The organism is Streptomyces sp. NPDC005963, assembly GCF_040638655.1.
Classification (GTDB): Bacteria; Actinomycetota; Actinomycetes; order Streptomycetales; family Streptomycetaceae; genus Streptomyces.
Genome location: NZ_JBEXVD010000030.1, coordinates 1 through 57671, shown reverse-complemented (window position 1 = coordinate 57671; position 57671 = coordinate 1). Strand labels below are relative to the sequence as shown.

The following is a 57671-nucleotide window of genomic DNA, read 5'->3' as shown; positions in this document are numbered from 1 at the left end:
GCCCGAGGGGTCTCCCGCCGATGCCAACTCGGCCAGCAGGCCGGGCACCTCGGGGTACGCGTGGGCGAGCCGCCCGTCGCGGTGGAGGGCGCGCAGCCGGTCCAGGGGCCCGATCCGCTCGCCCACGGTGGTGCTCGCAACCGTGGCCATGCTCTCTCCGTTCACCGAGTTCACTTCACAGGGCATTGCGCTGGGTGTCGCCCTGTTCGGCGGTCGGTGCCAGGCCCCGGGGCGCTGCCCCGCCCCAGGGCGCACGGCGCCGCTGCGACGGGCGACGGCCTTCAGCGTCGCGGAGGTGTCTTAAGGCGGCCTTGAGTGGATCGGCGCCCCGGTGGCCGGCGATCCGATGCGACGATCAGAGAACGTCAGGGGCCGCAGACCGGAGAACGTCAGGGACCGGAGACCGCGAGAAGGTCAGGGACCAGAACGGAGGAAGCGCCGTGCGGCCCGGTGGTGCGGTCGTGCAGGGCGCGGCTCAGCAGTCCTGTGCCACCCCGTCGACGAGGGAGGACAGCAGCTCGCCGAAGGTTTCGCGCTGCTCACGGGTCAGCGGGGCGAGGATGTCCTCGGCCGCCGCCAGCCGGGCGTCACGCAGGGTCCTGAGCACACTGCGGCCGGTGTCGGTGAGCTCGATCCGGATCACCCGACGGTTGGCGGGGTCGGGCGCCCTGCGGACGCAGCCGCTCGTCTCCAGACCGTCCACCAGGCTGGTCACGGCACGGGGAACCACCTCAAGTCGGGCGGCGAGGTCCGCCATCCGGGGCGGTGCGTCGGTGAAGCACGTCAGGGTGCGCAGCAGTCGGGACTGGGCTGGAGTGATGGCGATGCCCGCCGATTCCAGCTGCCGCTTCTGGCTGCGGTGCAGGCGTCGGCTCAGCCTCAGCAACTGCTCGGCCAGGAGACCGTCGACGTCGGGGGAGCTCATACGGGAACAATATCAGGATGGTGTTCATTGTGAACTTAGGTAACAGTGAGCTAGGCTCTCAAATACTCGACGTACGGTTCGTCGTCGGGCTGACCGCCCGGACACGGACCCCTGCCGCTCGACAGGCCGACCGCCGCCGATGAGGCCGGCCGTCGCCCGCGGCCACACCGTGTGACGGCTGCGCCGCCCGCCCAGCCGCGACCCCTCCGGCCCCGAAGGAGCCCATGCACCCCCCCGAACCCCTGACCTGGACCCCGCCGGCCGATACCGGCAAGAACGAGGAACAACCGCCCGCCCAGGTGCGCCGCATCCTGCGCCTGTTCCGGCCCTACCGCGGCCGGCTGGCGATCGTCGGCCTGCTGGTGGGCGCTGCGTCCCTCGTCTCCGTCGCCTCCCCGTTCATGCTGCGGGAGATCCTCGACACCGCCATCCCCGAAGGCCGCACCGGACTGCTGTCCCTGCTGGCGCTGGGAATGATCGCCTCCGCGGTGATGACGAGCGTCTTCGGCGTGCTCCAGACGTTGATCTCCACCACCGTCGGCCAGCGCGTCATGCACGATCTGCGTACGGCCGTCTACACCCAGCTCCAGCGGATGCCGCTCGCCTTCTTCACCAGGACCCGCACCGGCGAGGTCCAGTCCCGGATCGCCAACGACATCGGCGGGATGCAGGCCACGGTGACCTCCACCGCGACCTCGCTGGTCTCCAACCTCACCGCCGTCATCGCCACCGTCATCGCCATGCTCGCCCTCGACTGGCGGCTGACGATCGTGACCCTGCTCCTGCTGCCCGTCTTCGTCGCGATCAGCCGACGCGTGGGCCGGGAGCGGAAGAAGGTCACGACCCAACGGCAGAAGCAGATGGCGGCCATGGCCGCGACCGTCACCGAATCCCTCTCGGTCAGCGGCATCCTGCTCGGGCGGACGATGGGCCGTGCCGACTCGCTCACCGACTCGTTCGCCAGTGAGTCCGAGCGGCTCGTCGATCTCGAAGTGCGCTCCAGCATGGCCGGCCGCTGGCGGCTGGCCATCATCGGCATCGTCATGGCGGCCATGCCCGCGGTCATCTACTGGACGGCGGGCATCGCCATCCAGGGCGGCGGACCCGCGATCTCCATCGGCACGCTCGTCGCCTTCGTCTCCTTGCAACAGGGGCTGTTCCGCCCCGCGGTGAGCCTGCTCTCCACGGGCGTGGACATGCAGACCTCGCTGGCGCTCTTCCAGCGCATCTTCGAGTACCTCGATCTGCCCGTCGACATCACCGAACCCGCCGAGCCGGTCCGACTCGACCCGATCCGGGGCGAGGTCCGCTTCGACGGCGTCACCTTCCGCTACGACCGCGAGCAGGCACGCCCCACCCTGGACACCCTCGACGTCACGGTTCCCGCGGGGGGCACCCTCGCCGTCGTCGGCTCCACCGGCTCGGGCAAGTCCACGCTCAGCTATCTGGTGCCCAGGCTCTACGACGTCACCGGCGGCCGGGTCACGATCGACGGCGTCGACGTGCGCGACCTCGACTTCGACACGCTCGCCCGCGCCGTGGGAGTCGTCTCCCAGGAGACGTATCTCTTCCACGCGTCCGTCGGGGACAACCTGCGCTTCGCCAAACCGGACGCCACCGATGCGGAACTGGAAGCAGCCGCACGGGCCGCGCAGATCCACGACCACATCGCCTCCCTGCCCGAGGGCTACAACACCCTGGTGGGGGAGCGCGGCTACCGGTTCTCGGGGGGTGAGAAGCAGCGCCTGGCCATCGCCCGCACGATCCTGCGCGATCCGCCGGTCCTCATCCTCGACGAGGCCACCAGCGCCCTCGACACCCGTACGGAACAGGCCGTCCAACAGGCGATCGACGCGCTCTCCCACGGACGCACGACCATCACCATCGCCCATCGACTCTCCACCGTGCGCGACGCGGACGAGATCGTCGTCCTGGAATCGGGGCGGATAGCCGAGCGCGGTACGCACGACGAGTTGCTCGCCCAGAACGGCCGGTACACCGCACTGGTCCGCAGGGACGCGGAGGCGGCGGCGCCCGTCCACGCTTCGAGCGACCGGGACCCACGGGCGACGGCATCGATTCCGCAGTGACGATCGGCATCTCCGGCACAGGCGGCACATCGGCCGGGAGGCCGGCCGGCCCCTCCTAGACGAGCGCGGGTTCCTGCGCCAACAGTCGGCGGATCTCCCGGACCGCGGCCCGCCCGGCCCGGTTGGCCCCCACCGTCGACGCGGACGGTCCGTAACCCACCAGATGGACCCGTGCGTCCCGCACAGTACGGGTCCCGGCCATCTGGATGCCGCCGCCCGTCTCCCGCAGCTTCAGCGGAGCGAGATGGTCGATGGCGGCGCGGAAGCCGGTCGCCCAGAGGATGACGTCCGCGGTGACGCTCGTTCCGTCGTCCCACTCGGCCCCGGTCGGGGTGATCCGGTCGAACATCGGCAGCCGATCGAGCACCCCCTGCTCCCGCGCCCGCCGCACCGCCTCGGTCACCGGAAGTCCGGTCACGGACACCACGCTCTGCGGCGGCAGCCCCCGGCGCACCCGCTCCTCGACCAGGGACACCACGGCCCGACCGCGATCCTCGTCGAACGGCGCGTCGACGAAGACCGGTGGCCGCCGGGTCACCCAGGTCGTCTCCGCGGCGAACGGGGCGATCTCCATCAGGTGCTGGGTCCCCGAAGCGCCGCCGCCGACCACGATGACCCGCCGCCCGGCGAACTCCTGCGGCCCCCGGTACTGCGCGGTGTGGAGCTGGCGCCCCTCAAAGTCCTCCTGCCCCGGGTAGCGCGGCCAGAACGGCCGGTCCCAGGTGCCGGTCGCGTTGATCAGGGCCCGCGTCGACCAAAGTCCGGCCGACGTCTCGACGAGCAGCCGCCCGCCCGTGCCCTCGCGCACGGCGGTCACATCGACCGGACGCAGCACTTCCAGTTCAAAGCGCTCCTCGTACGCGGCGAAGTACTCGCCGATCACCTCCGCCGACGGCCGCTCGTCATCGGCGCCCGTCAGCTCCATCCCGGGCAGTGTGTGGATGCCGTGCACCTTGCCGAAGGTCAGCGAGGGCCAGCGGAACTGCCAGGCCCCGCCCGCGCGTGGCGCGTGGTCGAACACCACGAAGTCCCGCCCCGGCACCAGCCCCACCCGCCGCAGGTGGTACGCGGCAGACAGCCCGGCCTGCCCGGCGCCGACGACCACCACGTCCACGTCCCGCACCTCAGAGTCGTTCACGCTTCTACCAACGGTGAGGGACGCGCGGATCTTCCCGTCCCACGACACTTCGCGCCCTGCGAGAGGATGACCCCATGCCCGGACCCTTCACCACCCAGCTGCTCTCCGTGACCACCGGCTCGGACGAGACCGTGACCGATCTGACCGAGGACTGCGAGCGGTTCCTCGCCGAGGCCGCACACGGCAGGGACGGACTGTTGAACGTCTTCGTCCCCCACGCCACGACAGGCATCGCGATCATCGAAACCGGTGCCGGCAGCGACGACGACCTGCTCACCGCACTCCACGCCCTGCTCCCCGCCGACGACCGCTGGCAACACCGCCACGGCACCCCGGGGCACGGCCGCGACCACGTCCTCCCGGCCTTCGTCCCACCCCACGCCACACTCCCGGTCATCGCCGGCCGACTCGAACTCGGCACCTGGCAATCGGTGTGCCTGGTCGACACGAACAAGGACAACCCACGACGACAGGTGAGGTTGAGCTTTCTGGGTTGAGGATTCCCCCGGGCCGGAGGGACCGCGTCATGCCCCCGAGGCCCGGCAAGGGCGCCAAGGGGATGCTTCAGCCGTGGTGGTCACCCCGTGAGGTCATGGCCACGGCTGGAATGGCGTGCGTTGCCATCCAGATGGACTGGCTTTGTCTTGGCGGAGGTTGGCGGACGACTATGCCACCCGTCAGGTGCGGCCGAGCTACTTGGGTTGATCTAGCAGCTCAAGAGCACCCTGCTGGTGGCGTCGATTCTCCTGCGCTTCGGCGATACGGGAGAAAGAAGAGTGGTACGCCCTGGACGCAATCAGGCGGCCGCACGACGGCTGCGGACAAGGCCCGGGGCGGCCAAGCGCCTCGCCTCGGGCACAATCGGCTGCTCCTCACCCTGGCAGGGCGGAGCGTGAGCCAGTTGCGCCGCGGGTCAGTGCCTTCGCCGATCCTGTTCGACCACGCCGAGGACGGCGTCGACCGCCTCTGGAGCGACCCGGGCCAGCGTCGGCAGGACGCGGTACCAGGTGTCGGTCCCGAGAGCTTCGCGGACCATCTCCGGTACGACGGGGTGTGCAGTCGACGGCGCGGGGCACAGAGCGCGGGCGAGGGTGCACAGGATCGTCAGCGTCCAGTCGCCAGCTTCGGCCGTCACGTCCAGGAGCACGGGCGTTCCGGTCAGATGGCCGGCCACCGCGGCCAGGGCCACTCCGCGAGCGTCGGAGTCCGGGACGTCGGCGATCGTCGTGTACGCCCGTTCCGGGTCGCCGAGCGATGCCTGGAGCACGGCGAGGCCGGCAAGCATCAGAGGTTCTGCCCCGAGACGGGCACGGGCCGCGTTCTCCAGGGCGGCGAGCCGGGCCGCAGTCGGAGCGCCGGCGGCGTGATCCGCCAGGGCGCCGAACATGTCGGCCGTGAACGCGTCGTGCGCCACGGGCCCCGGGGACGTGACCATGGCCTGCGGGGCCAGTACCGCCTTCACGGCCAGCGCCGTCCGGCGGTACACGCCTCCGGTACGGCCAAGTGGTCTGCGGTCGTCCGCAGGAGCCGCCCAGGCCCGTGCCCGCTCGGCGGCTCCCGCCAGGGCGAAGGCCTGAGCGACGAGACTTCGCGCCAGGGGCGACTGGTCGCCGGAGGCGCGGCCCGCCGCTTCCGCCGCTGTCTCCGCGCACCGGAGAGCCGAGGCGGGACACCGCGAGGAGGCCACCGACGCCGACGCCCACGCGTGTACGGCGACGAGCGGGTCCCGCGACCCGGTCGCCAGGAGGCCATGCTCGCCGAGGTGACAGAGCCAGGCGACGGGGGTACCGGGAACGGAGGCCCGTTTCATGAACCGGTCGACCCTGAGACGGAGTCCGGGCGCGTCCCCGAGTTCCGACAGCCGTCGCGCATCCTCGCACAGCTCGTCGTACTCATTCGGTCCGTCGGCTTCGGGGAGGGGATCGCCGGTGTCCTCCACCCGGTCCGTGGCGTCGGTCGGGGGCGGCGCGGGCTCCGGCTCGGCCGCGTCGACATCGGCGGAGAACTGTCCGGGACGCTGCCGACGCGCATCCGCCCGCGCGGGATCGGCCGCAGCCACCGCCGCCCGGATCTCCCTCGCGCAGGAGAGTGATCCCTCCGGGGACTCCTCCTGGTACTCCGCCTCACGCAGCAGTTCGTCCAGCAGGTCGTTCGCGGAGTGTGGCTCGGAATCGAGGAGCAAGGAGGCGACCTCGGCCGCCGAGGCAGCCAGGTCCCGCCGCCAGAAGTCGACTGACCTCAGCAACCGGTCCGCGTCCCGGGGCAGCCCGGCCGCAGCGAGGGCGACGGCGACCTCCGCCACCACCATTCCGGCCCGGCCGACCGCTCGATCTCCCACCGGGTTCTGGTAATGGGCCCGCTCCGCCCACTCGGCGGCTTCCGTCGCGAGCCGCCGTGCCTCCTCGACCGGCTGTGGCTCCGCCGCGAGCAGGGTGGGGACCGCCTCGACGAGCCGCAAAGCTCTGGAGGCCGGATCCGGAGCGGACAGCGCGAGGGAGCGGGTCCGTGCGATGTCGCCGACCGAGGCCAGTGCCCGCAGCACCTCCACCGGAACATGTCGGCCACCGCCGGCCAGCAGGGACCGTGAGGCGGCTGCCGAGGCGAGGGCGGCAGATGTCGGCCGTGCCTGGACGACTTCTTCGAGGGAGGTGATCGCGAGATCGGGCCGGCCCAGATCGGCGAGGCGCAGCAGCCGCCGGTGATCGAGCGTGAAGTCGGTGAAACGCTTGAGATCCCCACGGGAGCGGACCAGTTCGGGATAGTGCTGGAGTAGAAACGCGGGGGTGGTCTCGGGCCAGCCCCGGGCGCGGTGGTTGTCGGCCCAGGTGTCCAGGCGCGCGGTCAGGGCCGCGAGTCCGCGCACCCCGAATAGGCCCTGCGCCGTGCTGTGCAGTGTCGAGTGCGCCAGGACGAACGTGTCCGGGGCGAGGTCCTCCGGCCCGAGCACGCGCCCGGCCACATTGCGCAGGAGCCGCTCCAGGTCGTAGGGGAGCGGCGCGGCGCGTCCCCCGGTAGCGATGAGGTCGGCCAGGTCCTCGTATCCAAGGCCGCCGCGGTTGGCGACGGTCAGGAACCCGAGGGCCTCCCGTCCCGGCCCTGCTTTGTCGTCGCACAGCCGGGTGAGGTCTTCATAGGCGGTGTCCCGCAGTACGACGGCCTCGGGGGATGGCCGGAACCCCGGGATTCGCTCGGCTCTCCGCAGCGGGTGGCCCGCGGGGACATCGCTGGGCAGGGGCGGGTACGGGCGGATACCGACCAGCACGGTGAGGCCCGTGCACAGACGCTGCGGAAGGAGGGAGGCGATGCTGGGCTTCGCACCCCCCGCCCCGGTGTCCTCGTCCAGCCCGTCGATGACCAGGAGCAGCTTCCGGCCCCGCTCGACGCTCCTTTCCGTCGCCTGCTCGTACAGTGCCGGGAGCGCGGCCGGTGTGTCCTGGCCTCGGGCTGCCTTCTTCCCGGCGCACAGGGCCAGTTGGCCCACTGCGGTCCTCACGAAGTCTTCGGAGTCCTGCGCCGCGGTGCCCTGCCTTACGAAGTACGCGATGACGTCCGTGTCCTCCGGCACATGGGACGTGACCCACGAGGCGAGGAACGCGCTCTTTCCCGCCCAGGCCGGCGCCACGAGACTCAGATACCCCGGCGTCACGGACCGAGCGCGCAACACGGAGGCGAGGCGTTCGAGATCCGTGTCGCGGCCGACGAGGTCGGGAGGGCGCCGGTCCCGGGCCGTGTGGCGAAAGCGGAAGGGGCTGGTGCTGGAGCCGGGATCCCTGGGCGGTCGGCCGCCCACTTTGCGTTTTCGTTCGTCCTGCGCTGCGGCGAAGGCGGAGAGCCATGTCTCCCGAAGGATCGGGCGGCGATCGAGCTTCGACTCCAAGTGGTCCACCAGGGCCATGAACAGGTCCTGGTTTTCGGGCGCGGTACTTCCTTGGAGCCAAGCGCTGAGTTTTGAGCTCCAGGACCCGAGTTCCTTGTCCCCACGGACCCCCAGCGCCATCCCGACCTGCCGGTAGGAGAGTCCGGTGGGACTGGCCTTCTTGGCCTCGTCGTACAGCCCTTTCAACAGGCCGGACAACCGGCCCAGCGCGACCTTGCGTTCAGCGTCGCCCATGCCGTCCTCCTACGTTCACCACAAGTCACCGGACGGAATTCTCCCGGGTCCTGACCAGGCTCGCAGCGTCCTTCGGAGCTGTCAGGAAGTCGCAGGAAACCCACCGGACGGAGGACAACTGCTCCACCGCCGCCCGGCACACCGCCTGGGCGGCCCTTCCCGGAGGGAAACCACCATGCACGCACTACTCGTCGACGCCTCGGTCCTGGCAGCCGTCACCGGCTTCACCTACACCGGGACCGTGCTCGGCGTCGCCTTCGTCTCGGTGGCCTCGCGCAACCCTGAGCGACGCCGGGACGCCCGGACGACCCTGACGATCCTCGTACGGCGTCGCCCGCAGCGCTGACGTCCCGTGAGCCCGGACGCCTCGGTTGCGTCGGCCTCGTCTGAGGGCCACTGACACCTCAACCCGTAACCAACAGGCGTGTGTTGGCGACTGAGCTCGCGCTTTGCGGCCGTCCTCGCAACTGTGCCAAACTTCGGCCCCGGCGGGGTCGAGCTCGCCTCTCGCGGCTCCGTGGCCTGGGACTTCCCCAGCTCACGGAGCGCAGGAGGGGGCGTGCATGAATGAATGTCAGCGATCTCGACCGAGGCCGCTGTTCACGGCGAGGAGGTGGTGCAGGAAGCATCGGAGCGCCCTGGCCCTGATGGTGATCGAGATCGCCGTTGCGGCTGTGATTGCTCACCTGTTGGCGGAGCTGTGAGGTCTCTCCCGGAATAGAGCCGGGAGAGACCGTCACAGGCCACGGCCGGGACTGCGGCTGCCGGGAGGCTGCTCGCTCGTCCCGGTCGTGGCGGTCAAGAGGCCACGCCGAAGTGACGATAACAGGAAGCCGCCGACCACTGACCACCCATGCCTCGCGTCCGCGAGGATGATCCGCAACGGGCGCGCGTCGGCAGAGCCGACCGCCTCTTCTCCCCGCGTCCGCGGGGATGGCTCTTGCATACCCAGCTGCCGTCTCTCCCTGTCAATCATCCATACAGCATCGAGGTCTCGCACCATGGCACCGGCCGATCCGGTAAAAGTGTCCGACATGCCGCCCAGCGACGTCTGTTGGGATCCCCGTGAGCATCACTGCGTTCGCGCGCTGGCGTTGGACGGCACGGTGACGGAGCTGAACCTGGGGGATCTGTTCCGGCGGGCCGAATCGCTCCGGGACGTGGACGGGGCCACCCCGGGCGAGAAGGTCGCCTTCGTCGAGTTCATGCTGGCGCTGTGCTACGCCTCCGGGACCTATCCGTCGTGTACGGGGGAGTGGGACCGGTGGGTGCGGGAGGAATGCTCCCTGGAGGGGGTCGCGGCCTGGCTGGACCGGCAGCCGGACGAGGACTGGAACCTCTTCCATCCGACGCGGCCCCTGGGACAGAACGTCCTGCTGGCGCCGTTCCTCGCAGAACATGGAACCGGGCCGGCGCAGCTCGTCATCGAACGCGCCGGTGACTACAGCCAGTTCGCTGATCACCACCACCTTGAGCACAAGGCCCCCCTGCCCGCGGCCGCCGCGTTCCGGGCCATGCTGACCCAGCACTGTTTCGGGCTGGCGGGCCGGGCCCGGATCTCCGGCAAGGAGACGCTCGGTCCGGCTGTCACCAACCTGGCGACGGGCCGCCTCGGTGGCCGCGTCAGGGTTCTCGCGCTGGGCAGGACGCTCGGACACACGCTGCGCCTTAACCTCACCCCCACCACCGACGATCCGGGTGTGTTCAATCTGACCTGGACAGAGGGACCGATCCGGCGGAGGGACTTCACGGCGAAACCACCACCGCGACCTGTGCGGGGATTTGCCGATCTGCACAGCTCGCTGGGGCGATCGGTACTGTTGCGGCCGAAGGCCGGAACGAACGGGGACCGGGCCGTCGTCGACCGGGTCCTGATCGGCGCGGGCGAACTGCTCGACCTCGATCCCGATCTACACCTCCAGGACGCCGTCATGTCGGAGACCCGGACGGGCGTGAGCAAGCCCCTGTGGCCTTCGCCCACACGGGACCTCTGGCGTGAGGCCCACGCCCTCTACGCCGCGGTGGAGAAGGAAGCTGGCGGACTCTACACACGGTTGGCCCGCCTGCCGAAGGAGCAGGGCAGGGACAGCCGTACCTTCGAACTCTTCGCCGTCGGTCTACTCGCCAACAAGACCGCTGCGACCTGCTGGGTGACCAGTACGGCGCCCTTCGCGCCGGGACGGGTGTCCGAGCTTCACCTGGCATCGGAACGGGGTTCCGCGCTGGCCGAGTACATCGCCCGCAGCCTCGACAGGGCTGCGTTCGCGGCGTGGGAGATCGCCTACCCGAATCCCAAACCGGCCGACAAGAAGGCCCAGATCGCACGCTTCGACGCACGGGGGGAACAGTGGAAGGCGACCGAGCATCCGTACCACACCCTGCTTGAAGACGTCACGGACGGAGCCGAGGTAGCGGACTGCCTGCCCGGTTACGCCGAGTGGCTCGTGGAGCTGGCGCGCGGATTCCTCGACAAACGCCTGGATTCGCTGCCGCCGAATGCACAGGGGCTGCGCGCCCGCGCGGCGGCCCGGTCGCGCTTCGGGAAAGAACTCGGCAGCTCCCGTGCACCCGTGGAGTTCGCCACCCTCGTGGACGGAGGAGCATGACCGACGAATTGTCACCGGACCTCCCGGAGACGGGCCCCGAGTTGCTCACCGACTGGTTGGTCTCGCTGGTGCGCGGCCGACGGTACGGCGACCTCGCGGACCTGCGGCGTCCTACGGCGCACACCAACACACTTATCCGGGCCGGCTGGTACGCGCCGCCGGGAGCGGATCGGGAGAACTACGAGTACGTGGCCTTCCTCTTCGCCGTGTACCACCGGGGAATGTCCAAGCCGATGCGCGGCAGCGGCAGCCTGGGGGCGGCGGCCCGGCGCATCGGAGGCCCGGAGAAGCGCGGGCCAGACGATCCGGGCGCTATCCGGCTGGTCGATCGGATCGTATCCAGTCGGCGCGTCCCCCACCGGCATCTCCAGCACACCGTCGCCCGCCTGCGTGCGTGCGAGCAGCAACCACCGTCCTGGGCCGGCCTGGTCGAGGATCTCGATCGCTGGCGTGACCGTACGGCGCGTATCGCCTACGGCTGGGCGGTCGATTTCCACGAGCCGCGGAACACCAGGAACAGGACCATGCAGAAAGGCAGCAGCACGTGACTGAGAGCACCGCCTCGCGGAGCCAGTTCCTTTCCCTCCACCTTCTGGAGACGCTTGCCGCCGTCCTGCCCGTGCGGGACGAGAACAATTCGCCGAAATCCATCGTTTACGGAGGGGTCGAACGGCACATGATCACCAGCCAGGCCCGGCGGCGTGCCGAACGCATGCACGCCCGGAAGCGGGCCAACGCCGGGGTCGGCCCCCTCGTGGGACGGACCACCGGAATGCGGACGCGGGAGTGGGCCCTCATCGCGGCGCGCGAGCTGGAGACCGCCCACGGCTGGGAGCGGGAAGAGGCCGTTTCCACAGCGCGGGCCGTGCTGGAGGCCACCGGGCTGAAGTTCGGCGAACCCGCCAAGAAGACCGTCGCCAACCTCACCAAGGTGCTCCTGTTCGCCCCGTCGGACACCGGTGAGCGGATCGCCGCGCACATCGCGGAGAATGCCGTAGAGCTGTCCGGCTGGCGGGAGACGTACCTCGCGGCGCAGAAGGCGGCGGCCAAGCCGAAGCGGGGCACACGTAGGACATCCGACGACGCCGAGTCGGCCGGCGGAGCGGACGGCGGGCGCGTGGAGAGCACGGATCTGCCGCCGCTGCCAAAGGAGTCCCGGGCCGCGGTGCTCACCGCGCTGGCACCCCGTGACGCCATCGACATCGCGCTGTACGGGAGATTCCTCGCGGAGATCGCCGATTCGCCCAACGTCGACGGCGCCGTGCAGAGCGCACACGCGTTCACCATCCATGAAGCGGAACAGGTCGACGACTTCTACGCCGCCGCCGACGACGTCAAGCTGGAGCGGAAACGCAACGCACTGGACTTCCTGGACGCCGCGGACAACGGGGGCGCGGGCATGACGGGGTACCAGTCGCTCATCTCCGGCACCTTCTACCGGCACTCCGTGCTGGACCGTCACCAGCTGAGGGCCAACCTGCGCGCGGCCGGCATGACCGAGACCGAGGCGGACGAGGCGGCGGTCGCGGCCGAGCAGGAGTTCGTCAACGCGTTCGTCGACGCCTTCCCCGAGGCGAAGAAGAACTCCACCGCCTCCACCGGATCGCTGCCCGCCCTTGTGCTGGCCTTCGAGGGCGACCGCCCGTACAACTATGCTTCCGCCTTCCAACGGCCAGTGATCGAGGACCCCCGGTACAAGGACGGAGAGGGCCCGGCCGGGCCTGCGGGCGTGGCGCGGCTGCTCCGGCACCACGCCTTCGTCAGCCGGCGAAGGACGGACATCCGTACGGCGCGCCTGCTCACCTACGACGCCGAGATCGACGCCCTGCTCGACGAGTCCGGCGTGCCGGACGGCACCCGGGTGGACTCGATCGAGGGCCTGCTCGCGTGAGCCACGTCCTGCTCCTCAGACTGGCGGCGCCCCTCCAGTCTTGGGGAGTGGCCTCTCGATTCGCGCCGCGCCGTGACTCGCACGCGCGCCCCACGAAGTCGGCTGTCATCGGGATGTGCGCCGCGGCGCTCGGGCTGCCGAGGGACATGCCGTCCGAGGAAGCCGAACCATCCCGGGAGGGGCGGGGGACGGCACACACGATCTTCGGGGAGCTGGCCGCCACAGTCTTCGCCGTACGCGCCGACCACCCGGGTGTGCCCGTACGGGACTACCACACCGTGGGTGCCGGGCGGTATCCGTTGGGCCCACGCGACATCGTCACGGACCACCGGCGGGCCGCCGCCGTATCGGCCTCCCTCGACACGGCCACAGGGGACAGGTTCGGCGACCACGCGCTCAGCGGCTGGTATGGCGCACCCAAGAAGATCGCGGCCGACCCCGTCTCGGGCACGCTGGTCTCACGCGAGCTACAGCGTTCCGCCCTCATCACCGAGCGGTGGTACCTCGCGGACGCCACCTTCCTCGTGGGGCTCCAGCACGAGGACCGGCGGTTCCTGGAATCCGTGGGAGAGGCGCTGGAGCACCCCCGTCGGCTGTTGTGGTTGGGCCGCAAGTCCTGCCCGCCGACCGGCACCCTGTCCCTCGGGGTCGTCCCGGGCGACGCGGTGACCGTCTTCCGCACCCGTTCGCTCCTGCCGGGTCCGGACGGCACGGCGGACACAGGGCGCCGGCTTTGGGCATGGATCCAGGTACCGCCCGGGGAACCGGGTGCCACGTCTGTGCGGGACCAGCCGGTGGGCTTCCACGCGATGGGGCCCGAGCACACCACCCGCTGGGAGGTCCGTCGGCGGATCACCCTCGACCCGAATGCCACCGAGTGGGAAGAGATCATCCCGTGAGTGATTCCCCGCAGCAGAGCCGCACGACATCGACGGCGCCTGCCCGATTCGTCGCCACCCACTCCGTTCTGACACTGGATGCGCGTCACCCCTACGTGGCCAAGTCCCTGATCGACGCTCAGGAGATGCACCGGACGGTCATGAGCGGGTTCAAAGGGTGGGTTGACAACGGCAGCCCCGACGCACGCGCCCAGATGGGCGTGTTGTCGACCTGGACCGTCGACCTCAAAGCGGCGGCACTCGTCCTGGTCGTCCAGTCGAGGGTCACGGCGGACTGGGCACACGTCCCGAAGGGCGCACTTCGGGACACCCCGCAGCTCATCACCGTTGATCGGACGTTCCGGACTGGTGACACGGTCGGCTTCCGGGCAGTGGTCAACCCCACCTACAGTCGACCCCGGACCGGGCCCGACGGGGAACCGGTCCGGGGCAAGCGGGTGGCGCACACCACTCAGGCCGGCATAAGGAAGTGGTGCACGCATCACTTCGGGCATGGAGAGACCCCGGGAAGAGTGGGAGCAATCACGGACCCGGACGCTCTGTCCGTGCGTTCGCTGCCCCTGGCCTCCAGCGCCGATCCAGACCGGGCCGTGCGGATCGCACGCGCCGAGGTACGAGGCACGCTGACCGTGGCTGATCCGGGTGTGTTCGTCACCGCGCTCTCCGACGGCGTGGGCCGTGGGCGTGCGTACGGATGCGGGCTCGTACTGACGCGTTGACCCCGAGGTTTCGGCGCGCAGTCATGAAGGATGCCGCCTGGCGGGTCCGTTGTGGTGCCGATAGTCAGGCAGGCCCTTTGGTTGCTCCTGACGGCGGCACCTGGGATGAGTACTCATGATGATCGTCAATGCCGCCACCCGTCCTCTCGCAGGACCGTGAGCTGACGGACCGGACCTTCGCTCGGCCGATTCCCCTCCTTCAGCAGCGCGTTTGGCGGGCTTCCGGCCCGGGGCGACCTGGCGATCGTCCGGGTGACATGGTCAGGGACGTCTACCAGGCTTGGCTTCCACGGGAGAACGAACCCGCCGAGAGACCAGTACAAAGAGGGGGCCATGGCGCGGTGCACAACAACACCAGTCGGCTGCGTGCGGTGTTCGTCCGGCTGCAGGGGACTGGTGCGTGTCGCAATCCGGGTAGCCTGGGGTTGTCTTTGCGGAGGTTGGCGGACACCAACAAGGACAACCCGCGACGACAGGTGCGGCTGAGCTTTCTGGGTTGAGGGCTGTTGCTTCTGTCCCTCCCCACAGCTCAGCCCTCCCCGCAGCTCAGCCCTCCGCGCACCCCGCCGTGCTCCGCGCGGTCGCCTCCCCGCCCGGGGCCTCCCACGGTGCCGGGCCCGTTCCGTCCGCCCAGGCTGTGAGTGCCTCGTGGTCGAAGCAGACGATGCCGCACTGCTCGGCGTACTCCCGGGCGGGCGCGGTGAACTCACCGGTGGTCACGACCGCGGCGATCTGAGCCCCGTGGACGGAGAAGCAGGTGCCGCCGAACCGCTGCATGTCCTGCGAGCCGACCTTGTTCGCCGGGCCGTAGCGCTTGCACTGGATCACCATGCGCCGGCCGTCAGGGGCGGTGGCCAGCACATCGGCTCCCAGGTCTCCCGCGCCCCCCGTGACCTCGATGTCCACACATCCCGCGCGTTCGCACAGAGCGCCGACGGCGACCTCGAAGGCCGCCGGGTCCATGGCCGCGAAGTCCGACGGCTCCGCTTGCGGCGACCGGATCTCGGGCTCGTACGACATCGGCTCCGGTAGCCCGTCGACTTCGGCCGTGGAGAACTCCGGACCCACCGGCAGGGTCGGTTCCTCGGCGAAGGACGCCCGCCGGCGACGAGACGCGGTGCGGGCCCGGCGTGGGGAGCGCAGCCACAGCGCCCCCCACACGACCGCCGCGGCGAAGACCGAGGGCCAGTACATCCCGTGTCGGCCCGACGCCTCCCACACCGCCTTGAGTAGAAGCCCGGCGGCACAGATCAGGACGGCTGCGACCCCGAACGCCAGGACCGTCTGGCGCATGCTGAAGACCGGTCTGCGTCGAGCCGTTCTCGGCCGGCGCGCGAATGTCGTCATCGGTGCCCTCATCTCCCCGGTACGGCGTTCCAAGATCGCTCCTGGCCCGCATCTGCCCCCGGGGACCCGGTTCACGCTGCCTTGGGAGTATCCGCGTACGGGATCCGCCCGGCACGGGGCGACCACCCTCCTGCGCCGGCGCCGTGCTCCGGGCGGTCGTGCCACGGGGAGCCCCCGATGCCTCGGGAACTCCCCGTACCGAGCAGCCGTCCGACCTCAGCAGATGCGCGGCAACTGCTCGCCCAACGGCAGGTCGACGACCCGGGTGCCGCCGAACCCCGTCCGGGCGACCACCATCCCCGGATGCTCGCTCACGCACTCGCCGATCACCGTGGCACCCCCGCCGAGGGGGTGGGCCCGCATGGCGGCGAGCACCGCATCCGCCTCCTCGCGGGGTACGAAGGCCACGAGCTTGCCCTCATTGGCGACGTACAGCGGATCGAGCCCCAGGATCGCGCAGGCGTTGGCGACTTGAGGCGGTACCGGCACGGCGCGTTCCTCGATGCGCACGCCGACGCCGGCCGCGGTGGCGATCTCGTGGAGGGACGCCGCCAGTCCGCCGCGGGTGGGATCGCGCAGTACGTGGATGTCCGGCGTGACGGCCAACATGGCTTCGACCAGTCCGCCGAGGGCGGCGCAGTCACTGGCGATCTCCACCCCGAACTCCAGCCCCTCGCGCACGCTCATGATCGCAACGCCGTGGAGCCCGATCTCACCGCTGACGATCACGACGTCGCCCGGTGCCGCGCGTTGCGGTCGGATGTCCACCCCGGGCGGGATCAGTCCGATGCCGGAGGTGTTGATGTAGATGCCGTCTCCGTGACCGGACTCCACGACTTTGGTGTCACCGGTCACCACCCGGACGTCCGCCGCTCGGGCCGCGTCCCCGAGCGCCCGGGCCACCCTGCCGACCAACTCCATCTCCACCCCTTCTTCCAGGATGAAGCCGCAGGACAGATAGGCGGGCCGGGCGCCGCTCATCGCCAGGTCGTTGACCGTCCCGTTGACCGCGAGGTCGCCGATGCTCCCACCGGGGAAGAACAGCGGCCGGACCACGAACGAGTCCGTGGAGAACGCCAGCCGGGCCCCACCCAGGGTGACGACGGCACTGTCACCGAGGTCGGCGAGAGTCTGCCCCCCGTACGCGGGGACGAAGACGTGCTCCACCAACTCGGCCGACAGTGCGCCGCCTCCGCCGTGCCCCATCACCACCCGCGGATGGTCCCTGAGCGGCAGGGGACAGGTCCAGCCCGCGAAGTCCAGTTCGGCGGGCGCTTCGGTGCTAGCCAACGGGGTTCGCCTCCAATCGGGTTGCCGGGTTGCCCAGCCGCCGGTAGAGGTAGTAGGCGGCGCAGGCCCCCTCGCTGGAGACCATGGTGGCCCCGAGCGGTGTGCGGGGCGTGCAGGTCGTCCCGAAGACCTCGCACTCGTGCGGTTTCAACAGCCCTTGGAGCACCTCGCCGCTCCGGCACTCGGCCGGCTCCAGCGTGGCGATGTCGACGACGTCGAAGCGGTGCTCCGCGTCGTGCTCCCGGTAGCGGGGCGAGAGCCGCCAGCCGCTGAGGGGAATGGTGCCGATGCCGCGCCAGGCACGGTCGGTGACCTCGAAGACGTCCTCCAGCATCGCCCGGGCCGCCGGGTTGCCCTCTGGTTGCACCGCCCGTGGATAGGCGTTGTCGACGGTGTGTTCACCGCGTTCCAACTGCTTCACCGTGCGCCGGATGCCCTCCAGGATGTCGAGCGGCTCGAAGCCGGTCACGACGATGGGCACCCGGTGACGCGCCGCCAACTCGGGGTACTCGCCCATGCCCATCACACTGCACACATGACCGGCCGCGAGGAAGCCCTGCACCCGACAGTCCGGCGAGGTCATGATGGCCTCGATGGCCGGTGGTACGCGCACGTGGGAGACGAGCATGCTGAAGTTGCGCACGCCGTGTTTTCGGGCCTGATGGACGGCCATCGCATTGGGCGGAGCGGTGGTTTCGAACCCGATGCCGAAGAACACCACCTCGCGGTCCGGGTTCTCCCGGGCGATCCGCAGGGCGTCCAGGGGCGAGTACACCACCCGGACGTCGCCGCCCTCGCTGCGCACCCGGAACAGATCGCGTCCGGTGCCGGGCACGCGCAGCATGTCACCGAAGGAACAGAAGATCACTCCCGGACGCGAGGCGATCTCCAACGCCTTGTCGATGACCTCCAACGGCGTCACACAGACCGGGCAACCGGGCCCTTGGATCAACTCCACCCCATCGGGCAGAAGTTGGTCGATGGCATGTCGGATGATGGTGTGGGTCTGCCCTCCGCACACCTCCATCAGGGCCCACGGGCGGGTGACTGTGGCCCGGATGTCCTCCAGCAAACCGCGTGCCAACTCCGGATCCTGGAACTCCTCCAGATACTTCATCGCTCCGCCTCCCACGGCGTCGTTTCGCCGGCCGCCGCTTCCCACGGATCGCCGAACTCCTCCTGGAGCAGACCGAGTTCGGCGAAGAGCTCCAGGGTCTTGCGCGCCGAATCCTCATCCAGCCGCTGGAGTGCGAATCCGACGTGCACGATGGCGTACTCACCCACCTCCAGGTCCGGCAGGTACTCCAAGCACACGTCCTTCACCACTCCGCCGAAATCCACGACGGCCATCCGCGTACCGTCCTGCTCGGCGATCTCGATCACCCTGCCGGGCACCGCCAGGCACATGGGGCTGACTCCTCTCAGTTCGCGGTCCGCGCGGCGACCATCAGTTGGCCGAGCGCGAGTCCGCCGTCATTGGGCGGCACCAACCGGTGCCGCAGCACCGTGAATCCGTCCGCCGCCAACCCCCGTACGCACGCCGACAGCAGCAGGGCGTTGCCGAAGACACCGCCCGTGAGGGCGACCGTCTCCAGACCGTGCGCCTCGCGCGCCCTGGCGCAGAGCTCCCTGACCAACTCCACCACCGAGGTGTGGAAACGGGCCGCCACCAGACCCGTTCCCACACCGGCCCGCAGATCGGCCACGATGTCACCGAGCACGGGTGCCGGATCGGCGATCCACCGTCCGCCGTCGAGCGCCATGGCGAAGCGATAGCCATCCGCCGGCCCGTGGGCGTGGGCCGCGCCCTCCCATTCGACGGCCGCCTGTGCCTCGTAGTCGACCCGGTGGCAGACGCCCGCGAGGGAGGAGACGGCGTCGAAGAGGCGCCCCATGCTGGAGGTGGGAACACACCCCACTCCGGTCTCCAACTGCTGCGTGAGAACCCTGCGTTCGTCTTCGGGACAGGCGGCCACACAGGCCAGGTCGGGGGTCCACTCGATGCCCGCGGCCCGGAGGTGGGCCAACGCCATCCGGTACGGGCGGGCCACCGCGGCATCCCCTCCGGGCAGTGACACATAACGCAGTTGACCGAACCGCCGGTGGCCCGCGTAGTCGGCCACCAACACCTCGCCGCCCCAGACCGCGCCCTCGTCCCCGTAGCCGGTGCCGTCGAAGGCGACGCCGATCACCGGACGTGTCCCGTCCAGACCGTTCTCCGCCATGGCGGACGCGATGTGCGCGTGATGGTGCTGTACGGGCAGCACCCGCCCCTCATGGGCGAGGTGGCGGGCCCGCTTCACCGAGCGATAGCCGGGGTGACGGTCCGCCGCCACACGGCTGGGCACCACACCGGTGACCGTGACGAGATGGTCCACGGCCCGGTCGAAGGCGGCCAGCGTCGCAAGGTCGTCCATATCGCCGATGTGCCCGGACAACCAGGCCGAGCGGCCCTCGGCGACGGCGAGCGCGTTCTTCAGATCGCCGCCCACCGCGAGGACCGGCTCGACCGCCAGGGGAAGGGGGACGGGGGCGGGCACGAAACCACGGGAGCGGCGCAACGGCAACGGCTCCCCGTCGACGATCCGCACCACCGAGTCGTCGCAGGGCACGTGGATGGGACGGTCGTGCGCCAACCAGCCGTCCACCAGCGGCGCCAGTCGTTCGAGCGCTTCCCGGTCATCGGTGACGATGGGTTCGCCGCCGCGGTTGGCACTGGTCATCACCAGCATCCGCGGTCCGGGCGGATCGCCGGGAAGCCCGAAGAGCAGATGGTGCACCGGGGCGTACGGCAGCATCACCCCGAGGTCGGGACCGCGCGGCGCCACGGCCTCCAACGCCGCTGCCAGGGCCCCTGAGACGGTGACATTCCGAACGCCCTCGTCAGGCCGGCGGCGGAGAAGGACGATCGGTCGCTGTGGGGAGGTCAAGAGCGCCCGTTCGGCCGGATCGACGCTGACGTACGGTTCGAGGTGGCCGAGGTCGGCCGCCATCAGGGCGAACGGCTTCGCCCCCCGGTTCTTGCGCCGACGCAACCGGCCGATGGCCTCCACGTTCTCCGCGTCGCACGCCAGGTGGTAGCCGCCGATGCCCTTCACGGCCAGGACGGCCCCCTGCGCCAACAGCCGTCGTGCCCCGACCAGTGCCGCATCGCCGTCGAGGGGGACCGCCCCCGGTGTGATCAGCGAGAGCCGGGGACCGCAGTCATGACAGGAGATCGGCTGGGCGTGGAATCGCCGGTCACCGGGGTCGCGGTACTCCCGCGCGCACTGCCCGCACATCGGGAAGCCCGCCATGGTGGTGGCGGGACGGTCATAGGGCAGCGCGGTGACGATGGTGAAGCGCGGGCCGCACCCCGTACAGGTGATGAAGGGATGCCGGTAGCGGCGGTCGGCGGGATCGAGGAGTTCGGCCAGGCACTGCGCACAGGTTGCGGTGTCAGGGGGGATCAGACTGCGGCCGGTGCGCAGCCCGGGGAGGGAAGGCGCGATCGAGAAGCCCGCGGCACCGGTCGCCGCAACGCTCTCGTGCCGTACGGACACCACCTCGGCCAGTGCCGGCGCGTCGATCGCAATCCGTTGACAGAAGGCTTCCACCGCGTCCGGAGCGCCTTCCACCTCTGCGAGCACTCCTTCGCCGGTGTTGGTCACCTGCCCGCAGAGCCCGAGTTCGGAGGCGAGCGTGAAGACGAACGGCCGGAAGCCCACTCCTTGGACCTGGCCCCGGACGGTGACCCTGCGGCGCAGGGGGACGGCGCTCGGTGCGGGGTGGATCACCACCGGTCCACGCTCGGACACTCACCCCGGTGCGCCTGGGGGAGCGGGTCGTGATCGTGGTGGGGAGCACCGTGGGTGTGGGGCAACGCCCCGTGCTCACGGTCGTGCTCGTGGTCGTGCGCGTGTTGGTGTTCCGGGCTCGGTACGGCAGGGGCGCCCGCAGGGGAGTGGAGGTGGTCGTCCGCGGGGGAGTGGAGGTGGTCGTGGGCAGGGGTGCGGGCCATCACGGGACGGTGCACCCGTGCACCGTCCCGTACGGCCAGCGCCCGTTCCAGCAGGATGCCGACGCCCTGACCGCTGCGGGCCGAGGTGAAGACCACTTCCACCCCGGGATTGACCCGGGCCACGTTCCGCAGGAACGCCTCCTCGTCGAAGTCCACCGCGGCGGCGATGTCCGCCTTGGTGACCACCACCAGATGGGCCAGCCCGAACGCGCCGGGGTACTTGAGCGGCTTGTCCTCGCCCTCGGTCACCGACGCCAGCGTCACCCGCAGTGACTCGCCGAGGTCATAGGCGGCCGGGCACACCAGATTGCCCACGTTCTCCAGGAACAGGAGCCGGGTGTCAGCGGGCAGCCAGCCGGCGAGGTAGCCCCGCAGCATCACCGCTTCCAGATGGCACAGACCATCGGTCAGGACCTGCTGGACCGGCACGCCCGCACGGGCCAGCCGCGCCGCGTCGTTGTCGGTGGCCAGGTCCGCCGTCAACGCGGCGACCGGAACCCCGCGCTCGCGGGCCAGGGCCAGTTCGGATTCCAACAGTGCCGTCTTCCCGCTGCCGGGACTGGACAGCAGGTTCACCGCGATGGCGCCACGCCCCGCCAGTTCCGCCCGCAGGGCCTCGGCGCTGGCGTCGTTCCTGGCGAGGACCGCCTGACGGAGATCGGTCGCACGGCACATGGGTTTCGCCTTCCTCGTCAGTGGTGGGCGGGCAGCGGACCGTCGGCCCACTCCACATCGCGGATCTGGAGCTCACGCCCGGACAACAACTCCGCCCGTGCCCCGCCGCACTGCGGACAGATCAGGTCCGGCGGCATGCCCGGATGCCAATCGACATCGCACGGATCGCACCGCGCCCGCGCCGGAACGGTCCGGGCGAGGAGCGACGCACCCTCAAGGAGCGTCCCCTGGCAGGCCAGTGCGAAGCAGAAGTCCAACGCCCCGGGGACCACCCCGGCGAGTTCGCCGACATCGAGCCGTACGGTCGTCACGCCCGTCGCCCCACGGTCGGCCGCCACCTTGGCCACCTGCTCGACGACGGCCGCCGCGATCGACATCTCGTGCATCGGTACGCCTCATTCCACAGCACCGCTCCGGGGGCTGGCAGCGGCTCTGACGCACGGCGTGACAGCGGCTCCATTGCACTGCCTCAGTCGGGCGCAGGGGAGGAGCCACGCCGTAGTGCCGCCGTGAGCAACCCCGTCGGCAGCATGGGGCACCGACGGCTCCACCCCTCGACCGCGGATGGAGCCCGGCGCTCACATCTGGGAGATGCGCAGATACCGCTTGAGGTCCGGCAGGCTCTGCCAGACGATCGCCCCGACCAGGGCCCCGACGGCCCCCAGGAACACGGTCTTCAGCATGATGGCGCCTTCCTCTCGTACGCTCGGTCCTCTACCACCCGGTTGACCTCCGCAGCGAGCACCCGCCGGATCAACCCCACCGCCTCGTCGACGGCAGCGGCCACCGGGGCGCTCAGCCCCATCCCCTCCTCCAGTGAGGCCGGCTCGCACCCCACCACCAACACCCGCTCGGGCGGTACGCCGTCCGTGCCGGCACTCAAGGTGTCGAGCAGCGCCAGCACCGCGTCCGGGCCCATCCGATGCCCGTCCAGCGCCGGAGCGTCGACGCACTCCACCGGACCGGTACGCGCCTCGATCAGATACACCGTCCCCGGAGCCCCGCCGCGCGAGGTCGCGTCGACGAGCACCAAAGTCCGGTACCCGTCCAGGAGTTGGTACGCGAGATGAACGCCGCGCACCCCGAAGTCGACCGCGTCCACCCCGTCCGGAAGCCCGCCGCCGACCAGGCGTTGCAGGGTCTCGACCCCGAAGCCGTCGTCGCCGAGGAAGATGTTGCCCACCCCGGCCACCAGCACCCGCCGTTCCGTCATGACTCCTCCAACGGCGTCACTTCGTCGGGTTGGAAGTAGCGGAACCTGCCCTGTACCCGCCACAGGTCCGCGCCCGGATCGTCCTCCACCGTCACGGCCAGGTGCACCGAGCCGTCCACATCGTGGAGCACCGCCTCCACCAGGGCCGTGCGACCCTCCAGGAAGAGGTCCTGGGCGTCCGTGCGCCGGCGACCCGGACCCAGCCTGACCCTGCTTCCGGCACCGATCTGCCGCCCGTCGACGACCACCCGGTCCCGGGCGGGGTCCACGTCCCGGTCTCCGCCCGGATCCCACCAGGGCTGCTCACCCGCGTCGGTCACCGCAGCGCCCGGACCGGAGACCTCCCGCATCGCCCGTACGGCCCCGTGCAGCCGCTCCAGCACCTCGGGCGGCATGGAATCGGCCAGGTCGATCACCGCACCGGCGCGGTCGTCGGTCCCCCGGGCCTCCCGCTTCTCCTGATCCGTCAGGGCAGCCGTGCGCAGCGCGAGGATCTCGTCGATCTCGGTGGCGTCGTAGAGCGCCCCGGGACTCTCCGGGGCGATGTGCGGATGGTCCTCCAGGATGATCGGCGACGACAGCACCACGTCCGCCCGATCGGCCGGGCCCGCGAGGACCGGCCAGGTGTGCTCGTTGCGGCACTGGGCCACGGCGGCCTCCGCCCACCGGGGCGGATCGGTCATCGACAGGAAGGAGCCGTGGTCGAGGGCGAGCACGAGGTGCGCCGAGACGAGGGAGTGCGGGAGCGCCGCGTCCCTGCGGGACTCCCCCGCGCCGTGCCACCGACTGGTGTTCTCCACCACGGCGGTCAACCGCAGGGCGCTGTACGGCCCGGGAATCTCCTCCACGCCCAACCGGAGCACGCCCGAGACCTCCTCGGCGACCCGCACCAACCGCCCCAACCGGACACCCGACTCGTCGAGCCCCTCTTCGGTCCGCCGCGCGGACAGCCGGAACGGATGGGTCACCCCGTCCGCGAGTTCGGCGACCGGCACCACCAGTCTGATCCGCTCCTCGACGCCCTCGTCCCACGGGACCACCACCCGGTTCGCGCACTCCAACCGGGGGACCGTCTCGTAACTGCCGTCCTCGGCCACCCGTTGCACGGTCTTGCGCTGGGCACGCAGAAACCGCAACTCGACCGCGATCCGCGCCCCTCGCCGCGGTTCCATCAGACATTCCGTCCGCTGGTACGTGTGCTCGGAACTGTCCTCGCCGTACCCCGGAGGCACCAGGACACCGAACTGCCAGCGCAGTTGGTTCTTGGCCGCCGACGCCCGGTAGGGATAGAGGACGTACCCCTCGAACAGCACGGCGTCGGCGATCTGACGGACCGCTTCCAGCCGTGCGTCCCACTCGGCGGGCAACTCCTGCGTCTCGCTGCGCACCTCGGTCACCGCACGCCCTCCCCGGTCGGCACCGCCGTACGCTCACCGTCGCGGTTCGCGGGCCGAGCGTCCCCGAGCAGGGTGCGTACGGTCGCCTCCCACGAAGGCAGCGACCTGCTGGTGCGAAAGGCGAGCAGTTCGTCCATCAGATCCCCCGGGAGCCGCAGCCAACCGCAGCCGGGGAAGTGCTGCTCCATCATCTCCCGCCAGACGCTCACCGGTAGGTTCACCGCTGCCTCCCGGTCCCAGGGCACCGGTGTGACCCGGAAGCCCGCGGGCCCGCTGAACACCGTCCCCGAGAACAACAGCAACAGGGGCACATCGCCCTCGTCGAGCGCCCGGAAGTACCGGGCCGATGCGATGTCCAGGTCATAGGTGCAGGGCACCACGACATCCACCTCGGTCTCTGAGGTGAACCCGGGAACCATCACCGGCACCTGGGCGAACTCGATCGGGTTGAGGGTGCTGCCCCAGCGCGAGCGTTCACCGAAGAGATCGGTCAACCGTGCGCCCTCCGTTTCGGAGTAGCCCCGGCGGGCGGGCTGGAGCCGCAACTGGCACCGCAGTGCCAGGGCGTGGACGCGGGTCGCAGGATCGGCGGTGATGCGCAGCCGCAGCACCAGCGTGGGACCCGCCGCATGGGGATCGGCTCGCACTCCGGTACAGGTGAAGCCGAGATCGGTCATCGCGCCACCTCCTGCGGCAGCGGTCTGGCCCGCTCGGCGACCGCCGCGAAGAAGGCGTCGAGTTCCCGATGGGCCTCGGCGCCGCCGTCGAAGCCGCGCCAGTGCCGCCGCATCCGCCCCACCAGTTCGTAACAGACGTCGACGGGGACGAGGAAGCAGCGGATCTCCCCCCGCTCTCTTTGCGGCCGACGCAACAGCAGGGCCTCCACATCGGGCTCCAACAGAGCGGCCAACCGGTTGCCGGCGAACACCGACCGCCAGATCGACTCGTCCACCTCGCCCTCCGTGGCCCCGGCGGGACCCGGGTAGCACAACACCGGATGCCCCGAGGCCGTGTTGCGGAGCACGAACGCGGTGCTCACCGGGATGCACAGGGAGGTCCACACGTCCTCGCCCGGCTCCCGACCGGGATCGCTCAGATAGCGGTCGGGCACCGCGCGGTAGCGACCGTCCCCGGCACCCGGGCGCTGGAACAACAGACTGCAGGCCGTACACGTGCACACCAGGGCCCGTTCCTCGGTGTCCGCGAGATGGCGGTGGCCCGGCAGGAGGGTCACCGCGCAGAACGCACAGCGCTCCGGCTGTGGTGGTGCCGGCTCGCGCAGGGCGCGCAACAGCCTCACACCGGCCCCCAGGCTCACGCTCATCGTGCCTCCGCCGAGGTCGGGGGACGGGTGCCGATCTGGAGCAGCGCGGGGGCCGCCTGCCAGACGATCTCCGACACCTCCGGCGCATGGCACGCGATCGTGTTCTCCACGTCCTGCTCACCGCTGCCGCAACCGCAGCCGGACGCCGCCCGTCGCAGGGTGAGTGTGCCGCTGTCGGGCCGGAAGTCGACGAACTCGACCTCCGACTGCGCCAGGGTCGTCAGGGCCCGGTCGATGCGCGCCCCGACGTCCTCCGGGTGCAGTTCGTGCAGGACGAGCAGACCGGCCACCGCCGGATCGTCGAGGAGCGGCGTCAGCGCGCGCTCCGGCAGCGCCCTCACCACCTCGGTCAGCCCCGCGTCGTAGAAGGCCATCAACTCGCGGACCAGTGCCTCTCCCGCCTCCTGGGCCCCGCTGCCGGCCAACCGGTCCAACGCCTCCTGCACCCGTGCGGCCGTCTGGTCAGCGGTCATCCGCCCAGCCCGCTCAGCCCGGTGGGCACATGCATTTGCTGGAGGGTGCGCCCACCGCCCACGTACATATGCACACCGCAGGGCAGGCACGGGTCGAAGCTGCGGACGGCCCGCATGATGTCGATGCCCTTGAAGTTCTCCGGCGAGTTCTCCTCGAAGATCGGAGTGTTCTGCACCGCGTCCTCGTACGGTCCGGGGGTGCCGAAACTGTCCCGGACGCTGGCGTTCCACGGGGTGGGCGGATACGGGTGGTAGTTGGCGATCTTGCCGTCCCGGATCACCATGTGGTGGGAGAGGACGCCCCGCACGGCCTCCGTGAAGCCACAACCGATGCTCTCGTCGGGCACCTCGAACTTCTCCCAGGTCTGGGTGCGTCCGGCGCGCACCTCCGCGAGGGCCTTCTCCGCGAAGTGGAGCGCTGCGGCGGCTGCGTACGCCTGGAAGTAGGTGCGGGCGCGGTTGCGCTCCAGCGCATTGCTCCACTTCGGGATCTTCCACTCGAAGGTGGTCTCCGGCTTGGTCATCGACCGGGGCAGGTTGATGCGCACGCTGTGACCGGTCGCCTTGATGTACCCGATGTCGACGAGACCGGACAGGGCGGTGGACCAGAGCCGTGCGATGGGGCCGCCGCCGGTGTCCAGCGCGAGGTGCTCCTTGCCGTCGAACCAGCGGGGGGACATCACCCAGCTGTACTTCTCGTCGAAGTTCCGCTTCTGCGGAGCCGGAATGGTGTGCTGGTTCCACGGGTGGCGGGGATCGACGGGGTTGCCCAACGGGTCGTGGGTGACGAAGAGGTCCTTGCCCTCCCAGTCCTCGTAGTACGAACTGCCGAGCAGGATGCGGATGCCGAGGTTGATCTCGGTGAGGTCGTTGGTGACCAACTTGCCGTCCACGACGACGCCCGGGGTGACGAACATCTTCCGTCCCCAGTCCGACATGTTGCGGTACGTGAAGTCGCAGTGGTCAGGGTCGTTCAGACTGCCCCAACACCCCAGCAGGACCCGCCGCCGACCGACCTCCTCGTAGCCCGGCAGCGCCTCGTAGAAGAAGTCGAAGAGGTCGTCGTGGAGCGGGACGACCTTCTTCATGAACTCCACGTACCGCATCAGTCGGGTGAGGTAGTCGGTGAACAACTGGACGGTCGCCACCGTGCCGACGCCACCCGGGTAGAGCGTGGAGGGGTGGACGTGACGCCCCTCCATCAGACAGAACATCTCCCGGGTGTACCGGCTGACCTGGAGCGCCTCGCGGTAGAACTCGCCCTCGATGGGGTTGAGGGAGCGCATGATGTCGGCGATCGTCCGATAGCCGTGGTCGCCGGCGTGGGGCGCTTCGGTGCGTTCGGCCAGCTCCAGCACCCCGGGGTTGGTCTCGCGGACCATCCGCTCGCAGTAGTCCACCCCGACCAGGTTCTCCTGGAAGATGTTGTGGTCGAACATGTACTCGGCGGCCTCGCCGAGGTTGATGATCCACTCGGCGAGGTGCGGCGGCTTCACCCCGTACGCCATGTTCTGGGCGTACACGGAACAGGTGGCGTGGTTGTCGCCGCAGATGCCGCAGATCCGGCTGGTGATGAAGTGGGCGTCGCGGGGGTCCTTGCCCCGCATGAAGACGCTGTAGCCGCGGAAGACCGAGGAGGTGCTGTAGCACTCCGCGACCTTCTTCTGCTTGAAGTCGATCTTCGTGTGGATACCCAGGCTGCCCACGATCCGGGTGATCGGGTCCCAGGCCATCTCCACCAGGCCACTGCCGTCGCCGGCCGCTTTGGTCGTTGCTGCCATCGTGTCTCTCATGCCCTTCTGGGAACGGTGCGTTGTGGTCGGCGGGGGCGGCGGGGCCGCGCTGGTCAGCGCGGCGAGCGGTATCCGGTCGTCAGCTGGCGGCCGGTCCGACGCCACTTGGGTTCCTTGTCGAGCGTCTTCGAGGTGATCGTGCGCAGCCGTCTGATCACCGCTCCGTACGCGGAGCTGGCGTTGCTGGAGATGTGTGATCCGGGCGGGGCGTCCATGAACGGCATGAACTTGTCGGGGAAGCCGGGCATGGTGCAGCCGATGCAGATGCCGCCCACGTTGGGGCAGCCGCCGACGCCGTTGATCCAGCCGCGCTTGGTGACGTTGCACTTCACCACCGGGCCCCAGCAGCCGAGGCGCACCAGACACTCCGGGGTGCCGTACTCCGAGGCGAACTGGCCCTGCTCGTAGTAGCCGCCGCGGTCGCACCCCTCGTGCACGGTCGCCCCGAAGAGCCAGGTGGGGCGCAGCTTGTCGTCGAGCGGGATCATCGGCGCCGAGCCGGCGAGCTGGTACAGCAGATAGGTGAGCGTCTCGGCGAAGTTGTCCGGCTGGATGGGACAGCCCGGTACGCAGACGATCGGCAGCCCGGCTTTGGACTTCCAGTCCCAGCCGAGGTAATCGGGGACGCCCATGGCGCCGGTGGGGTTGCCCGCCATGGCGTGGATGCCGCCGTAGGTGGCGCAGGTGCCGATGGCGACGACGGCGGTCGCCTTGGCGGCGAGTCGGTCGAGCCACTCACTGGTGGTGATGGGTTGCCCGGTCTCGGGGTCGTCGCCGAATCCGCACCAGTAGCCCTCGTTCTTGATCTGTTCATTGGGGATGGAACCCTCGACGACCAGGACGAACGGCTCGATCTCCCCGCGTTCTGCCTTGAAGAACCACTCGATGAAGTTGTCCGCTCCCTGCACCGGACCGCATTCGAAGTCGATCAGGGGCCAGTGCACGGCGACCTTGGGCAGGCCGGGGAGCGCTCCGGTGACGATCTCCTCGATGCTCGGCTGCATGGCGGCGGTCAGGGCCACCGAGTCACCGTCGCAGCTGAGGCCCGCGTTGATCCAGAGGATGTGCACCGTGTCGGTGTCGGTGCTGGTGCTAGCCGTCCCGTTCATGAAGCCGCCTCCCTAAGAGGGACAAATCATCTGAGATTGCTCACTAAGGTCATAGCACCTCGCCCCGGGTGGTGCCGTTCTAAAGCCCCGGTGCGGTCGCCCGGAAAGCCGTACCGGGTCCGGCGCTCGGCCTGGGGTGGTGGGGACGCTCGGGTGCCGTGATCGATGTCGGTCGCCGAGGAGTGCTGGGCCGCTGGAGTGGCCACCGGTCGAAGGAATCGCACATATGGGCGATAATGGATGGTGTCGGCACCACGACGGGCGCGCGCGTGTACGCGTCTTGCGCGCCTACCGGAACCCGTACAGGTCAGGCGCCCCAAGGGATCCGGGGCGCGGCCGCAGCGTCCTGTCGCCCCCGTCTGAGACGGGTATCGAAGAAGAATCGTCAGGCGTGCTAGTCTGTTTAAGTTGCAGTTGTGGTTCCCATATATTTCGAGTGCATCGGCGGTTTCGTATTCCGTCGGACACTTTTATACTTCCGGTCTCTCCGGACGGGGCAATCATCGCGGCGACGCCGGGTTCCGCACAGTGTGGAATCCCGAGCATGCCCCAAGGAGATTTTGTTATGGCTACTGGCACCGTGAAGTGGTTCAACGCGGAAAAGGGTTTCGGATTCATCGAGCAGGAGGGTGGCGGCCCCGACGTCTTCGCCCACTACTCGAACATCGCGACTTCTGGCTTCCGTGAGCTTCAGGAAGGCCAGAAGGTGAACTTCGATGTCACCCAGGGCCAGAAGGGCCCCCAGGCGGAGAACATCGTCCCCGCCTGAAGTTAAAAAGCGTTAGACGACTGGGGCCCGCACCCGAGGTGCGGGCCCTGGTTTGTTGCCGTACGTGAGGTTCGCCAGCGCAGGGCCGGGACCTCATGGCAACTCCCTCACCACCGTGAGTTCTTGACATTCCGATGCCCTGGTAGCGCTATTACAGCACCAGCACGGCCCGTGTCTTCAGCATTTCGGCTCGTTTCTGCGATTCATTCGGTTTCTTTGCACCGGGGGATTCCTCGATACGCGCCATATCGGGGAAAGGTCTCCATGCAGCGCCCACATCGTACGAATCGTTCCTCCCCTTCGCGCAAGCGCACCCCCGCAGGAACAGGCCGCAGCGGTAACCCCCGCTCTCAAGGCCAGGGTGGCTCCAACAGCCGCCCCCGCACGCGCCCCGCGCCGAAGCAGGATTTCCAGCTTCCCACCACCATCACTCCCGCACTCCCGGCGGTCGACACCTTCGACGCGCTGGAGCTTCCCGCTCCGGTCCTGAAGACGCTCGCCACCCTGGGGGTGACCGAGCCGTTCCCGATCCAGGCCGCCACCCTGCCGAACGCCCTGGCAGGACGAGACGTCCTGGGACGCGGACGCACCGGGTCGGGCAAGACGCTCGCCTTCGGACTGGCGCTCCTCGCCCGCACCGCCGGACACCGCGCCACCCCCCGCCAGCCGCTGGCCATGGTCCTCGTTCCCACGCGTGAACTGGCCCAGCAGGTCAACGAGGCACTCACCCCCTACGCCCGGTCGCTCGGGCTGCGACTGGCCACCCTCGTGGGCGGACTGTCGATCGGCAAGCAGGCCGCCGCGCTCCGCGCCGGGGCCGACGTCGTCGTCGCCACCCCCGGACGGCTGAACGACCTCATCGAGCGCGGCGACTGCCGGCTGGACCGGGTGCGCATCACCGTCCTGGACGAAGCCGACCAGATGGCCGACATGGGCTTCATGCCGCAGGTCACCCGGCTCGTCGACCAGGTCAACGCCGAGGGTCAGCGGATGTTCTTCTCCGCCACCCTGGACCGCAGCATCGACACCCTGGTCCGTCGCTACCTCCACGACCCGGTGGTCCACTCCGTCGACCCCTCCGTTGGGGCGGTCACCACGATGGAACACCACCTCCTGCACGTCCACGCGGCGGACAAGCACACCGTCGCCACCGAGATCGCCGCCCGGGACGGCCGCGTGATCATGTTCCTGGACACCAAGCGGTCGGTGGACAAGTTCACCAAGCACCTGCTGAGCGTCGGCGTCCACGCCGCCGCACTGCACGGCGGCAGGTCCCAGCCGCAGCGCACCCGCACCCTGGCGCAGTTCAAGTCCGGTGAGGTCACCGTGCTGGTGGCGACCAACGTCGCCGCCCGCGGCATCCACGTGGACGACCTCGACCTGGTCGTCAACGTCGATCCGCCGGCGGACCACAAGGACTATCTGCACCGGGGCGGCCGGACCGCCCGTGCGGGCGAGTCGGGCCGAGTGGTCACCCTGGTCACGCCCGACCAGCGGCGTGAGATGTCGCGACTGATGTCGGACGCCGACATCGCGCCGCACACCACGCAGGTGCGCTCGGGCGAAGCCGAGTTGACCCGCATCACCGCCGCCCAGGCACCTTCGGGCGTCCCCATCAACGTCAGTGCACCCGCTGCACAGCGACCCAAGACGGGCAGCGCTCCGTTCCGGGGCCGCGGAACCCGACCCGGACAGCCTGCCCGCGCGGGCGGCGCCTCCCGTAGGTCGGCCGAGTCCCGCCGTACGGCCGAAGCCCGCAAGGCCGCCCGGGTACGACGCTCCGCCTAGCGCACACGAAAACCCGTACCGCCCGGTCGCCACCCAGTGGGACCGGGCGGAACCACAGGGACAGCAGGGGGCCGTTCGCCGAACCAGGCGGGCGGCCCCCTCGTTCGTGTCCCGAGTCCGTATCAGCCCCCTGTCCGGGCGATCGGCCCCGTCACACCGAAGTGATCAGCTCGGCGAGCAGTGCGGCCCGGAGAGGCATCTCCGAGACCACCACGTGCTCGTCGTCGGCATGGGCCCCGCCGCCCACGGCGCCCAGCCCGTCAAGTGTCGGAACGCCGGCGCCCGCAGTGAGGTTGCCGTCGGATGCGCCCCCGACCGCCGCCGCGCACAGCGGTCGCATGCCGAGACGAACTGCCGCGCCCTGCGCCACCGCGAACAGCGCGGCCGAAGAACCGTGATCCAGCGGCGGCCGAACCGGACCGCCCTCGACGATGAGCTCCGCACCCGGAGTCCGTACGACGAGCCGGTGTATCTCCTCGTCCACCCGGGCCTGGGCCGCCTCGCTCGCGGCCCGTACGTCGACGCGGATCGTCGCCCGGTCGGGAACCGTGTTGGCGGACGTGCCCGCGGAGACGAGGGTCGGGGTGATGGTCGTGGCCTCCGGGCCGTGCGGTCGGCCCTCGCGCATCGATGCGTCCAGTTCCGTGAGGGCGAGGATTTGGTGGGCGGCCTCCACTGCCGCATTGACGCCCTTCTCCGGCTGGAGTCCGGAGTGCGCAGCTCTGCCCCGTACGGAGACGTCGTACCGCGAGACGCCCTTGCGTACGGTCTTCAGCGCCCCACCGTCCGCCGATGCCTCCAGGACCAGGGCCGCCGCACACCCGCGCACCGAGTCCAGGACCAACTCCCTCGATGTGCGCGAGCCGACCTCCTCGTCCCCGGTGACCAGGATCCGGATGCCGTCGAGGGAGGAGAGACTCCCCACCGCGTGGAACATCTGCACCAGCCCGGCCTTCATGTCGAAGACACCCGGACCACGGGCGATGCCGTCCCGGATCGACCAGGGGTGGTCGGACAACGAGCCGATCGGCCACACCGTGTCGTGGTGCCCCACCAGGAGCACCCGGGGGACACCGAAGGTCCAGCGCAGATGGGTCACCCCGCCGATCACCAGGGTTTCGGGCGTTGCATCCAACCATCGGCTGCCCTGCGCCGCGACCGTCGCCGCACTGCGGGCAACGGCCCGGTGGTCGGCCGAGAACGATTCGCACAGGACGAGCTCTTCGAGCTCGCTCAACATGCGGTTGAGGTCCACAGGGTCCCTTCGTCGAAGGCAGAAGGACTGGCCGAACTCCTGTAAGGAGCAAGTTCGTTGGGAATCATCCCAAGAACTCCGGCGGCGGGCTACGATGCGTGGGCTCCGGTCCGACCGGGGTGACAACTCAATGCGTGCACGACTGGGGAAAGCCGGTGGGATTCCGGCGCTGACCTGCAACCGTGAACGGCAGTTGGCTGCCGTGAGCCGGAGCGCCCAGCGTGATGCGCGTGCACTGCTTCCCACCGCCACGGTCTGCGGCGCGAAGCCCCGAGTCCGGTACCCGGGCTGCGTCCGTCCGTGCGGCGGTACGCGGGCCGTCGAGCGGGCCGAGGGGGCCGCGCGGCCGGCCCCCATCGGAAAGGCACCCTCGTGCGCCAGACGTTCGCCCTCCGTATCGCGACCCTCACCGCGGTGCTCGGCCTCACCCTCACCGCCGCACCCCTCGCCCACGCGGCACCTGCAACCACCACCGTCAGTACCAACACCCCGGTCTTCGTGAAGCTCACCGTCCAAGGACCTGAAGGCCGCCTCTTCAAGGGCCTCATCAGAACCAAGGGACACGACGTCACCACCGCGACCGGTGGCACCCACCCCTGCGACGGCACCAACGGCGGTCAGTACCCGACCGCCGTACCCACTCCGACCGCAGCCCTCGACGACGCCGCCCGCAAGCGGCACTTCACGTGGGACGGGACCTGGTACCCGTCCTTCGATGACTTCTCCGTCGACACCATCAAGGGAGTCAGCGGCGGGGCGTCCGCCTACTGGAACATTTCGGTGAACGGCATACCCACCCCGGTCGGCGGATGCCAGTTCCGCATCAAGACAGGTGACCACGTCGCGTTCACCTGGACCGCCTTCTAGTCCCAGCCAGCCAGCCAGCCAGCCAGCCCGTCAGTCGGCCCGTCCGCCCACGACCTGGTGGATACTCAAGGCGGTGATCCGAAGGGGGACGGGGTGGACTGGTCGGGCGGGCTGCTCGCATGGACGGCCGGATTCGCAATATCGATCGTGACCGCACCCGTCGGTGTGTCCGGTGCGGTGTTCCTGCTGCCGGTGCAGCTCAGTCTGCTCCAGGTGCCGAGTCCTTCGGTGACGCCCACCAATCTGCTCTACAACGTGGTCGCCGGGCCGGGTGCATTGCTGCGGTACCACCGTCGAGGCGGGTTGGGCGGCCGACTGCCCGGGCTGCTGATCGCGGGCGCCGTGCCGGGGGTGGTACTCGGCGCGGTGATCCGCGTCTTTGCCATCCCCGGTCCGGAGGTCTTTCGACTCCTGGTCGCCGCACTGCTGTTGCCGCTCGGTCTGTGGTTGTGGATCCGCACCCTACGTCCGCTGCACCGCACCGAAGGGCCCGACCTCGGCTCCCGCCCCACCGTGTTGCTGGCACTGGCCGTGGGCACCGCCGGTGGGATCTACGGCATCGGCGGCGGCTCTCTGATCGGCCCGATCCTGGCGGGCCGGGGGATGTCGGTCGCCAGGGTCGCCCCCGCCGCATTGGCCTGCACGTTCGTCACCTCCCTCGTGGGCGCGGGCACCTATGTGGTACTCGCCGCCGTCGCACCGGGTCACAACATCGCGCCTGACTGGTTCCTCGGACTGGTCTGCGGCCTCGGTGGACTGTGCGGCGGCGCGGTGGGGGCGCACCTCCAACCCAGGCTTCCCGAGAGGTCGTTGAGGCTGCTGCTCGGAACGCTGGCCATGGCCCTGGGCGCCCTCTACGCGGTACAGGGCCTCACCTGAGAGCGTCCACTGTCAGTGCAGTGCCCGCTTGACTGTCCACCATGGAGCTCATCCACACGGCCCTCAGAACCCGCCTTTCAATCTGCTGTACGCGGGAGCGTTGGCCATGGAGCTCGGGCGGCAGGATGCTGTGGGCACAGGCCGGCGCTTGTCGCCGGCGGAGGGAGTGCTGGCGTCCCGTGTTGAAGGAAGAGCGGATAGCGCTTCGGTAGGCGTTCGGCCGTCTCCGCCTGGTGAGATGTTCACGAGATTCAACAGTGCGGGGCTCCGTTCCATTCGTGTTGGTCCCGTTGGGGTGCGGTAGTCCCGGCGTCCGAATGATCTCGTATGAATCAAGAGCCACCCCCTTCGCCTCCAGCCGGAGTCAGGAGTCGGGTGGGGTCCGACTCTCCGTCGGCAGACTTTGGCCAGGTGTGCAGGGGCAACAGCGTTGGCCGGCTGAACTTGTCTTCGATGGACGCTTCTCTGTGCGTATGGCCGACTGCGCGTCAGACGTCTTTGCCCCTTCATTGTGCGGTCACGCTTCCCGGGCTGCGGCGGCCGGATGGGACTGCTCCTCTATCGGGTCGTGATCACATCCGAACTCGTCGGCCGTACCTTCGCGGCACCCCTGTTGAACAGGAGAGATGGATGTATGCGCGGGGCTGGCCGGTAATTGCCCGTTTGGCGCACAATCCTTGATCATCACATTCTGCGCATGAATGAATGCGGAGTGTTCACTCCGTTCGCCTCTCCTCGTGGGCCCCAACGAAAGGGCACAGCCATGTCTTCAGCCATGCGTAAGACGACGAAATCCCCGGCGGTCTGGCGGCTGACCGCCGCGACCGTCGCACTGGGCAGCTGCCTGGCGCTCGCCGGCCCGGCGGGAAGCGCCGGCGCGGCGCCCGCCGACCCCGTACCGACCGTCTTCTTCGGCGACTCCTACACCTCCAACTTCGGCATCGCTCCCGTGAACAACACGGACAGCGAGAGGGGCTGGTGTTTCCAGGCCACGGACAACTATCCCGCCGTCGCCGCCCGGAGCCTGGCCGACAAGGGCATCACGCTCGACGTCCAGGCGGACGTCTCCTGCGGAGGCGCCCTCGTCCACCACTTCTGGGAGAAGCAGGAGCTGCCCTTCGGCGCCGGCGAGCTCCCGCCGCAACAGGACGCGCTCAAGCAGGACACCCAGCTGACCGTGGGAAGCTTGGGTGGCAACACACTGGGTTTCAGCCGCATCCTGAAGCAGTGTTCCGACGAGCTCCGGAAGCCCTCTCTCCTGCCGGGAGACCCGGTGGACGGGGACGAGCCAGCCGCCAAGTGCGGTGAGTTCTTCGAGTCCGGGGACGGAAAGCAGTGGCTGGACGGTCAGTTCGAGCGGGTCGGTGCGGAGCTGGAGGAGCTGCTCGACCGCATCGGCTACTTCGCCCCCGACGCGAAGCGCGTCCTGGTCGGCTACCCCAGGCTCGTGCCCGAGGACACCACCAAGTGCTCGACCACGGCGCCCGGTCAGACACAGCTGCCGTTCGCCGACATCCCCCAGGACGCCCTGCCGGTCCTGGACCAGATCCAGAAGCGGCTGAACGACGCCATGAAGAAGGTCGCCGCCGACGCCGAAGGCGGCGCCGACTTCGTCGACCTCTACGCCAGCACCGGCGCCAACACGGCGTGTGACGGCGCCGACCGGGGCATCGGCGGCCTGCTGGAAGACTCCCAGCTTGAACTCCTCGGCACCAAGATCCCCTGGTACGCGCACCCCAACGGCAAGGGCCGCGACATCCAGGCCAAGCAGGTGGCCGACAAGGCCGAGGAGATCCTCAACCGATAACGGGGCGCGCAACCCCGCCGGTCATCCAAGAGGTCGCGCGTGGCTGTCGCTCGAGACGGTCCAGCCGATGTCGCCGTCGTCGTCTGAGACTGCCAGGACCGCGGCGAGGATCCGTTCCCAGGCTCCGTTCGCTGCCCACCCCATCAGCCGTGTGTGAGGGGTCTGGAATGGCCCGAGTTCGTCTGGTAAAGCGAGCCGGTGCGGTACTTGTACGAGATGGCCTCAAGGGTGCGGCGGTGATCGGCCCACGGTCGCCCGTGGGCCGGATCGGCCGGTATCAGCGGCTCGATCCGGTCCCACATCACAGCAGTGATCACGCAGCGGACGGACACACCCGATCAACTGACCAACCAATCAAAGAGACACCGCCTAACCGGTACTGCTGGCGGGTCGACGGCGACGGCCCCGACCGATGGCCTGTCGTGGTGCAGTCCCTCGGAGGCGAGGTTCCTTCGACTGCTGCGACCGGGACCACCGGATGGGACACCTGCTGAGCGGCACGGGGGACCCGTGCCGGCCGTGGCGTCCCCTTCACCGCCGTGGCGGCGCTGCCCGTTCCGCCTCGGCAGCGTTGCCGAAGTCCCACAGACAGACCAGACTCCGGTCCTCGACCGCCGCGCGCACCCGTGCACTCACATGAAGCAGGAACGATGTCAGCCGTGGCTGCCTGCCCTCCCAGCGGTCGGCGAACCAGTCGCCCGTCCCCTCGTGCAACAGGAGTTGTGCCGTAGGCCGGGAGCACACCGCCAACACATCTCCCTTCCTGGTGCGAATCGGATCCCAACGCACCCTCGCTTCCCTACTGGGCAGCAGTGGCCCACCGGGTCCCGCGTCCTGGACGGGGAACACCGTCGACCATTGCCCCTCCCGCAACCGGAGCACCATGCCGTCACCCGTGCCGAAGGCGAGATGGGTGCGCGACGTCCGGTCACCGAGTGGCGACAGCAGAGCCGTCATCTCCACCTCCACCGCCCGACCGTCGACGGTGCCCTCCTGGGACGACCAACCCCGGTTGTTCGCCTCCACCCTGATCGCCCTCCCCACATCGCCCAGGGCCAGCCGCAGCGCAGCCGCCGGCGTCGAGAAGTCCTCCACGACGTTCGTGTCGGTGTCGGTGGCCTCCGCGCGGGGCGTGAGCCAGGAGGAGAGCACATCGGCCTGGTTCTGGATCTGGGTGACCAGGGCCCGACAGGCGTGCGAGGCGGCCGACTGGGACCAGGCCCCCTCGGGCGCACCCGCCGCCACCGCGCTCAGCAAGGTGGAACCGCCGAGCCCCACCGGCATCCGCAGCAACACGGCGTCCCGGCGGTGTTGCTGTCGTTGCCGGTGCCGGTCACCGCAGACCGACGCCGCCCTGACCACCACCGCACCCAGGTCGGCCCCGTCCACGACGCTGTCCGCTGTGGCGTCCGCACTCAACGACAGCTGTTGGGGTATCGCCGGCTGCGGCCGGTCGGGCTCGTCCGACGAAGGCTGACCGTCGGAGGGAAGCCAGGTGCGATCGTGCTCATGGAGATCGAACTCCCGTAGACACTCCTCCGCCCTTCGTTGCGCTTCCTCGGCCTCCTCCGCCCGTGCCGATGCCGCGCGTTGGGCGGCCTCGTACTGGGCGTGCAGCCGTTCCACCTCTGCGTGCAGCCGCGCGGTCTCGTCCTCGGCGCGTTCCTTCTCGCGCGTGGCCTTGACGGCCTGGAACTGGGCCTGGTCGCGCTCCGCCGCCGCCCGATCGCGAGCCGCGGCGAGTTGTTGGTGCTCGGCGACCGCACCCTCGTGGGTGGCCAGTGCGCGATCGCGCTCCTCCATGGCCCGGTTGCGCTCGTTCAGCGCCCATTGCGCTTGGTCGCGCTGCTGGGACACCTCGCGCTCCAACTCCTCCAGTCGACGGTCGGCCGTGTCATCGGAAGCGGGAAGCACCTGGGGGAGTGGGACCGGGGGAGCGAGCGCGGCCCGTTGTCGATGGACGAGGAGGCCGATGGTCGCCAGAGCGACCAGCAAGAGAACACCCAGCACGAACGTCATGATGAATCCTCCTTCCGGCCCTGCGGCCGGGGGTCGGTCGGCGAGGTAGGGGCGGGCGAGGTGACGGCGGCACCGGAGGCCGGGTCGGCCCCGAGAGAGCGCGTACGGCGCCCCTGCCCCGCGGCCCGGGCGGCGAGCAGGCCCACCGCGTCGTTCTCCAATTGGGCCCACATCTCGTCCGCTGCCAGGGGCGGTGCTGCCCTGTCGGTGCTGCCGGGGGTAGGAGCGGGGCCGGCGCTGTCGGACCGGGGAGTGTTTGCCCGGAGCTGGTCGAGCGGCCAGTTGTGGGCGAACGCCGTGTCCCGACAACCGAGTCGTGTGTCATCGAAGGCCGCCGCAAGTCGCCTTCGGGTCAACTCCGCGAGGCCCTCGGCACCCGCGCGTGCCAATGAATCCACCAGCTCGCCCAATGCTGTGAGACCGCTGCTGTCCCGGTCGGCGAGCGCCTGCGTGAGCAGGGCGACACCGGGGCGGGTGGACGGAGCGTCGGGCGCACTTTTGGCCGCAGCCGCGAGGACGCCGGCGACGGCGTGTGCTTCGGCGGTGGCGATCGCGCAGAGCCGTGGGCGGAGGCCGTCCAGCAGTGCCGCGAGACGTCCGCCCAACCAACCGGCCAACTCCGGCACGGTCCCCGCTCCCGACCGCTCGTCGACCGTGGCCACCAGGGCGACCGAAGGACCGTGGGGGCACGCCTTCAGGTGTTCCGTCCAGCACCCCAGCCACTCCACCGTCGGCCCGAGCTCCCCTGGGGCCGCCCCACTGGACACGGCACGGGCCGGGAAGAGCAGCAGCACGCCGTGGCAGGCGCCGATCAGCCGCCGTACCGCCCCGGTGGCGTCGGCTGCGGAACCCGGCGTACCGCAGGGCACGTCCAGGAGTTCCACGGGCGTTCCCGCACCCGTCGACACGAGCAGCGGGCGCCGGTCCGCAGGGCCACCGAGCCAGCTGACCGGATGGGCGAAGAAGGATTCCAGCTCTGCCGCTTCCCGGTCCGGCACTGCTCCCGCCACGTCCTGGATCCGCCGCCACAGCAGCGTCGCCGCCCGGCCGGGCTCGACCTCGTACCAGGGGCGGCCTGTCCTACGGCACTGCCGCAACCAGCCGGCGGTGTCCGTTGGGAGCGAGCGGTCTTCGAGGAGCCGCCGCCCCAGCCGTTCCAGGACACCGCCCGCCTCCGGCTCGATCACCAACCGGGCTCGACCCTCGGTCGCCGCCAGGACCAACGGAAGAACGCCACGGCCCTGCGTACCCGCCCCCCGCGTCGGCGGTGATCCCCCGCCCTCCGGCCGGTGGCCGGTGAGCAGCGCCGCCACACCTGGATCGGGCAGTCGGCGCAGTACGGCGATCCGCACCGACGGCGCCGGTCGACCTGATTCCCGGGCACGCAGCACGGCCGCTGCGTCCCGCGCCAACTGGGGCGTCACCCCGCCGGCACGCCCGGCAGCGGTCTGCGACAGCACCCGCGCGGACTCCACCCAGGTCAAGGACGGGGGGCGCCGGTCGGCACCGGCTGTGGTCATCATTGCGGCCTGATGACCACGGCGCCGATGCCCTTGCCGTCCTGGGCACCGGCCAGCGCGTAGAGCACCCACTGCAACGCCCTCGGCGCGCCCTTGCGTCCGGTGAGGTTGTCCTCCTCGCCACTGCCGGTCAGGGCGATCAGCTGAGCGCGCTGGAGTCGCTCCGGATGGCTGTGCAGGACGTAGCCCGCCCTTTCCGCGGACTTCGCCAACTCCGACCAGCCCGCCGCCCGCCACCGCCACCACCAGCTCTCCTCCGAGGCTGGTGTGGTGTGCAGCACCGAACCGATGAGTGCGTCGAGCCGGTGCTCGGCACGGAAGCGGTTCTCCGGGTTCTCGACCCGCTGTGAGGCACTGAGGGACGTGAGGTGGTCGACGAGGAGTTGTTGGAAGGTCCCCACCGCCTTGGTCACCCCGATGTTCTGGCCCTTCCAGCGCAGTACGAGCAGCGGATCGAGGCGCGCCAATTGCAGTGCCTGGTGAGCTCGTACGGCCCAACGGCGTCGGCACTCCCGGTCAGCTTCGGTGCCCGTCCACCCTGCTGGACCGCCTTGGAGGCCTGCGGCCCTGGCGAGTTCGGCGGGCAGATCGGACGGCAGCTTCCCCTTGGCCGTCGGTGTGAGGCTCAGCAGTACGGGAGTGCTGTGGTCCACCAGCGTCGGAACCAGGACGTCCGGGTCGTCGATGCCCTCGTCCCGCGGTGGTTCGGTGCGGTCGCCGGCACGGCGCAGTCCCACCGCGGCCCGGGCCGCGGCCGACAGCTTCCCGTGCCAAGCGACCCGTTGCTCATCGGGCAGGCGCAGCAGGGCGACATGGGCCAGCCGCCAGTAGTCGCTCGCCGAGCCGGGCGGTGCGATCTCCGGTTCCTCGGCCGGTCGGAGTCTGAGCAGATCGGCGGGGGAGTCGAGCCACAGCCTGGCGTCGACATCGTCGAGCAGGGCTCGATACTGCTCCCGTACCGCCTCTTGCAGCGGGTCCGCCGGGTCGATGCGCTGGACTGTGCTCCGGCCCGTCGACGGTGAATCACCCTGCACGGCGTCGTCGGGCGCCTCGTCGGGGGATTCCTCCACGAGGACCTCGGACGCCACCACCGGGGGTGGTACGGGTGTCGTTGCGGTCGTCGAACCGTGGGAGGGGTCATCCTCCGGAGGTGTCAATGGGGCGGCGTCTTCGCTCACATGACCTTCCGCGCCGGTGAGCGCGGCTTCGGTGCCTTCAGTGCCATCGGTTCTGTCGGTTTCGGTGGAAGGACCCCCTTCCGAGCCGTCGTTCGACGCCCCGTCCTCGGCCCGTCTGCCCGCCAGGACCAGATAGCCCAGACACCGGGCGGCCTCCAGGAGATCGCGCCCCTGCGGGTCCTGTCTGATCTCCTCGTCGAAGGGCGACCGGTCCATCACGCCGTAGCAGACGGTGAGCGCCTCCAGCAGGATGGCCCGACTGGGTGAGGCGGAACCCAACAGCGCCAGCACCCGTACGGAGAAATCGGACAGCAACTGCTCCGGGGAGCAGTCCGCGGGTGAGGTCGCCTCCCCCGTTCCTCGGGCGTGGTGCTGACCGGTGCGGTCGTCCATCAGTGACCTCCGTTGAAGGGGTCCCACTCGTCCTTGAACTCGGGGCGGCCCCGGTGCATCCGGCGGCGATACACCAAGCCCGCTTCCGTCTGCACCTCCAGCAAGTTCAACGCGGAGGCGTAGGGCACCGCGCCACGGAACACGGAGAGACGGCCGCGGGCGTCCAGGGCCGCCGTGTGGAGCCGCTGCTGTCCGTGGACGGCCGCCTCCGGAACGGGCAGGGAGTCCAGGGGCACCGGATTGCCCCTGCCGTCGTCGAGGTGGAACTCGTACTGACCGTCGGTCGGCGGTACCGGAATGCGGGCGATCCGGCCCGGCAACCGATGTTGGGTGCTGTCCGCGTCGGGGTGGAACGACTCGGTGAAGTAGTCGTCGTAGGCGCCGGGCTGCGGCTGGGGGAAGACCTCGGCCAACCCTCCGTCGACCGTGGCCACACACAGTCGCCCCGGGAGCCGACAGCGGCCGAGGTCGGGCTCGAAGGCCGCCCCGGGGATCAGGTCCGCCAGGTCCAGGTGGTGTCGGGTCGTGTCCACCCAGAAGTGCGGACGCCCGTTGCAGAAGAGGATGTACGGGTCCAACTCCTGGTCGACCTCGATCAGATAGTGCACCCCGTTCTCCCGCCGGGGGTGCCACGCCGGATGGTTCAGGTCGATGGCGTCCCGACCCTCCGCCGCCAACTCCACGTCGAAGCTCCCCCACTGGATGGATCGGGAGGCCGAGGTGATGCGGTGCAACTCCACCTTGCGCGGCAGGAGGTTCCAGGCCGATCTGATGCCCAGGGTGCCGCGTTCGTCGAGTTCCACAAAGGGCTCACCGGCCCGCAGCAGCACCACGGGACGCATGGCTCCCGCCCGTGGCCCCAGATCACAGGGCAGGCTGGAGAACAGGCCGTGCGTCTCGATGTCCAGGTCCGTCATCCGGGGGTGCAACACCTGTTCGTCGGTGCGCTTGGTCTCCGTGACCCGCGCGACCGACCGTACGGTGTGCGCCCAGCCGGCACCGATCGACGTCGCCTGCTTGGCGGCGAACCCCGTCTCGATCGACAGGGCCGTCGGATTCCAACCGAACTTCAACTGGGAGCCGGAGTCCGCCCGCGACAGCACGTCGATCACGGTCTCCCGCACCAGCGCCATGTTGCTGGTGCGCCCGGACAGGACCACCTGGTCGAGTACGGGCTCCTGCCAGGTCGCCTGTCCGGCGGCGGCAGCGGCTGCGATGTTCTCGTGTTCGCGCTCGAAGGTCGTACGCACCAGGTCGGCGCCCATCTCCGCGGCCCGTTGCAACACCGGGAGCATTAGCCTCCGGAACTGACCGGCATCGAGGACGAGAGCACCCTGCGGCTCCGTCAGCCCCTTGGAGGCGCCCTGCACGATTTCGGTCAACTCGTGCATCTCCAACTCGACCCGACCACCGACGGCGGCGCTCAGAGCCCGCTTCTTCGCTTCCGCGAGCCGCCAGAGACTGCGGAACCTGTCCCGGGGGCCACCGGCCGTCTGATGGGGGGACGAGGTGTTCCACGAGGTGGGCAGATAGTCGTCCAGGGTCTCCTTGACGTTCTTGTCCACGACCCGGTCGAGATTGCGTCCCGCCTGGTCGGAGACTTGGGCAGCAAGGGAACGCCGTCCCTGTCCCGGCTCCTGCTCCCCCTCGCCCCGGATGCGCAGGGCATCGACGATCACCGCCTTCAGCCAGTAGAAGACCTGGAGCGTCAACAGGTCTCCGCCGAGTTGTTCGTGCCCCGTCGAACCGAGCAGAGTCGGCTCCAACCGGTAGCGGCGGCCGGCGATCCTGCCGTCCTTCTCCGGCCGGTCCGGCGTCTGGTCGACCAGGACCAACCGGAGCAGGGCGATGTCCGTCGTACCGCCCCCGATGTCGATGACGAGCATCGTGCGATGCCAGGTGGCCGGTGTGACGGGGAACGTACGCCCGGGCTCGCTCGCTGCCCCGGACGCGTCGAGTTGCGGCGGAACGGTACGGGTGACCCGGCGGGAGCGCGCCCGCAGTGCCTCCAGGCCAAGGTTCTGGTTCCCGGACAGTTCCCGCATCACGAAGAAGAGGCCGGCAGCCAACCCTTCGTCGTAGTCGGTGACCACCCGGGGCGCCCCCAGCGCAGCCCGCACCAGATGCCCCAGTCGACGCTTGACCTCCGGCAGCACGGTCGTCGGATAGGTCACCACGACCGTTTGGACCACACTGCCCGGGTTGCTCTTGTCCGCGGTGAGCTTCTCGGCCGTCCGTACCAACTCCAGGTACAGGTGCTGGGTCAGATGGATCGCGGAGAGATCGGAGTCCGGCACGTCGGGCAGTTTCGCCCGCATGACCATCCGCTTCAGTCCGGTGATCGCCCCCGACTCCTCAGAGAGCCGGAAGACGCGCGATTCCGGGAGCGCGGACGCACCGTCGGACACCCCGTCGACGATCTCGACCAGCGAACTGGCCGGTGCGAACGTGTCGACCCCCTTGGGGCCGGGAAACGGCACCGGACGGAGTTCATGGACGCGCAGCGGCGGAGTGTCGGTCACCCGCGTATAGCCCTCGTGCAACCGGGGGACCAGCCAGGTGCGCAGCTCCCGCGAGCCGCGGTGGAGCGCGTGCTCCACGGCGAGTTGCAGGGCCGAGATCGCCTCCGGATTGTCCTCGGCCACCATGGCGAGTGCCTCTCGCCCCGTCACCGTCTCCTCCGTGGAGCCGCGCAGGGTCAACTGGCCGTCGAGTATGTCGCTGACCGCGGTGCGCCACACCGCCGGAGCGTCCTCGGGGCCGCTCCCTTGCGTCGGGGCCGCGGGCGGTGTCAGCAGTTCGGTGAGGAACCGCCCGAGCGCCCGCCCCTGATCGGGATCGATCGGATGCCGCTCCACATAGCCGGTGTCCTGGAGGGTCACTGTCGATGCCGTGGTGCCGAAGTCGACGACCACGAACTCCTGGTAGTGGTTGTCCGACGGCTCTCGCAACGGAAGGAACTCCGGTGTGTGGTCCGTTGCGGGAACGGTCTGCGGCACCTCGCCCGGTGGGGCGAACTCCAACATCACACTGGCACCGACCACGAACTTTCCCTTGGCGCTCTTGAGGTCGACCTCCCAGAAGGCGTCCACGTACAGCGGTTCGTCCACAGCGCGCGCCGCACTGCCCGCGGGGCGCGGACCCAGATGGACGAAGACGCTCTCCACCGTGGCGTCCCGGACCAGGTCGAGGTCGCCGATCACCGGTTTGTGGGCGTCGCTCTCCGCGGACCAGGCGACGCCCAGGGCACGGGCCAGACCGTGCGGCAACTCGGCACTTCCCACCGGCGCGAGCCGGAGCCGGCCGGGGAGTTGGACACTGACGTACATCTGCCCTGGCTCATGGTCGGGGTGCAGTGTGACGATCGGCAGCGCGTAGCAGCCCTCGTACGCGAACAGGCGGAAGGAGCGCTCCCCGGTCCGCAGCACATGATCGGAGGGCACCGACACGGAATCGGGGACGCGGAACGACAGATACGGCTCGGCCATCAGGCATTCCTCCAGGTGCTGATCAACAGATCGATCGGCTGTCCACCGGCGGTCTCATCTGATGCATCGTCAGGATCATCGACCCGGGCGCCCTCGGAGTCCGGCTCGGCCGGGCCGACGGGACCGGTCGGATCGCCCGCGCCGCCCGCACCTGACGGTGGTGGTCGGACGTCGTCATCGGTGGGCAAGAACGCCTCCGTCTCCGTGTAGAACTCGATCAGCGCGTCCACCCGGGCGGTCAGCAGTCGGTTCAACCGGTCGGTCACCAGGGAGGCCGCCGTGTCCGCCGCGTAGAGCCGCAGTTGCGCGACCATCAGCGGATGGCGCTCCTGGCTCTCCGTCATCGGGTCCAGATCGGGCACGCCGTGGTGCCAGGGCAGGGCGTGGTCGGCCTGGGCGGGAAAGCGCGCGGCAAGATCCTCTTCGGGCGTCGGACCGGTGGCGTGGAACTCGGCCTGTCGGGTCACCACGTCCACCGGATCGAGTGCCGTCCACAGCTGTGAGAGCCGGTTCTCCGCCTGGTTGACGTCCCCGATGTACGAGAGGAATGTCTCCCGCAACAGTGGGACCGTACCCGGCTCCTCGAACCAACCCCGCAACTCCGCGAAGGCGTCCTGCCAGGCCGCCTGCCAACTCGCCAACCACTGCCCGAGCTCGCTCTCCGCCTGCGCCGTGCGGCCGGTGACCAGTGCGGTGAAACGGGTGATGTAGCCCTGGGACGTGTCCGCCGCGTTCTCCGTCGGCACCGGCACAGCGGGCTGTCCCGGCAACGGTTTGCGCAGAGCGGCGGTCGGCGCCTTGCTCTTGGTGACCAGCCCCTTCTTGTCGGCCCTGGCCCGCCGTAGCAACTGCTCCCATTCGACCCAGTCGTACACCTCCGCGCGCACCTGCCCGGCGGCTGACGCCAGGCTCGGCGGCGCCGACAGTTCCACCACGGCCAGGGGCAGTTGCTCCGATGCGTTGTCCCCCAACCCCCGACCGATGTCCCGCACCTGGCGCAGTTGGGCCAACAACGCCCCTACCAGCAGACGGAAGCGCTGGATCTGCTGACGGATCCGGTGGAACTCCGCGAGACCGGGATCCTTGTCCGCGGTCTCCAGCCTGATCTGGTACTGGAGCGCCAGCAGGGCCGTCCACAACTTGCGCCGGGACGCCTCCGCGCGCTCGGTCTTCTGCGCGGTTCCATGGGCCCGCAACTGGTCCTCGATCAGCTCTTGCAGCGCCCGAATGCCCCCGTCCCGTTCGGCCTCGCGCAATCTGCCACCCCAGGGCCCCGATGGATCGACCAGGTCGAAACGGGCGGCCGTACCCTCCCAGCGGGGGTGTGCACCCTGGTCCAACTGTTGAAGGGCGTCCTCGATGACGCCCCGGGTGCCCGGGGACAGTTCCGCGTACGGCAGGCCGTACCGACGGATCGCCGACACCGACGAGGTGGCGACGACCGCTGCCTCCCGACCCTTGACGAACTTGTCCGAGTGCACGTGGATGCCGTTCAGCGCATCCGAGCGCTTCAACAACTCCGCCTTCGACAACACCGCGTCGGGCAGTGTCGGAACGAGGACCCGATCGAAGCCGTTGGCCGCGACGAGAGCGGCCCGGGCCAGGGCCTCCGGGCTGCGGCCGTCCTTGACGAGCATCCCCCAGAACTCCTCGACCCCCCGGCCGCCGGGCCTGCGTGAGTCGAGCACCACCAAGATCGTGTGCACCTCGGCGAGTTCACTGCGACTGAGATGGACGTCCCGACCGTAGGAGCCCGCGCCACCGATGCCGGGGAAGTCCAGGAACTGCAAGGGGTGCTCTTCGAGGAGCCGGTACAACTGCCAGTGCTCGGGCGATACGTGGACGTCGAAGACGACCCGCTCGATCAGCATGAAGCTGCGAGCCAGCACCGCGGCGTCCTGCTCCACATCCGCCGCGCTGAACGGCTGGATGCGGGGGCGCGGTTTCACCGCGGGGATGCGCTCCTCGGTACCGTGGTCCAGCGCCTCGCGAACCAGTCGGGAACTGACGTGTTGGACGGTGCCGAGCACATCGGTCTGGCTGAGCAGCGCATCGCGGATCCGACACAACTCGGTCGCCGCCGCCCGATGGGTCGCCGAGATCTGGATGGGGTCGACCAGGGGCTTCGGGCCCTCTGCGGCAGCCACGGGCCAGAGACAGGAGATCCACTGGTCGAACGGGCCCCAACCGCGGGGATCGGCCAGCGGATCGTAGTCGCCGAGCGCCGCTTGTGCGCCCAGCGCCGGATGGTCCTCCTCCATACCGCGGGCCAGATCGGCCATGATGGCGCGGACGCAGGACCGGAGCCGCTCCTCGGTGAGGTAGTGGACCTCCGCGGTCGGCCCCGTGTGGGTCGCACCCTTGACGTCGGCCTTCGACGGGTGCTCCGCGCTGCCGTCGCCCCGCGCCGGCGCCTGGTGCAGTCGGAGCACGGTGATGTTGCCCGTGGCCTTGCGGTCCTCCACCGGGAGGAGGTCCGGCCTGCCGAGGACCGAGCCCAGCAGCAGGGACTTGCCCACACTGAATTCGCCCACCACACCGAACGTGACGGGCTTGCGCACGCGGTCGTGCAGTTCGAGGACGAAGCGCATCACCTCGGCATGACGGTCGTGGGCCTCTTGGGTCCCCGGTATCTCCTGCTGTTCGAGCATGGCGAGGGTGGCGTCGGCGAAGCGGCGCAACTCCGCCAGATTCATGGTTGGGGCCAAGGTGGTGGTCCTCCTCGTTCCGTTCTGCGCTCGGGTGACGTCCAAGGCGTCGGTGGCTGAAGGGTCTGCCGGACCGCCCGTGCGGTCCTTCGCGGGGGTGGTGTTCGAAGTGGCGGTGGCCCGTGCGGTGGGCCTCGGTCAGTCGCGTAGGAAGAAGAGTTCGATCGTGGCTTGTCCTTTGGCCCGGTCGCCGCTGGTGTTGCGGTAGCCGCGGATGATCTCCTCGTGGAACGGCGGGAAGAAGGTCGGGGAGACGGACGGCAGCATCGCGGCGATGGCCCGGGCATAGGCACGGCTGGCGTCGTCGGTGACCGGACACGAACCGCAGGACGCGGCCGTACCCCAGACGATGACGAGTGCCGCGGTCTTTCCGGGGTGGGCGCGGATGGCCTCGGTCACCTCGTCACGGATCTCTCGGACCGCCGTCGACCTGCCGGCCAGCAGCCCGGGGGCATCCCCGGTCACGTCGAACTCCTCGCTGTCGGGGTCGAGCCCGGGCTGTGCGGTCGAAGCGGCGGGAGTGGGGGAAGGAGAGGGAACGGAGGAAGCGGAGGCTGACGGTCGGGCGGTGGGGGAGGCGCTGACCGCAGAACGGTCATCGGCGGTCGGAGTGGTCCATTGACCGCCGAGGGCGATCACCGCGATCACCAACAGAAGGTCGGCGAACAGCCAACCCGCGGCGTGCGCCACACCGCTCGACGACCGCGGCCTCATGGCCCCTCCTCTCCGCTGCTCGCCGCCGAACCGGTCCACGGACGGTCCACGCCGTTTCGCTCCGCGCTGCCCGGAGGAGCAGGCTCGGGAACCTCGCCCCGAATGCTGTCGTCCGGTGAATCGGCGGGCACGGCGTCGCGGGGGCCCTCCGCCGCGAGATCGCCGGTTGCGCGGATTCCGAGGGGAGTTGGGGCACGGCGTGCAGCGGGGGCGCCGTGCGTGCTCTGGTCGTCGGGATCCTCCGAGTACCACTCGTCCCAGCCCGTGTGTCCCTCATCGCGCGGTCGATCCACCGACGGCGCCACGGAACGGTGCTCCCCGGACACGGTCCCTTCGGGAACGGCAACGGCCCACAGGGTGGCGGCACCGGGCGCCGGCTCGTCGGGCGGGCCGTGGTGCCGGAAGCTCACCTCCGGCTGATCATCCCCGTACGCCCGACCGGTCTGGTCGTTCGGCGCGAGCCCGGTGAACGACGCCCGTGGGTCGTCAGCACGGCTGGGGACACCGGCGCCGAATCCCATCGCCGGATACTCGTCCGCGCCGATCGGCGCCGGCCCCGAAGCGTCGTACGGCAACTCCGGACCCTCCACACCGTGCACCGCGGACGGCCACTCCGAGCGAGCGACGGGTGGTTCCGGCGGCCCGTGGACCGGACCCGAACGGGCGAGCCGCTCGGTCGTCACCTCGACCGAAGCGGCGACCGCCTCCAAGGTCCGGCGGAACTCGTCGACCGCTGAACGAAGGCCCTCCTCCGTTTCCGCCCGAGTGACCCGGGCCGCCAGCTCGGCGTTCTCGCGCCGGCCCGCCAACTCCTGCAACTGCACCATCTGCGAGGCCAGTTCACCGGTCACCGCCCGGACCTCGCCGCGCAGCGAAACGACGAGCGCCGCCACCGCCCGGTCGTACGCCCAACCGATCCGCTCTGCGCCGTCCGCCGCCGCCCCCTCCAGGGCCTGCGGCAGCGCGGCAACCGTCCCGTTGAGCTGCTCGGTCGCCCCTCCCAACTCGACCGCCGCGAACTCCAGTGCGGTCCGCGCTCCGTCGAGCGTGCCCCCCAGCGCCCCGGCCGTACGATCCAGCAGTTCGACTCCCCGCCGTACCGCGTCCTCCTCGTGGGCCGAGGCGTCGTCAGCGGCCTCCTCGATGCGCCGCACCGCGTCCGTGGCAGCGGCGGACAGTTCGCCGGCCGCGGCGTGGGCGGACTCCCTGACCCGTTGACCCATCTCGCCCAGGACCTTGACGACCTCATGGGAGAGCACGTCCGCTCCTCGCCCTGCGCCTTCGGCAGCCTGCGACGCATGGCCGGCCGACGTCTCGACGGCAGCGGCGGCCTTCTGGAGGCCCGCAACGGCCGCCCCGAGTGCTTCGGCAGCCGAGCGGGTGAGGGTCGCCGTCTCCCGCGCCTGCTCCACCAACTCCCGAGTCTCCCGCTGGACGGAGCCCGCCAACTCGCCCAGGGTCCGTAGATTTCCGGCTGCCCCCTGCAACTCCTCGGCGAAACGGAGCGGTGTCATGTGCGCCGCACCGGACGCCAGGGCCTGCACCTGTACGAGCGCACCGGCGAGACGGGCGGCGAACACCCCGGTCGCGCGCTCATCGGCCGACTCCTGCCGACTGCGCAGGCGGGTCGCCGCGATGAGACCGCCGAGTGCCAGAACGGTGTAGAGCACCATCACATCGAAGTGGAACGGGGCCCAGAGCTCTCCGGCGAAGCCCTGCTGCCACAGACCGAGGAACGATTCGCCGCCGCCTTTGCCGGCCTCCCGCATCTTCTGGTAGGCCCAGGCCGCAGCACCGAGCCCCGCCCAGGTGACCAGCAGCGGCAGGAAGACCAGTGCCCCGGCCCATCCTGCGAAGGTCCGCGCCCATCGCTGTCGTCGCGCACGCCAACCCTCGGACCCGGCGGCGCTCCGTGCGGGCGGAGCCCCCCGGGCGCGAACGGCCGGTGGGATGGGTTCCGGAACGTTGAGCAGTGTCCCCGGTGCGCTGTAGACGGCGACCAGATCGGTCCCTGACCATCGAGCGAGCCGCTCGGGGTTGGTGATGTCCCCTGCGAGTTCGATCAAGGCGGTGCGATGCACGGCCACCCGCGGATCCATGGCCAACGAGGAGAGTTCGGCGGCGAGTTGCCGCGGATTTCTCCCCGTCGGGCCGGCCGCGGGCACATCACTTCTGGCCATCGAACCCCCCAGTCCGGTATGACCCAACGCCCTGTCTTCCCCGAACAGGACGTATCGAAGCGGTCTCGGACGTATGGCCACACTCCGCACCGAGCCGGTCACCATTACGCCATAGATCCGGCCATCCGCACTATCGGTTGAAGGTAAAACGTCGGTCGAGTCGACCCGGGGACCGAATGTCCGGCGCAGTCCGTTGGTCTGCGTTGGTCTTCGTTCGACTGTGTTTGTTCTGAGTTCGTGGCGTCCGCGGTGTCTGGGCCTCCGCGGTGTCTGGCAGGGGAGACGGGAGGAGCCCGACAAGCAGCGGGGACCGGTGCCGACGAGCGGCACCGGTCCCCTGCGGCCTGAGCCGCGACCTCGTTCTCAGCAGGCGATCAACGGCCCTGGAGTGTCTTCACGTTCTTGCCGAAGGTCCAGTTCCGCGACCCGTCCCAGTTGATGGACCAGGTCATCAGCCCCTTGAGGGCGTTGTTGTATCCGCTCCAGGCCTGGGCCACCAGACTCGGCGACATATAGCCACCGCCCGCGCCCTGTTGTGCGGGCAGACCCGGCACCTGCTTGTCGTAGGGGACCTTGATGGTCGTGCCCTGGATGACCAGCCCGCGGTTGAGGCAATCCGTCTGGGCCTTGAAGCCGGCGACGGTTCCGGCGGAGTACGAGTCACCGGAGCATCCGAACATGCTGCCGTTGTAGTACTGCATGTTCAGCCACCACAGCCGGCCGTTGTCCGCGTACTTCTTGATGATGGGCAGATAGGCGCCCCAGATGGAGCCGTACACCACGCTGCCACCGGTGACGTAGGCCGTCTCGGGGGCCATCGTCAGCCCGAAGTTGGCGGGCATCTGGGCGAGGACGCCGTCGATGATCCGAATGAGGTTGGCCTGGGACGCCGACGGCTGGTTGATGTTCCCGCTGCCGACCAGTCCGGTCTCGATGTCGATGTCGATGCCGTCGAAGTTGTACTTCTTGAGGATCGGCACCACGGTGGCGACGAATCGGTCGGCGACCGCACTGGAGCTGAGGTCGATGCCGGCGGCAGCCCCGCCGATGGACATCAGGATGGTGAGTCCGTCCTGTTTGGCCTGACACATTTCGGCCGGTGTCGGAACCTTCACCGTGTTGTCCATGCCGTCTTCCCACAGGACCGTGCCGTCCGAGCGGATGACCGGGAACGCGGCGTTGATCACGTTGTATCCGTTGGCGCGGATGCGGCTGTCGGTGATCGGAATCCAACCGAGCGGGGGATGCACGCCGTTGACCGCGCCGTCCCAGTTCTCCCAGTAACCGTGGAGCACCTTGCCCGTGGGCTTGGACTTGACCGCACAGGTTTCCGCAGCCGCCGCCGTGGGGGCGGTGCTGCGGTCGCTGGGTGCGGCGCTGGGGGCCCCGGCGGTCACCATCTGTACGGCAAACGCCATGGCCAGGGCGGAGCCCAGCAAACGCATCTTCCGACCGATCATGCGTGCTCCCTTCGGGCCCGCCGTGGGCGCCGGCTCGGCGTTGCGGCGGGCTCTCGGTGAGTGGTGGGGGGTGTGTGATCGCGAAAGCGGATGTCCGCGTGCCGCCCTGGGGGCGGGGCGGCACGCGGTGGGGGAGCGACTGCCGGGGGGCCGGCGTCGTGAACATCCGGGCGGCGGGAGACGGGGAGTCGTGCGACTGGGGAGAGCCGCAGGACCGAGAGCTATGGGGGATGGGGAGGGGTAGCTCTGTGGAGCACGCTTACCTCCTGGACTGTGGGGGCCTGGAGACATCCGCGGTGCGATGCGCCACACCGTAGGTTGGTCCAGACCTGCCGTCAATAGGTCTGGACCAAAGTCGTGGTGGGGCGCGTGATGGGGTGAGGTACCGCGACAGCGGGTAGAGCCATCGGGTCGGGCGCTTGTTCGGTAGTGCTGCAACCAAGGCGCAGGTGTTTCAACTACCCATAGACAAAAGGGCTGTTAAGGTTCCGACTTGCGATGACTGGGGGAATCTGGGGGAAGTCGTGGCTTCAACGCATGTGCGAGATCTGTTCGTTCCCACGGGCCCTGGTCCGCGTTGGGGCACGCTCGCGTTCGCCCTGTGGCTCCTGGGACTCCTGGGCTTCATGACGTACGACTACGGCTTGCAGGACAAGTGGAGCGCCGACGCCGAAGCCAGAACCAGAGCGCCCGCCACCAGCTCCCTGTCCGTCACCGTGAAGCGGCCTGACACGTACTGGATCAGCCTCGAACACCGCAGCGACCTCGCCCGCTCCGCCCGGCTGGACACCTTCATCGAGCAGGAGCGGTCACGACCGGCCGGCATCCGCGTGGTACCGAACGCCGGACGCCCTCCCGAGATCGAACGCGAGAGAAGCGGGCGCGACTACTGGATGTCGGATGAACAGGGCAATTGGCACGGTCTCACCGCAGCCCGCCTCGACCTCGCCCCTGGCACCTACCGCATCTCCACGACGGTTCGCGACCAGGGCGTACGCATCGCCCTGGGCCCACAGGCCGAGCTCCCCGACGCCAGCAGCCTACTGACCTGGACGCTCGGTCTCAGCGGCAGCGGACTACTGATCGGCGCATGGGCACTGATCGCAAGGCGCCGGGCGGCCCGGCGCATCCTGGGGAACTGAAGGAGGAGGGGGAAAGAACATGTTCGAGGAGACCGCGGAGGAGTCCCTGCGGAAGTTGCGCTTGGGCGAGGAGGCCCTGCGCGACTGGGAGGCACGAGGCACACGGACACAGACGGTGAGCAAGTTCGAAGCCGCCTACTGGGTGTTCTTCGCCCTGCCGCTCACCCTCCTCTACCTCGGCGTGATGGCACTCGTCCGCGGCTCCACCTGGCTCGCCCAGGAATCACTGCTCTCCGCACTCTTCCCGGCCCCCGGTGACAGCCTCGCCCGCTACGCACTGTCGATGACGACCCTGCTCCTCCTGCTCCCCGGCGGACTGCTGCTCGCCGCGCGACGTCTGGCCACCACCCGACTCAGACTGCTGGGCAACGCCGTATTCCTGCCCTCGGCGGTGCTCCTCGTCCCCGTGCTGCTGTTCGTGGCCGCCCGGACCATGGACGCCGACATCGTCAGGCTCGGATCATGACCGCCCCGGTCGAGCCGACCCGACGCGATTTGGGGCAGCGGTTGCGCGCGCTTCCACTACCCGTGGCACTCGCGCTCGGCGCCACAGGGCTGCTGCTCATCGGCTCCCTCCTGCCCTGGGTGTCCGGCGAAGGTCCGCTCTCGTTCGGCTGGGGCAGGCACGCCACCGGACGCATGGCATTGGGATCACGGGCCGGTCTCGCAGGCGGCGACGCCGTCATCACACTCCTCTGCGGTGCGGCCACCCTCGTGATCGCAGCCCACCGCGCCTGGCTCGGCCCCCTCCGTAGCCACCGCACGGTACTGATCGGCTCTGGTGCTCTGGCCGCCTGTTGGGCGGTGCTGAACATGGTCGAGGCCGGTCGTACGCCCACGCCGACCGGGGAATCCCTCGATGTGAGCCCGAGCATCGGCCTCTATCTGGTGCTACTCGGCGCACTCCTCGCCATCGGCGCCGGAGTGCTCTCCCGACCGGATCCGGTGGCCGAACTGACCCTCATCACCCGTCGAGCCGTACGGCTCTGGAAGTCGGGACACGAGGTACGCGGACTGGCCCGGCTGCAACACGGAGTCAGGGCCTGGGAGTCGGGCGTCGGCACGGCCCATCCTGCGTTCTCCGTCGCCGTCGCCCTGTTGGGACGCATGTACCTCCAGATCGGTGCGACGGACCGGGCGGTCGCCGCCGTGGAACTGGCATGGACCCAGACAACGCACTGGCCGGAGTCCGATCCACAGGCCCTGGGCATGGTGCAGTCGCTGCACCACGAGGTGCGTTCCCTGGCACACGGCTAGACAACTCAATTCCATCGGGCGCCCGGGAGATGTGTTGCCGGGTATCGAAAGGGGCGGTTCGCAGGGGGCACGCCGGACGGCTGCCAGCGGGTTCTGCCACAGTGGACCGGTGATTACAGAAACCTCCGTTCCCCAACCGCTTCCCCTCGACGACTTCTGGCACCTCATCGACGAGGCCCGTGTCGCCACGACACCGGAGCGCCCTTTTGCATCGGTCCTCACCGACGTACTGGCCGACTCATCGCCGGAAAGAGTCCTCGGCTATGAATTGACGTTCTCCGAGGTCCACGGCGCGTTGTACCGCTGGGACGTGTGGGCCGCCGGCTATCTGATAGGCGGCGGTTGTTCCGACGACTCGTTCATGGACTTCAGGGCCGGGATCATCGCACAGGGCCGACTCTGGTACGAGCGGGTGCTCGCGGCCCCGGACAGCCTGGCGGAACACCCCGTCGCCCAGAGCGGTGAGCCCGACATGTTGGAGGAGCTCGTCTTCGACGAGGACAGCAACTACGCCGCGTCCCGAGCGTTCTCCCGTCTGTCCGGCAGCGAAGAGCTCTGGGAGGCGGCGACCGGATCGGTCACTCGACACGAGCCGGACATGGGGGAGTCCTTCGACTTCGACGACGACGAGGAGATGCGGCATCGACTCCCCGCACTGACCGCGCTCTTCCTGGACGGCGAAGGCTGATCTGCCGCGCCCGGCGGATTCCTTGCGCTCCTTGCGCTCCACACGCTCCTTGCGCGAACCGGCCGGGCCACGGCCCCCTACGGCCGGCCCGGCGGATCGTGGCGCATCCGGCCGTCCGTGGTGAGTGGTGGATCGTTGAGGAGAGGCAGGTAGCAGCGTTGGAACAACTCCCCGGTGAACTCACGACGGCTGCGCACCCCGGCCTTGTCGAACACCTTCCGTAGATGGTCCTGCACGGTGTACTCGGTGATGTGCAGGGCCGTCGAGACCTCAGCCGTCGAGCGGCCGAGCAACACCTGTTGGGCGACGTCACGTTCGCGGGGGGTCAGCCCGTACGCATCGAGCACCAGCGCCGTGAGATCGCGCGGGTGGGTCGGGGCCAGGGACACATACGTGAGCGGGGCACCCTCCGCGCCGCCGAGCCCCGAGGGACCGCCGGCCTTCTCACGCCAAGCGCTGAGGGTGATCCAATGCCCGGTGCTACCCAGGGCACGGGAGTGCACCTGCACCCCCAACTCGACCCCCTGAGCCGTGTTGACCAGGGCCTGAAGCGCATACGGCAGGAGCTGGCGCGGTCGGGAATGGGCTTCCTGGATCAACCCCAGCAGGTGCTCGGCGGTGGAGGTGCACAGGTGCACCTGCTGCTCGTCGTCGAGGATCAGCAGACCGGTCGCATCCGGGACGCCATCGCTGTCGATGCCGCCGAGGAGCAATGAGCGGCGCAGGGCAAGAGTCGCCGGAGCGCTGAGTGCCGCGGCGAGCTCGACCTCCGCAGAGGTGAAGGGCGGTGTGCCCGAGGAGCGACACAGGACGAACAGCCCCCAGGTGCGGGAGCCGTCGCGCAGCAGCACGCGCAGCTCGTCGCCGAGCCCCGAAGGGCGTAGGACATCACGGTAGTAGATGCTGTCGGCCAGCTGGCCCTTCGTCGATTGGCTCAGCACGCTGACCGGGCGGTTTCTGCGGGTGAGGGCACGGAGGTTGTCGACCCCGACCTGATCGGCGTGCTCGATCTCGAACAGCCTGGGCATGACCTCCGTCGAGAAGCCATGGGTGTGGATGCCACCGGTGTCCAACAGTGTGGACGGATCGAGCATGACCGCGCACCACACATCGGCGGGCGTGACCTTGAGCAGGGTGCGGGCGGTGCTGTGCAGGACGCTGAGAGCACCGGTGCGCTCGGTGCCCCGCAACTGACGTGAGAAGTCGTGTACGAGCGACGTCCGTGCGGTCGGCCTCGTACGGGTCGGTGGGCGACCGGCAGTGGAATGGCGGTCGGGCTCGGAAGCGGAAGCGAGGGTCACCCCGCCAGACTAGGAAGAACCCCAGACATCTGGGATGTCAACGGAGCAAAAGCACGCCTAACCTGGTCGCCCAAGGGGGCCCGGGGAAGGGCCAGTTGGCGGAGGGACGATCATCCTTCCGCATCCCACCCGGATGGCGGGGATGCGGGGAGGTGCCGTTCCCGATCCGCGCGGGCAGGCATCCGTGCGGCGAACAGTGATGGGGGGTCCGCGGGATGGGCGGCAGCAGAGACGGTCGGAGCTGGAGGGTGCGCACGCGGGGGAGGGGGCGAACCCTCTCATCGGCGATCGTCGCGATGAGTCTGGTGACACTGGCCGCCTGTGGCAGCGGGGGATCCGATGGATCGACGGATTCCAGCAGTGCCGCTGCGGCAGTCGAACCCTCGACACCCACGACCAGCTACGAAGCCACGCCGGAGGCAACGGAATCCAGCTCCGCTTCTGAGCCGAGCGAGACCGAGACCGCGACGGAGACACCGCCACCGGACGATTCCGAAAGCTCATCCGCGAGCGATTCCACCGACGGTGACGGCTCCGTGGACACCGACGGGACTGACGGGACTGACGGGTCTGCGAACACCACGACGTCCGACGTACCGCGCGGACAATGGACCGGAACCGCCCGTATCACCGTGGACTTCGCCGATCCCGGCTGTGCCTCGGCCTCACGGACCTACGAGCTTCCGGCGACGCTCTTGATCAGCGAACCGGTCGGAGGTGAGTCGAATGGCTTCCACCTGTCGTGGGCCAGTGACAGCCAGTCCGCCGAAGGAGCCTTCGGGGTGACGTCCGCCCTCGACGGCACGGACACCGTCGACGGTCGGCCGGTGGCCATCGGGTACTGGTCGCTGGACGACGACGGCGGCGGGGACATCTCCGGCAGGCTCACCGAATCGGGCGCCTCACAGGGGGCTGCCCACAATCTGGTCTTCGTCCCCAAGCCGATCTTCCCGTGCAGCAACTACATGCCGTTCGCCTACGCCCTGTCGACGGACACCACATTGGAGGGCACGGTGAGCGAGAGCTCTGCCTCACTGGTTCTCAGCGGGACGACGCTGGAAGGGACACGGAGCTTCCGTGTCGAATGGTCGTGAGCGCCGAAGACCCTCCGCCACAGGAGGCTCGGCGTCCCCCACGGGCGCCGAGCCGCGGCAATCTGTTGGTTTAGTTAGTTTTTGTGGTTGTTGATGTGGGTGGTGAGTTGGGGGATGACGGTGAAGAGGTCGCCGATGATGCCGTAGTCGGCGAGGTCGAAGAT

The 57671-nt window shown here is 69.6% G+C and carries 46 protein-coding genes, 1 pseudogene and 1 riboswitch (1 of these 48 running past the window's edge); of the genes and pseudogenes, 18 read left to right on the top strand and 29 right to left on the bottom strand.

What is annotated here, in order from left to right:
- A protein-coding gene (locus ABZ348_RS29515) for an HAD-IIIC family phosphatase (RefSeq protein WP_358938174.1) crosses the window boundary here: on the bottom strand, nt 1–150 show its 5' end (the start). The gene continues 1800 nt to the left of window position 1, outside the view; the window shows 150 of its 1950 coding nt (coding positions 1–150); the start codon lies at nt 148–150; its stop codon lies off the left edge, out of view.
- A 325-nt stretch (nt 151–475) separates the two neighbouring features.
- Nucleotides 476–925, bottom strand: a complete 450-nt coding sequence (locus ABZ348_RS29510) for a MarR family transcriptional regulator (protein ID WP_358938172.1) — start codon at nt 923–925, stop codon at nt 476–478.
- Nucleotides 926–1149: 224 nt separating this feature from the next.
- Here ABZ348_RS29510 and ABZ348_RS29505 point away from each other — a divergent pair, with 224 nt between their 5' ends.
- Entirely contained in the window at nt 1150–3015 is a 1866-nt protein-coding gene (locus ABZ348_RS29505; protein ID WP_358938170.1) for an ABC transporter ATP-binding protein, read from the top strand.
- A gap of 55 nt (nt 3016–3070) precedes the next feature.
- Here ABZ348_RS29505 and ABZ348_RS29500 read toward each other — a convergent pair whose 3' ends face one another.
- Nucleotides 3071–4153, bottom strand: coding sequence for an NAD(P)-binding domain-containing protein (locus ABZ348_RS29500; RefSeq protein ID WP_358938168.1), 1083 nt, complete (start codon nt 4151–4153; stop codon nt 3071–3073).
- 74 nt (nt 4154–4227) lie between these two features.
- On the opposite strand from ABZ348_RS29500, the gene ABZ348_RS29495 reads away from it, so the two are divergent.
- Nucleotides 4228–4650 (top strand): secondary thiamine-phosphate synthase enzyme YjbQ, encoded by a 423-nt coding sequence (locus ABZ348_RS29495; protein ID WP_358938166.1) that lies wholly within the window; start codon nt 4228–4230, stop codon nt 4648–4650.
- Between the two features lie 416 nt (nt 4651–5066).
- Here the strand turns inward: ABZ348_RS29495 and ABZ348_RS29490 are convergent, their stop codons facing one another.
- The gene (locus tag ABZ348_RS29490) at nt 5067–8264 is read right to left on the bottom strand and encodes a hypothetical protein (protein WP_358938164.1); all 3198 of its coding nucleotides are present in this window, start codon (nt 8262–8264) and stop codon (nt 5067–5069) included.
- Nucleotides 8265–8439: 175 nt separating this feature from the next.
- Here ABZ348_RS29490 and ABZ348_RS29485 point away from each other — a divergent pair, with 175 nt between their 5' ends.
- The 6 genes from ABZ348_RS29485 to cas6e all read left to right on the top strand — a co-directional run bounded on the left by ABZ348_RS29485 (nt 8440) and on the right by cas6e (nt 14379).
- Nucleotides 8440–8610 (top strand): hypothetical protein, encoded by a 171-nt coding sequence (locus ABZ348_RS29485; protein ID WP_358938162.1) that lies wholly within the window; start codon nt 8440–8442, stop codon nt 8608–8610.
- A 688-nt stretch (nt 8611–9298) separates the two neighbouring features.
- Nucleotides 9299–10870 carry a type I-E CRISPR-associated protein Cse1/CasA gene (locus tag ABZ348_RS29480; RefSeq protein WP_358938160.1) on the top strand — a complete coding sequence of 524 codons (1572 nt, stop codon included), beginning with the start codon at nt 9299–9301 and terminating at the stop codon, nt 10868–10870.
- Nucleotides 10867–11418, top strand: coding sequence for a type I-E CRISPR-associated protein Cse2/CasB (casB, locus tag ABZ348_RS29475; protein ID WP_358938158.1), 552 nt, complete (start codon nt 10867–10869; stop codon nt 11416–11418). The genes ABZ348_RS29480 and casB overlap by 4 nt, the downstream gene beginning before the upstream one ends.
- Nucleotides 11415–12761 (top strand): type I-E CRISPR-associated protein Cas7/Cse4/CasC, encoded by a 1347-nt coding sequence (locus ABZ348_RS29470; protein WP_358938157.1) that lies wholly within the window; start codon nt 11415–11417, stop codon nt 12759–12761. Before casB ends, ABZ348_RS29470 begins: the two co-directional genes overlap by 4 nt.
- Nucleotides 12758–13660 (top strand): type I-E CRISPR-associated protein Cas5/CasD, encoded by a 903-nt coding sequence (locus tag ABZ348_RS29465; protein ID WP_358938155.1) that lies wholly within the window; start codon nt 12758–12760, stop codon nt 13658–13660. The genes ABZ348_RS29470 and ABZ348_RS29465 overlap by 4 nt, the downstream gene beginning before the upstream one ends.
- Nucleotides 13657–14379 (top strand): type I-E CRISPR-associated protein Cas6/Cse3/CasE, encoded by a 723-nt coding sequence (cas6e, locus tag ABZ348_RS29460; RefSeq protein ID WP_358938153.1) that lies wholly within the window; start codon nt 13657–13659, stop codon nt 14377–14379. Before ABZ348_RS29465 ends, cas6e begins: the two co-directional genes overlap by 4 nt.
- A 546-nt stretch (nt 14380–14925) precedes the next feature.
- Here cas6e and ABZ348_RS29455 read toward each other — a convergent pair.
- From ABZ348_RS29455 to ABZ348_RS29390, 14 genes are all read right to left on the bottom strand, one after another.
- Complete coding sequence (locus tag ABZ348_RS29455) at nt 14926–15672, bottom strand: restriction endonuclease (RefSeq protein ID WP_358938151.1); 747 nt, start codon at nt 15670–15672, stop codon at nt 14926–14928.
- A gap of 270 nt (nt 15673–15942) precedes the next feature.
- Nucleotides 15943–16932 (bottom strand): hydrogenase expression/formation protein HypE, encoded by a 990-nt coding sequence (gene hypE / locus ABZ348_RS29450; protein WP_358938207.1) that lies wholly within the window; start codon nt 16930–16932, stop codon nt 15943–15945.
- Between the two features lie 76 nt (nt 16933–17008).
- Nucleotides 17009–18133: a hydrogenase formation protein HypD gene (gene hypD, locus ABZ348_RS29445; RefSeq protein WP_358938149.1), complete on the bottom strand. Its 1125-nt coding sequence runs from the start codon at nt 18131–18133 to the stop codon at nt 17009–17011.
- Nucleotides 18130–18423: a HypC/HybG/HupF family hydrogenase formation chaperone gene (locus tag ABZ348_RS29440; protein ID WP_358938147.1), complete on the bottom strand. Its 294-nt coding sequence runs from the start codon at nt 18421–18423 to the stop codon at nt 18130–18132. The genes hypD and ABZ348_RS29440 overlap by 4 nt, the downstream gene beginning before the upstream one ends.
- A gap of 14 nt (nt 18424–18437) precedes the next feature.
- The gene (gene hypF / locus ABZ348_RS29435) at nt 18438–20789 is read right to left on the bottom strand and encodes a carbamoyltransferase HypF (protein ID WP_358938205.1); all 2352 of its coding nucleotides are present in this window, start codon (nt 20787–20789) and stop codon (nt 18438–18440) included.
- Nucleotides 20789–21691 carry a hydrogenase nickel incorporation protein HypB gene (gene hypB, locus ABZ348_RS29430; RefSeq protein ID WP_358938145.1) on the bottom strand — a complete coding sequence of 301 codons (903 nt, stop codon included), beginning with the start codon at nt 21689–21691 and terminating at the stop codon, nt 20789–20791. Before hypB ends, hypF begins: the two co-directional genes overlap by 1 nt.
- A 17-nt stretch (nt 21692–21708) precedes the next feature.
- On the bottom strand, nt 21709–22077 hold the full coding sequence (gene hypA / locus ABZ348_RS29425) for a hydrogenase maturation nickel metallochaperone HypA (protein WP_358938143.1): 369 nt from the start codon (nt 22075–22077) through the stop codon (nt 21709–21711).
- Nucleotides 22078–22367: 290 nt separating this feature from the next.
- The gene (locus ABZ348_RS29420; protein ID WP_358938141.1) at nt 22368–22904 is read right to left on the bottom strand and encodes a hydrogenase maturation protease; all 537 of its coding nucleotides are present in this window, start codon (nt 22902–22904) and stop codon (nt 22368–22370) included.
- Nucleotides 22901–24292: a hypothetical protein gene (locus ABZ348_RS29415; protein ID WP_358938203.1), complete on the bottom strand. Its 1392-nt coding sequence runs from the start codon at nt 24290–24292 to the stop codon at nt 22901–22903. The genes ABZ348_RS29420 and ABZ348_RS29415 overlap by 4 nt, the downstream gene beginning before the upstream one ends.
- Before the next feature lie 5 nt (nt 24293–24297).
- Nucleotides 24298–24978, bottom strand: coding sequence for a DUF6084 family protein (locus tag ABZ348_RS29410; protein WP_358938139.1), 681 nt, complete (start codon nt 24976–24978; stop codon nt 24298–24300).
- Nucleotides 24975–25625, bottom strand: a complete 651-nt coding sequence (locus ABZ348_RS29405; protein WP_358938137.1) for a DUF5947 family protein — start codon at nt 25623–25625, stop codon at nt 24975–24977. Before ABZ348_RS29405 ends, ABZ348_RS29410 begins: the two co-directional genes overlap by 4 nt.
- Nucleotides 25622–26098, bottom strand: a complete 477-nt coding sequence (locus ABZ348_RS29400; protein WP_358938136.1) for a thioredoxin — start codon at nt 26096–26098, stop codon at nt 25622–25624. The genes ABZ348_RS29405 and ABZ348_RS29400 overlap by 4 nt, the downstream gene beginning before the upstream one ends.
- Nucleotides 26095–27879, bottom strand: a complete 1785-nt coding sequence (locus ABZ348_RS29395) for a nickel-dependent hydrogenase large subunit (protein ID WP_358938134.1) — start codon at nt 27877–27879, stop codon at nt 26095–26097. Before ABZ348_RS29395 ends, ABZ348_RS29400 begins: the two co-directional genes overlap by 4 nt.
- 65 nt (nt 27880–27944) lie before the next feature.
- Entirely contained in the window at nt 27945–29000 is a 1056-nt protein-coding gene (locus tag ABZ348_RS29390) for a hydrogenase expression protein HypE (RefSeq protein WP_358938132.1), read from the bottom strand.
- Nucleotides 29001–29565: 565 nt separating this feature from the next.
- On the opposite strand from ABZ348_RS29390, the gene ABZ348_RS29385 reads away from it, so the two are divergent.
- Entirely contained in the window at nt 29566–29769 is a 204-nt protein-coding gene (locus ABZ348_RS29385; protein WP_142215547.1) for a cold-shock protein, read from the top strand.
- A gap of 264 nt (nt 29770–30033) precedes the next feature.
- Nucleotides 30034–31557 (top strand): DEAD/DEAH box helicase, encoded by a 1524-nt coding sequence (locus tag ABZ348_RS29380; protein ID WP_358938130.1) that lies wholly within the window; start codon nt 30034–30036, stop codon nt 31555–31557.
- Nucleotides 31558–31708: 151 nt separating this feature from the next.
- Here ABZ348_RS29380 and ABZ348_RS29375 read toward each other — a convergent pair whose 3' ends face one another.
- A complete protein-coding gene (locus ABZ348_RS29375) occupies nt 31709–32797 on the bottom strand; it encodes a M20/M25/M40 family metallo-hydrolase (RefSeq protein ID WP_358938128.1) in 1089 nt (362 codons plus the stop codon).
- 115 nt (nt 32798–32912) lie between these two features.
- A riboswitch (cobalamin riboswitch) is annotated at nt 32913–33047 on the top strand.
- Nucleotides 33048–33184: 137 nt separating this feature from the next.
- Here ABZ348_RS29375 and ABZ348_RS29370 point away from each other — a divergent pair.
- The 3 genes from ABZ348_RS29370 (at nt 33185) to ABZ348_RS29360 (ending at nt 36365) form a co-directional block, all read left to right on the top strand.
- Nucleotides 33185–33679, top strand: coding sequence for a DUF4430 domain-containing protein (locus tag ABZ348_RS29370; protein WP_358938126.1), 495 nt, complete (start codon nt 33185–33187; stop codon nt 33677–33679).
- Nucleotides 33680–33772: 93 nt separating this feature from the next.
- Entirely contained in the window at nt 33773–34558 is a 786-nt protein-coding gene (locus tag ABZ348_RS29365; protein WP_358938124.1) for a TSUP family transporter, read from the top strand.
- 763 nt (nt 34559–35321) lie between these two features.
- The gene (locus ABZ348_RS29360; protein WP_358938122.1) at nt 35322–36365 is read left to right on the top strand and encodes an SGNH/GDSL hydrolase family protein; all 1044 of its coding nucleotides are present in this window, start codon (nt 35322–35324) and stop codon (nt 36363–36365) included.
- A 42-nt stretch (nt 36366–36407) separates the two neighbouring features.
- On the opposite strand, the pseudogene ABZ348_RS29355 reads toward ABZ348_RS29360, so the two are convergent.
- The 9 genes and pseudogenes from ABZ348_RS29355 to ABZ348_RS29315 form a co-directional block, all read right to left on the bottom strand.
- Nucleotides 36408–36697 (bottom strand): annotated as a pseudogene (locus ABZ348_RS29355) (transposase); the annotation flags it as partial.
- A gap of 199 nt (nt 36698–36896) precedes the next feature.
- Nucleotides 36897–38384: a hypothetical protein gene (locus ABZ348_RS29350; RefSeq protein WP_358938120.1), complete on the bottom strand. Its 1488-nt coding sequence runs from the start codon at nt 38382–38384 to the stop codon at nt 36897–36899.
- Nucleotides 38381–39907 carry a hypothetical protein gene (locus ABZ348_RS29345; protein ID WP_358938118.1) on the bottom strand — a complete coding sequence of 509 codons (1527 nt, stop codon included), beginning with the start codon at nt 39905–39907 and terminating at the stop codon, nt 38381–38383. Before ABZ348_RS29345 ends, ABZ348_RS29350 begins: the two co-directional genes overlap by 4 nt.
- The gene (locus ABZ348_RS29340; protein WP_358938116.1) at nt 39904–41475 is read right to left on the bottom strand and encodes a hypothetical protein; all 1572 of its coding nucleotides are present in this window, start codon (nt 41473–41475) and stop codon (nt 39904–39906) included. Before ABZ348_RS29340 ends, ABZ348_RS29345 begins: the two co-directional genes overlap by 4 nt.
- Nucleotides 41475–44963 (bottom strand): hypothetical protein, encoded by a 3489-nt coding sequence (locus tag ABZ348_RS29335; RefSeq protein WP_358938114.1) that lies wholly within the window; start codon nt 44961–44963, stop codon nt 41475–41477. Before ABZ348_RS29335 ends, ABZ348_RS29340 begins: the two co-directional genes overlap by 1 nt.
- Nucleotides 44963–47671: a hypothetical protein gene (locus ABZ348_RS29330; protein WP_358938112.1), complete on the bottom strand. Its 2709-nt coding sequence runs from the start codon at nt 47669–47671 to the stop codon at nt 44963–44965. The genes ABZ348_RS29335 and ABZ348_RS29330 overlap by 1 nt, the downstream gene beginning before the upstream one ends.
- Nucleotides 47672–47809: 138 nt before the next feature.
- Entirely contained in the window at nt 47810–48385 is a 576-nt protein-coding gene (locus ABZ348_RS29325; protein ID WP_358938111.1) for a hypothetical protein, read from the bottom strand.
- Nucleotides 48382–50565 (bottom strand): hypothetical protein, encoded by a 2184-nt coding sequence (locus ABZ348_RS29320; RefSeq protein WP_358938109.1) that lies wholly within the window; start codon nt 50563–50565, stop codon nt 48382–48384. The genes ABZ348_RS29325 and ABZ348_RS29320 overlap by 4 nt, the downstream gene beginning before the upstream one ends.
- Before the next feature lie 374 nt (nt 50566–50939).
- Nucleotides 50940–52025 carry a chitinase gene (locus ABZ348_RS29315; protein WP_358938107.1) on the bottom strand — a complete coding sequence of 362 codons (1086 nt, stop codon included), beginning with the start codon at nt 52023–52025 and terminating at the stop codon, nt 50940–50942.
- 524 nt (nt 52026–52549) lie between these two features.
- On the opposite strand from ABZ348_RS29315, the gene ABZ348_RS29310 reads away from it, so the two are divergent.
- The 4 genes from ABZ348_RS29310 (at nt 52550) to ABZ348_RS29295 (ending at nt 55112) form a co-directional block, all read left to right on the top strand.
- Nucleotides 52550–53167 (top strand): hypothetical protein, encoded by a 618-nt coding sequence (locus ABZ348_RS29310; RefSeq protein WP_358938105.1) that lies wholly within the window; start codon nt 52550–52552, stop codon nt 53165–53167.
- A 19-nt stretch (nt 53168–53186) separates the two neighbouring features.
- Nucleotides 53187–53633 carry a hypothetical protein gene (locus ABZ348_RS29305; RefSeq protein WP_358938103.1) on the top strand — a complete coding sequence of 149 codons (447 nt, stop codon included), beginning with the start codon at nt 53187–53189 and terminating at the stop codon, nt 53631–53633.
- Nucleotides 53630–54424: a hypothetical protein gene (locus ABZ348_RS29300; RefSeq protein ID WP_358938101.1), complete on the top strand. Its 795-nt coding sequence runs from the start codon at nt 53630–53632 to the stop codon at nt 54422–54424. Before ABZ348_RS29305 ends, ABZ348_RS29300 begins: the two co-directional genes overlap by 4 nt.
- A gap of 109 nt (nt 54425–54533) precedes the next feature.
- Nucleotides 54534–55112: a DUF4240 domain-containing protein gene (locus tag ABZ348_RS29295; protein ID WP_358938099.1), complete on the top strand. Its 579-nt coding sequence runs from the start codon at nt 54534–54536 to the stop codon at nt 55110–55112.
- Nucleotides 55113–55189: 77 nt separating this feature from the next.
- Here the strand turns inward: ABZ348_RS29295 and ABZ348_RS29290 are convergent, their stop codons facing one another.
- On the bottom strand, nt 55190–56413 hold the full coding sequence (locus ABZ348_RS29290; RefSeq protein WP_358938097.1) for a LuxR C-terminal-related transcriptional regulator: 1224 nt from the start codon (nt 56411–56413) through the stop codon (nt 55190–55192).
- A gap of 296 nt (nt 56414–56709) precedes the next feature.
- Between ABZ348_RS29290 and ABZ348_RS29285 the strand changes: the two genes are divergently transcribed.
- Nucleotides 56710–57507 carry a hypothetical protein gene (locus tag ABZ348_RS29285; RefSeq protein WP_358938095.1) on the top strand — a complete coding sequence of 266 codons (798 nt, stop codon included), beginning with the start codon at nt 56710–56712 and terminating at the stop codon, nt 57505–57507.
- Nucleotides 57508–57671 lie beyond the last annotated feature (164 nt).

What these genes read in the sequence shown, in the direction of transcription:
- ABZ348_RS29485 (WP_358938162.1), top strand. Translation starts at nt 8,440, where the DNA reads ATGCACGCACTACTCGTCGACGCCTCGGTCCTGGCAGCCGTCACCGGC.
- hypD (WP_358938149.1), bottom strand. Translation starts at nt 18,133, where the DNA reads ATGAAGTATCTGGAGGAGTTCCAGGATCCGGAGTTGGCACGCGGTTTG.
- casB (WP_358938158.1), top strand. Translation starts at nt 10,867, where the DNA reads ATGACCGACGAATTGTCACCGGACCTCCCGGAGACGGGCCCCGAGTTG.
- ABZ348_RS29285 (WP_358938095.1), top strand. Translation starts at nt 56,710, where the DNA reads ATGAGTCTGGTGACACTGGCCGCCTGTGGCAGCGGGGGATCCGATGGA.
- ABZ348_RS29380 (WP_358938130.1), top strand. Translation starts at nt 30,034, where the DNA reads ATGCAGCGCCCACATCGTACGAATCGTTCCTCCCCTTCGCGCAAGCGC.
- ABZ348_RS29325 (WP_358938111.1), bottom strand. Translation starts at nt 48,385, where the DNA reads ATGAGGCCGCGGTCGTCGAGCGGTGTGGCGCACGCCGCGGGTTGGCTG.
- ABZ348_RS29390 (WP_358938132.1), bottom strand. Translation starts at nt 29,000, where the DNA reads ATGAACGGGACGGCTAGCACCAGCACCGACACCGACACGGTGCACATC.
- ABZ348_RS29480 (WP_358938160.1), top strand. Translation starts at nt 9,299, where the DNA reads ATGCCGCCCAGCGACGTCTGTTGGGATCCCCGTGAGCATCACTGCGTT.
- ABZ348_RS29400 (WP_358938136.1), bottom strand. Translation starts at nt 26,098, where the DNA reads ATGACCGCTGACCAGACGGCCGCACGGGTGCAGGAGGCGTTGGACCGG.
- ABZ348_RS29305 (WP_358938103.1), top strand. Translation starts at nt 53,187, where the DNA reads ATGTTCGAGGAGACCGCGGAGGAGTCCCTGCGGAAGTTGCGCTTGGGC.
- ABZ348_RS29385 (WP_142215547.1), top strand. Translation starts at nt 29,566, where the DNA reads ATGGCTACTGGCACCGTGAAGTGGTTCAACGCGGAAAAGGGTTTCGGA.
- ABZ348_RS29495 (WP_358938166.1), top strand. Translation starts at nt 4,228, where the DNA reads ATGCCCGGACCCTTCACCACCCAGCTGCTCTCCGTGACCACCGGCTCG.
- ABZ348_RS29340 (WP_358938116.1), bottom strand. Translation starts at nt 41,475, where the DNA reads ATGGACGACCGCACCGGTCAGCACCACGCCCGAGGAACGGGGGAGGCG.
- ABZ348_RS29345 (WP_358938118.1), bottom strand. Translation starts at nt 39,907, where the DNA reads ATGATGACCACAGCCGGTGCCGACCGGCGCCCCCCGTCCTTGACCTGG.
- hypA (WP_358938143.1), bottom strand. Translation starts at nt 22,077, where the DNA reads ATGCACGAGATGTCGATCGCGGCGGCCGTCGTCGAGCAGGTGGCCAAG.
- ABZ348_RS29320 (WP_358938109.1), bottom strand. Translation starts at nt 50,565, where the DNA reads ATGGCCAGAAGTGATGTGCCCGCGGCCGGCCCGACGGGGAGAAATCCG.
- ABZ348_RS29350 (WP_358938120.1), bottom strand. Translation starts at nt 38,384, where the DNA reads ATGACGTTCGTGCTGGGTGTTCTCTTGCTGGTCGCTCTGGCGACCATC.
- ABZ348_RS29395 (WP_358938134.1), bottom strand. Translation starts at nt 27,879, where the DNA reads ATGGCAGCAACGACCAAAGCGGCCGGCGACGGCAGTGGCCTGGTGGAG.
- ABZ348_RS29335 (WP_358938114.1), bottom strand. Translation starts at nt 44,963, where the DNA reads ATGGCCGAGCCGTATCTGTCGTTCCGCGTCCCCGATTCCGTGTCGGTG.
- ABZ348_RS29410 (WP_358938139.1), bottom strand. Translation starts at nt 24,978, where the DNA reads ATGACCGATCTCGGCTTCACCTGTACCGGAGTGCGAGCCGATCCCCAT.
- ABZ348_RS29505 (WP_358938170.1), top strand. Translation starts at nt 1,150, where the DNA reads ATGCACCCCCCCGAACCCCTGACCTGGACCCCGCCGGCCGATACCGGC.
- ABZ348_RS29440 (WP_358938147.1), bottom strand. Translation starts at nt 18,423, where the DNA reads ATGTGCCTGGCGGTGCCCGGCAGGGTGATCGAGATCGCCGAGCAGGAC.
- ABZ348_RS29360 (WP_358938122.1), top strand. Translation starts at nt 35,322, where the DNA reads ATGTCTTCAGCCATGCGTAAGACGACGAAATCCCCGGCGGTCTGGCGG.
- hypE (WP_358938207.1), bottom strand. Translation starts at nt 16,932, where the DNA reads ATGGGGCACGGCGGAGGCGGCGCACTGTCGGCCGAGTTGGTGGAGCAC.
- ABZ348_RS29315 (WP_358938107.1), bottom strand. Translation starts at nt 52,025, where the DNA reads ATGATCGGTCGGAAGATGCGTTTGCTGGGCTCCGCCCTGGCCATGGCG.
- hypB (WP_358938145.1), bottom strand. Translation starts at nt 21,691, where the DNA reads ATGTGCCGTGCGACCGATCTCCGTCAGGCGGTCCTCGCCAGGAACGAC.
- ABZ348_RS29420 (WP_358938141.1), bottom strand. Translation starts at nt 22,904, where the DNA reads ATGACGGAACGGCGGGTGCTGGTGGCCGGGGTGGGCAACATCTTCCTC.
- ABZ348_RS29455 (WP_358938151.1), bottom strand. Translation starts at nt 15,672, where the DNA reads ATGCGCCAGACGGTCCTGGCGTTCGGGGTCGCAGCCGTCCTGATCTGT.
- ABZ348_RS29510 (WP_358938172.1), bottom strand. Translation starts at nt 925, where the DNA reads ATGAGCTCCCCCGACGTCGACGGTCTCCTGGCCGAGCAGTTGCTGAGG.
- ABZ348_RS29405 (WP_358938137.1), bottom strand. Translation starts at nt 25,625, where the DNA reads ATGAGCGTGAGCCTGGGGGCCGGTGTGAGGCTGTTGCGCGCCCTGCGC.
- ABZ348_RS29490 (WP_358938164.1), bottom strand. Translation starts at nt 8,264, where the DNA reads ATGGGCGACGCTGAACGCAAGGTCGCGCTGGGCCGGTTGTCCGGCCTG.
- ABZ348_RS29375 (WP_358938128.1), bottom strand. Translation starts at nt 32,797, where the DNA reads ATGTTGAGCGAGCTCGAAGAGCTCGTCCTGTGCGAATCGTTCTCGGCC.
- ABZ348_RS29300 (WP_358938101.1), top strand. Translation starts at nt 53,630, where the DNA reads ATGACCGCCCCGGTCGAGCCGACCCGACGCGATTTGGGGCAGCGGTTG.